Source organism: Dactylosporangium sucinum, from assembly GCF_014647515.1.
Taxonomy (GTDB): Bacteria; Actinomycetota; Actinomycetes; order Mycobacteriales; family Micromonosporaceae; genus Dactylosporangium; species Dactylosporangium sucinum.
In genome coordinates this window covers 1-55,260 of record NZ_BMPI01000068.1, presented here as the reverse complement: position 1 = coordinate 55,260, position 55,260 = coordinate 1, and the positions used below count along the sequence as shown (strand labels likewise).

Sequence of the window (55,260 nt, the reverse complement as noted above, 5' to 3'; positions counted from 1 at the left end):
GGGCCGAAAGCTCGGTTCAAAATTCGTCGGCGCGCCGAAGCGGCTGATCCGGTGCGGTGATCGACACTCGGTCAGCTGCGCAGGTAAGTGAGGACGGCCGAGACCCGGCGATCCGAGTGCGGGTCGAGCGGCAGCTTGGCGAAGATGTTGCCGACGTGCTTGCGCACCGCCGCCTCGCTCACGAACAGCTTGCCGGCGATCGCGTGGTTGGTGTGGCCCTCGGCCATCAGCGCGAGAACCTCGCGTTCGCGTTCGGTGAGGCCCGCGAGCGGACCGTCGGCGTGCCGGAGGCCGACGAGTTGGCGGACAACCTCCGCGTCGATGACCGTGCCGCCCGCCGCGACCCGGTCGATGCTGTCGAGGAAGTCGCGTACGTGGCCGACCCGGTCCTTGAGCAGGTAGCCGATGCCCCCGCCGGGGGTTGAGTCGAGCAGCTCGCCGACGTAGGCGTCGGCGACATAGGCCGACAGCAACATGATCGCGATGCCGGGATGAGCGGCCCGGATGGTCGCCGCCGCCCGCAGTCCCTCGTCGGTGTGGGTGGGTGGCATGCGGATGTCGGTGACGACCAGGTCGGGGCGGCAGTTGCCCGCGTAGGTCAGCAGGGCCTGCGCGTCGGCGACGGCCGCGACGACCTCGTGCCCGGCGCGTTCGAGGATCCGCACCAGCCCTTCTCGGAGCAGGGCCGCGTCCTCGGCGACCACGATCCGCAGCGCCTTCGGCCGCGGCGTCAGCGGATCGGGCACGTCATCCTCACCTGGGTCGGGCCGCCGTCGGGGCTGGTGATGCGCAGGTCGCCGTCGAGGGCGTCGAGCCGGGCCCGCAGTCCGGCGAGGCCGGTGCCGGCCTGCGGGTCGGCGCCGCCCACGCCGTCGTCGACGACCGAGACGATCAGCGCGTCGTCGTCGGTCCACGCGTGCACCTGCGCCGATCGCGCCCGGGCGTGGCGGGCGACGTTGGTGAGGTTCTCGCTGACGAAGAAGTAGGCCGCGGCCTCGACCGCGGGCGGGAGCCTGCCGTTCAGGGCGAGATCGAGGTGGACCGGCACGGGCGACCGGCCGGCGATCTCGTGGACGGCCGCGGCGAGGCCGTGGTCGGTCAGCACCTGGGGGTGGATGCCGCGGATCGTGGTGCGCAGGTCGGCGAGGGCCTGCTCGGCCTGATGGTGCGCCTCGCGGACGAGGTCGAGGCCGGGGCCGTCGGGCAGGTCCAGCTCGGCGCTGCCCAGTGTCATGGTCAGCGCGACGAGGCGCTGCTGGACGCCGTCGTGGAGATCGCGCTCGATCCGGCGGCGCTCGGTCTCGAACGCGTCGACCAGCCCGCTTCTGGAGCGGCGCAGCTGCTGGACCGCCTCGGCCAGCCGGGCCTCGGGCGGGTCGAGCAGGTGCCGCACCAACGCCGCCTGGCCGCAGGCCAGCGCGGTGACCGCGTATGCCAGCAGGACCAGCGTGCCGAGTCCGGCGGCCACCGCGGCCCACGCCTCACCGGTGCTGTCGATCCGCCACCCGGCGACGTCGACCACGTCGTAACGGATCAGCACCGGAGCGAGCAGCAGCACGACCGGTGCCGACAGCATCACCACCACCACGGCGTCCACGACCCAGAACACCGTCGCCAGCAGGACCGTGACGCCCGCCTCCGGCCAGGACGCGCGGCCCTGGTCCCGGTCGCGCAGCGGAGATGGCCGGCCCACCGGCCGCCCGGGGAAGATCAACCGGAGCCGGCGCCGCTCACCCGCGGCGGCGAGGCGGGCGAGCGTCGGAACGCCGGCGAGCACGAACAGCCCCGCGACCACGACGATCGTGGCCACGCCCACGCTGAGCACCACGAGCAGGAGGATCAGCCAGACGAGGCCGATGGGCACGGTGCCGCCCACATACGCCAGCGAGCGCCACGGCCACGCCGACGCCAGGAACCGTGCGGGGCGTCCGCGTACAGCCGTCCAGGCGTCGCTCATACGCCAACCCTACGGATCACATCGGCCGCGCGCGGTAGCGTACGCGCTACCCCCGAAGTCGCGTCCAAGCCCGTGTGGCAGGCGGCGCCCGCGGGTGCACTGAGGGCATGCATCAGGCATCCTCGGCGGCCGTCACGCTCGACGGTCTCACCCGCACCTTTCGCTCGCGCGCCGGCTCGGTGCACGCACTGCGGAGCGTGACCCACGTGTTCCAGCGTGGCACGTTCACCGCGATCATGGGACCGTCCGGCTCGGGCAAGTCCACCCTGCTCCAGCTCGCCGCCGGCCTCGACCGGCCGACCGGCGGGCGGGTGACCATCGGCGACACCCGGCTCGACGAGCTGAACGAGACCGAGCTGACCCGCTTCCGGCGTACGTCGATGGCGTTCGTGTTCCAGTCCTACAACCTCCTCGACGCACTCACCGCGTTCGACAACGTCGCGCTGCCCGCCCGCCTGGCCGGACGCCGTGTCGACCCGGCCACCGTGCGGACCGCCCTGGCCCACGTCGGCCTCTCCGAGCACGCCCGGCGCCGGCCCTCGGAGCTGTCCGGCGGCCAGCAGCAGCGGGTCGCGATCGCCCGGGCGCTGCACGGCCGGCCCGACGTGCTGTTCGCCGACGAACCCACCGGCGCCCTCGATCGCGGCACCGGACGCGACGTGCTCGAACTCCTGCGGTCGCTGACCGACGGTGGCCAGAGCGTCGTCATGGTGACCCACGATCCGCTGGCCGCCTCGTACGCGGACGGTGTGCTGTTCCTCGCCGACGGGCAGATCGTCGGTCACCTCGCGCGCGCCGACGCCGGTCAGATCGCCGCGACGATGAACGACCTGGAGCGATGATGCGGGCCCCGACGATGCTGACCCTGGCCAGGCAGACCGTTCACAGCTCATGGCGCGGCTACTTGGGCGCCTTCGTCGCGTTGCTGTTCGGCGTCGTCCTGATCGCCGTCACCGTGACGCTCATCGGAAGCGTCGACGCCACCGGCGGCCGGCCCGGCGTCACCGCCGATCAGCGTGCGCAGCTCGACGACCTGGCCGCGATGTTCGGCATGATGTCGGCGATCTCGGCGTTCATGGCCCTCTTCGTGGTCGGCAGCACGTTCGGCTTCGTCGTGGCCGGCCGGCGGCGCGAGCTCGGCCTGCTGCGCCTGGTCGGCGCGACGCCCCGGCAGGTGCGCCGGCTCCTGCTGGGCGAGTCCGTCGTCGTCGCGGCCGCGGCCACCACGGTGGGCGGTCTGCTCGGCACGTCGCTGGGCCCGGTGGTGCTGTGGCTGGTGCGGGCCATCGGGATCACCACGCTCGACCTCCAGCCCCCGAGCCCGTGGATCGCCTGGACGGTCGCCGCACCCACCGGTGCGGTGGTCGCGCTCCTCGGAGCCTGGCGATCCTCGCGGCGGGCTGCCCGGATCACTCCCAGCGCCGCCCTGCGGGAGGCCGCGATCGAGCGAACCCGGCCCAGCATCGTCCAGTTCGCCGTCGCGGCGCTGTGCTTCGGCGGCCTGGTGGCCGCCGTCATCGTCGCCGCCGACCTGCCTCCGCTGTTCGCGCTGATCGCCTCCATCCTGCTGCCCGAGGTGGTCGTGATCGGCCTGATGAGCATCGGCCCCGCCGTCATCCCGCGGCTCGCCGCCCTGCTTGCCCGCCCGTGCATCAACCGGGACGTGACGGCCCGGATGGCCCGCGACGAGGTGCGCGCCGGCACCCGCGCCACCGCCGCGGTCGCCGCCCCGGTCGTGGCCATCTCCGCCATCGCCGGGTCGCTGCTGCTGGCCCTCAGCTTCACCGCCGATTGGACGACCGCGCAGGATCGGGCCCGGCTGCGCGCGCCGCTCGTCGTCGAGGCGGACAGCCCGGCCGCGGCCGCGTCGGTCGCATCCGACCAGACCGTCGCGATCGCCGACGCACGCCGGCAGGTCATGCTCCAACGCGACGACAACGGCCGCCCCGGCGAGCGCGACCAGGTCGAGATCATCGACCCCGCCACCGCCGTCGCCGCCCGGAGCCTGACCGCGACCCGCGGCACCCTCGGCAACTTCCACGGACGCAGTGTCGCGGTCACCACCACGTGGGTCACCGACGCCGGCATCGGCCTGGGCGGCACCATCACGGTGTGGATCGACGGCGACCGGGTCCCGCTGCGCGTCGTCGCCGTCATCCCCGACGCGCCCGACCTGTACGGCGACCTTGTCATCCCAGCCGACCTGCTGCCACCCGCCGCCGGCCGCGCGACCGGGACCATCTTCGTCGTCCCGCGCGCCGATACCGCCACGGCGCGCGACGCTCTCCGGCGCACGCTCGCCGGCACCGACAGCCGGATCCTCGACTCCGGCGACTGGATCGACGCCACCACAGCGCAGACCCGCCGGGCCAACAACCTCGGCCTCACCATCCTGCTCGGACCGGCCGGCGTCTACGCCGCCATCGCGATCGTCAACGCCACCCTCATCGGCGCCGCCCAGCGGCGCCGGCAACGCGACCTGGTCCAGCTCCTCGGCGCGAGCCCCGACCAGGTCCGGCGAGCCGCCATCTGGCAGGCCGCCCTCGTCTGCGGCACCGGCCTGCTCCTGGGCGGCGCCACCACCGTACTGCTGGGCTGGCTCGTACGCCGCGCCATCACGGCCGACCTGGCCGGCTTCGCCGTGCCCATCACCATCCCATGGCTCCCGCTGCTCGGCATCGGCGTCACCTGCCTGCTGCTCACCGTGGCGGCAGCAGCGGCCGGTATCCGTACCCGAAAGCCTCCGAGCCTTGCCGAGAACGCGGCCTGACCGACGGGAGCCGACCACCATGATCGATGCCCAAGCGACGAGCGTCGGGGACCGCGTGAGGAAGCGGGGTCTGACGGCGTTCCTGCTGATGTCGTTCGGTGTTGCCTGGGGCTGGGAAGCGGTGGCCCGCCTGCTGCTCGGCTGGTCGCTGGTGAACCTGCTGGTGCAGGTGCCGGCCGCGTTCGCGCCCGCGGCCGCGGCGCTGGTGGTCCGGCGTTGGGTCACCCGCGAGGGTTTCGCGGACGCCGGCTCCCGCCTGCGGCTGCGCTCCGCCTGGCGGTACTACCTGCTGGCTTGGCTGGGCCCGCTTGGCGTCGCCGTCGCGGTCGTCGGCGTCGCCGCGGCATCCGGGCGATGGGAGCCGTCCGTCCGTCCGATGGCGGACCTGGTTCCCGGCGTGCCCGTCTGGTCGGTGCCGCTGCTGCTCTGCGCGGTGGCTCCGATCGTCACCGTCGCCCTCTGGGGCGAGGAGTTCGGCTGGACCGGCTATCTGCTGCTGCGCATCTGCCCCGGCCGTCCGCGCCGTGCCGCGCTGGCAGCAGGCCTGATCGCGGCGGTCTGGCACTATCCGCTCGCGCTGTTCGGCTACGCCGAGTTCCGGCATCTGGCCCTGGGCCTGGTCGGATGGACGGCGTGGATCATGTGCCAGGAGGTCATCCTGGCCTGGCTGCGGGCCCGCAGCCGCAGCATCTGGCCGGCCTGCCTGGCACACGCCGGCAACAACTTCGTGCTGGCCCCGCTGACCACCGCGCTGCTGCTCGGCCCAGGCGGCTTCGGGCAGGAGGGCATTCAGCTGCTGGTGGTCCTGGTGCTGGCCGCACTCGCAGCCGGGCCGCTGGTGCGAGCCGGTCGGCAGGAATCCCGGGAGTGGGCGCCTTCGATCGGGACATCGCCGGGTTCGGGGCAGTAGGTGCCCGCCCCTCGCGGCTGCCGCCTCTCCCGAGCTGTCACCGTCGTCGCGTCGGACCGCACGCACCGACCGATCTGCCGTAGAGGCGGCGGGCGTTGCCGGCGCCGACCAGCGTGGCGATCCGCTCGGCGTCGGCCACGCTCACGCTGTCGTCGGCGCGCCAGGTGTCGAGCAGGCGCCGCAGGGCGTGGCGGAACCGGGCGGCGCCCACGAGGTACAACTCGGGCAGCAGGTAGGCGTCGGTGGAGAACAGCAGCTTGCCGAACGGCGCCAGCTCGAAGAACTCGGGCAGGACCGCGTCGCCGGCGTGGGTGACGGTGAGGCCGACGTCGACGTACACGTGCGGGTAGACCTGGGCGAGCCAGCCGGCGTTTCGGTGGTACGGGTAGCAGTGGAGCAGGACGACCGGCGCGGCCCGCGGGCCGAGCGCGGCGAGGAACGGCTGAGCGAGGGCCGGGTCGGCGCGGCGCAGCGCGAGACTGCGGTCGCCGAACCCGGTGTGCAGCTGCAGCGGCAGGCCGGTGCCGACGCCGGCCCACAGCACGTGGCCGAGCAGGACCGGGTCGGTGATCCGGCCGCGGCCGGCGCGCAGCCAGGCCTCCGCGGCCCGCTGGACGGCCCGCGGGGTGGGCCGCTCCGCGGGGACGGCGAGGCCGTGGCGGTAGGCGGCGACGGACTTCACGGCGGCGGCGGTGCGGATCCGGCCGGCGAGGGCGGCGGCGAAGGTGGTGGCGAACCCGGCGGCGCCGGTGTCGGCGGGCAGCGTCTCGGCGACGCGTTCGAGGCGGACGACCTCGCGGACGCGGGCGCCGGAGGCCGCGGCCAGGCCGGCGTCGCCGAGCAGGGCCGGGTCGTCGAGGCCGGTGTCGACGAGCAGCTCGGCGAGGCCGGCGGCGCGCAGCAGGGCCTCGGTCGCGGCCCGCCAGCCGAGCTCGGCGCGGCGGGCCAGGTAGTCGTCGGCGGACGCGTGGGCCGGCAGGCCGAGGGCGGGGGCGCACCAGCGGCGCACGGCGAGCCCGACCCGGCTGTCGAGGTAGGACACACCCGGCGGGGGCGGCAGGTCGGCCTCGGTGCAGGCGGTCTCGAACGCGGCGCGGTCGAGGTCGCGGGCCAGCACCCGGTGGCAGTGCCCGTCGATCAGTACCTCCATCGGGTCGCCTCGACGATCTCCTCCGGGGTCGCGCCGGCGAACCGGTCGGCCTCGGCGAGCCGGACCGCGCAGTACGCCTCCAGCAGCGGCGGGCCGAGCAGGCCGGCCAGCAGGTCGTCGGCGCGCAGTGCGGCGACGGCGACGGCGGCGGTCCCCGGCAGCCGTTCGGGGCGGCGGTCCTCCGGCAGCAGCGCCGGGTCGCCCGGCACCTCGGCCGGCAGGCGCAGGTCCTGCCCGCAGGAGGCGGCGACGATCTCGGTCACGGCGGCGACGACGAGGTACGGGTTGGCGGCGCCGTCGCAGCACTTGACCTCGACGTTGGCGGCCCGGTCCCGTTCGTCGGGGCTGCCGGTGACCAGCCGCAGGGCGGCCTCCCGGTTCTCGTGGCCCCAGCAGCGGTACGGCGCGGCCCAGCGCTGCGGCTCCAGCCGGAGCCGGCTGGCGACGCCGGGGGTGGCGAGCGCGGTGAGCGCCGGCAGCCGCCGCAGGAGCCCGGCCATGGCGGCCTCGCCCGCCGGGCGCAGCCCGTACGGCCCGCCTCCGCCGCTGAACAGCGCCTGCCCGTCGCGGCGGGCCGAGACGTGCAGGTGCTGGCCGTTGCCGACCTGGCCGGCGGTGACGACGGGGGCGAACGACGCCCGCAGGCCGTACCGCTGGGACACGGCCCGGACGGTCTGGCGGACCAGCACCGTCCGGTCGGCGGCGAGCACTGGGTCGGCGGCGGCGACGGACACCTCGAACTGGCCGGGGGAGTACTCCGGATGGATCTGGTCGACGGGCACGTCCTGCGCGTCGAGGGCCTGGAACAGCTCGTCGAGGTAGGCCGACACCTCGACGACACGGGTCATCCCGTAGGCGGGGCCGATCGCGGCCGGGTCGCCGCCGGCGGTGGCGAGGTACCACTCCACCTCGAACGCCATGCGCAGCTCGAAGCCGAGCGCGGCGGCCCGGGCGGCGGCGGTGCGGGCCAGCGTGCGCTGGCAGCACGGCCACGGCTCGCCGTCCTGGGTGCGCCGGTCGGCCGGCGCCCAGGCCCAGCCCGGCTGCGCGGCCAGGACGGCGACGCGGTCCAGGTCGGGGAACAGCCGCAGGTCCCCGGCCGGCCCGCCGACGTGTTCGCTGGTGGTGACCGAGTCGTCGACGAGGAACACGTCGAAGACCGGCGACATGCCGACCCCCCAGGCGGCCGCGTGGGCCAGCCGGCGGATCGGCACCGCCTTCACCCGGGTGACGCCGGCATTGTCGACCCAGGTGAGGGCGACCGCGTGGACGCCGCGTGCCGCCAGGTCGGCGGCGATCCGGTCGGACCGTGCGGCGTCATCCATCGGCGCGTCCTTCCCGGAACCGGGCGCCACCGGGGCCGGTTCACGCCAGCTACTTGGTCGTGTCACCCTCCCCGGTGTGCTCCTTCGCCACCTGGCTGCCCTTTTCGATCTTGTCGGTGTACTGCTGGCCGGTGCGCTGGTCGGCCTGCTGAGCGGCCTTGTCCAGCCCCTGGTCCACCTTGTCGTCGTGCTTGCCAAAGAGTTCCTTGGCCTTGTCCAGAAGCTTGCTCACGGCCGGACTCCTCTCGTCGTCAGGTCGATCAGTACCTACCCGCGCCGGACCCGCTAAACCGGGGGCCGCTCACTGGACCGTCCGCAGGCCGTCCGGTCTCGGTGCAAGTGCGGCGGCCTGCCAGGTGTCGCCACACCATGACCCAGTACCAGACCTCGGTTGCCCGCCGGAGTGCCCATGCGGGCAGGACGCGGAGCGACCGAAGACCACGGGGTCGCCCCTGCCGAAACGCCGCCCGAGCGTCTACTTTCGCGCGAAGGTCGCCCGCAAGCCGGCCGGGACCAGCAGCGCCTCCGGCCGCATGACGACCGCGTCCGCGTCGGCCACGGTGATGTCGTAGTCCCGCACCAGCGTGGCGACCGCGAGCACCAGCTGCAGCAGGCCGACCTGGTTGCCCAGGCAGATCCGGGGTCCGGCGCCGAAGGGCAGGTACGCGAACCGCGCGTGTGGCTGCTGCGTGCGGAGCCACCGGTCCGGGAGGAACCGCTCCGGCTCGTCCCACCACCGCGGATCGCGATGGATCAGGTAGACGGGCATCATCACCTGCTGGCCGGGCTGGAACGCCCATCGCCCGAGCGTGGTGTGGGTGCGAACCTCGCGCCCCATCAGCCACGTCGGGATGTACGCGCGCAGCAGCTCCTTGACGACCGCCTCGGTGAAGGGCAGGTCGTCGACGGTGACCGAGCGGCCCGCCTCCGGCACCAGTCCCTCGACCTCGAGGCCGATCCTGGCGGCGATCTCGGGCTCGCGGGCGAGGGTCAGCACCGCCCAGGCGAGGATGGTGCCCGGTACGCCGTGCGACGCCCGCAGCATCACCGAGATCGTCCGGTAGACGGTCTGTTCGTCCAGCGCTTCCCCGTCGTCGCTCAGCATGGTGTCGAGCAGGTCCCGCACCTTGTCGTGGGGCCGGGCGTGCCGCTGCCGGATGCGTTCGTGCAGCACCTCGGTGAGCCTCCGGTTCGCCGCCTTCGCCGACCGCACCCTGGACACCGGCAGCCAGCTCGGCAACGACAGGGAACTGGCCATCAGGACGGCCGAGTGCTCCGCCGCGTCGGTGACGGCCGGTGCCACCTCGTCGCTGTCGTCGCCGAGGCAGTAGTCGGTCGTGGCGCGGATGATGAAGGACTTCATCACCGCCGCCACGTCGACGGCACGCCCGAGCTCGCCGGCGAGCCGGGCGTGCAGTATCTCCACCAGGCGGTCGCTGTGCGCGTCGGCCGCCGCCCGGTTGACCCCCGGCCGGCTCTTCTTGCGGCCGGCCATGGCCGTCGGGGTCGCCCGCGCGTTCACCTCCGGCTCGGCGTCGTCGAACAGGGCGACCTCGATGCCGAAGTCCGTGTTCGTGCGGGCGAGGATCTCGTGGACGAGGACCGGGTCGGCCACGACGCTCGTCCGCGCGCTGAACGAGAACACGTCGCCGTAGTCGCGCTGGCACCGCTGGAGGAAGCCGATCCGGTCCCGCTCGTAGTCGTATCGATTGCCGACCAGACGCCGCCCCCGCGGCCCGGCCGGGTACTCGCCTATGGACATGCTGTGACCCCTCAGGCCGGGACGGACATGAGACACGCGGACCTGCGGCCCGCCGCGGACGCGGCGGCGAGCCGCCCCCGCGCGGTGGCCGCAGGCGCGCGGCCACCGCATTCAGAGGATCAGGGAATCCAGATGTACCGGCCGCCCATCCGGCCACGGTCCAGCCGCACCAGGCGGGCAAGACCCATCAGAGCAAGCTTCGCCACTGTGTTCACCTCCCCGTACACGATGTCGCCACTGGGTAACACCGTGGCATACGAGCCGAGCCCGAAGACCCATCGACATGTTCGGATCTGTTCGGATCCGTTCCGAACACCGGCCAGCCGGTTGATGCCGGGTGATCGGGCCGGTATCCATCGGACATGACCGGAACGACGCCGCCGCGGACCGAGGATCGCGGCACCTACCGCCGGGTGCTGTCCGAGCCGGTGTTCCGGCTGCTGTTCGCGACGAAGACGCTGACGATCGCGGCCGCGTCGCTGCGCATGTTCGCTCTCTCCACCCTCGTGTACGCGACCACGCGGTCGCCCTTGTGGGCCGCGATCGCGTTCGCGAGCGGGTTCCTGCCACAGCTCGCCGGCTCGATGCTGTTCGGCGCGGCGGCCGACCGGATACGCCCGCGCCCGCTCATCGTGGCGGGGTACGCGATCGAGTGTGCGGCCGCCGCCGTGCTCGCCGTGGTGCCGATGCCGGCCTGGGTCGCCATCGCGGGCGTGGCCGCCGTCGCCGTCGCCGCACCGGTCTTCAACGGCGCCGCGTCCCGCCTGGTGGCCGAGGTGCTGCCCGGCGACCTCTACGTCGTAGGGCGGTCGCTGTTCACGGCGGCGTCGTCCGCCGCACAGATCGGCGGGCTCCTCGCGGGCGGTATCGCGGTCGCGGTACTCGGCAGCCCGCAGCACGCGCTGCTCGTCGTCGCCGCGATCCACGGGCTCGCGGCGCTGCTGGCCGGGCTGCGACTGCCCGACCTGGCCGCGCCCGCGCCGGCCGAGGTGCGGGAGCGGTCGCTGCTGCGCAGCACCTGGTCCGGCCATCGCGCGCTCCTGGCCGATCCGCTGGTACGCCGCCTGCTGATCCTCCAATGGCTGCCCGCCGCCTGTGCCACCGCCGCGGAGGGGCTGCTCGTGCCGTACGCCGCCGACCGCGGCTTCCCGGCCGGCAGCGCCGGGTTGCTGCTCGGCTGCCTGCCGCTGGGCATGGGGATCGGCGACCTGGTCGTCAGCCGCGCGCTTCCGGCGCCCGTCCGCGAGCGCCTGGTCGCGCCCCTGATCGGCGTGATCGGCGTGACGTTGCTCGGTTTGTGGTTCGGCCCGGCGCTGCCGCTCACCGTCACCCTGCTCCTGTGGACCGGCGCCGGCCTGGCCTATGCGGTCGGCCTGCAGCGCCGCTTCCTGGCGGCGCTGCCGCCGGGCCGCCAGGGCCAGGCCTTCGGCCTGCTCGGCGCAGGAATGACCACGTCGCTGGGCATCACACCGGTCCTGTTCGGAGCGGCCGCGCTCACGGTCGGGACGGCGGCGGCGATGGCCCTCGCCGGTGCGGCCAGCCTGCTCTGCCTCGCACTCGTGCCGCGCAGGGGCGCCGAGCGCGGCACCTCCGGCTGACGCCGCCGGCCGCGGGGGTCTTCGCGCCGATCGCTGCCTAGCCGGGTGTACGGCGGATCGGCACCACCACAGGGCCGTGCTCGCTGTGCACCACGCGGACCCGGGCCCGGTAGTGCGTGGCGAGCAGTTCCTCCGTCAGCACGTCGGCCGGGGCGCCGGAGGCGACGACCGCGCCGCCGGCGAGCAGCACCATCCGGTCCGCGTACTCGCCGGCGATCGCGAGGTCGTGCATCGTCGCCAGGACCGTCAGCCCGCCGTCGCGGCGCAGCTGGTCCACCAGCTCCAGCACCTCCTGCTGGTGCCCGATGTCGAGCGCGGTGCCCGGCTCGTCCAGCAGCAGCAGGCTGGCGCCTTGGACGAGCGCCCGGGCCAGGAACACCCGCTGCCGTTCGCCGCCGGAAAGGGTGCCGAGCAGCCGGTCGGCGAAGCGGCCCAGGTCGAGCTGGTCCAGCACGTCGCCGACCGCGGCCACGTCGGCGGCGGACTCCCGGCCCAGCGGCGCGACGTACGGCGTGCGGCCGAGCAGCACGTAGTCGAACACGGCCATGCCGGGCGGGACGACCGGCGACTGCATGACGGTCGCGACGGTCCGGGCCCGAGCTCGTCGGGGCAGGCGGGCCACCGGCGTGCCGAACAGGGCGACCGATCCGGTGCTGGGCACCAGGCCGCCGACGGCGCGCAGGAGGGTCGACTTGCCGGCGCCGTTCGGCCCGATGATCGTGACCCATTCGCCGGCCTCGACGGTCAGGTCCACGCCGGCCAGGATGGCCGCGCCGTCCAGCGTCACCCGCAGGTCCCGTACCTCGACGGCGGTCATGCGTCCCGCGCTCCGCTCCGGCCGCACGCCGTCCGGACCGAGCCCATGGTGCCCGGCCTCCTCCGCCTCGCTCCGCACCCGGTCACAGCGCCGCCCGCCCCGAGGTGCGCAGGACGAGCACGAAGAACGGCGCGCCGAAGAACGCCGTGACCACGCCGATCGGGATCTCGGCAGGGCTGGCCGCGGTGCGGGCCACCAGGTCCGCGACGGTCAGGAACGCGCCGCCGAAGAGCATCGACAGCGGCAGGATCGCCCGGTAGCTGGCGCCGGCGAGCAACCGGACGGTGTGCGGCACGATGATGCCGACGAAGCCGATGAGGCCGGACACCGACACCGCCGCGGCGGTGGCCAGGCTGGCCGCGGCGAGCAGCACGTACCGCGACCGCTGCGGGTGCAGCCCGAGGCTCGCGGCCTCCTCGTCGCCGACCGAGAGCACGTCCAGCTCCCGGCGCAGGAGCAGGATCACCGCGGCGGTGACGCCCGCGTACGGCAGGACGACCAGCACGTCGGACCAGCCGGCGGTGGACAGGTGCCCGAGCAGCCAGGAGTACACCTCGCGGATCGCGTCGATGTTGCGCTGCATCACGTATGTCTGTGCGGCGGTCAGGAAGGCCGAGACCGCCACGCCGGCGAGGATCAGCGTGGTCGGCGAGCGTTCCCGGCCACTGCCGGCGCTGAGCAGGTAGGCCAGCAGCACCGCGGCGATCGCGCCGGCGAACGCGACCACCGGCGTGGTCAGCGGGACTCCGCCGAGCGCGCCGCCCTGCGCGGCGCCGCGGTACGCGATGAGGACGGTGACCGCCAGGCCGGCGCCGGCGGCCACGCCCAGCAGGCTCGGATCGGCCAGCGGATTGCGGAACACGCCCTGGAAGCAGCCGCCGGCCAGGGCCAGCATCGCGCCGACCAGCAGCCCGAGGACGACCCGGGGCAGCCGGATCTCGGTGACGATGGCGATCTCGCGCTCGTTGAGGCCGCTGTCCAGGTGGACGCCGGGCACCAGGTTCAGCAGCTCGGCGGCGACGCTGCCGGGCGGCAGGCTCACCGGGCCCAGTGCGACGCCGCCCACCAGCGCCACGAGCACCGCCAGCACGCCGGCCAGGACCCAGCGCGGGCGCAGCCGGCCGGCGGGCTGACGGCCGGGTCTCACGCCGGTACCTTGGCCACTGCCTCGACGATCGCCCGGAGCAGATCGACCACGCGCGGGCCCCAGCGGGACGCCACGTCGTCGTCCAGCGCGACGATCCGCCCCGTCTGCACCGCCGTGATGCCGGACCAGCCCGGGCGGGCGGCGACCGTCTCGGCCGACTGCTTGCAGCACTTCGTGTCGGCGAGGAACACCAGGTCCGGGTCGGCCTGGACCAGCACCTCGACGGAGAGCTGCGGATAGCCGCCCTTCGCGCCGCCGGGATCCGCCGCATCGGCCACGTTCTGCAGGCCCGCCATGGTGAACAGCGAGCCGACGAACGTGGTGCCGGTGACCGTGTACAGCGTCGGGTCGAGCTCGTAGTAGTACGTCGGCCTGCTCGAGCGCGGCGGCAGGTCCTTGATCAGCTTGTCGACGTCGTGGCGCATGCGTCCGACCAGGTCGGTGGCCTCGGCGCCGTGGCCCGTGAGCCGGCCCAGCTCGTCGATCTGCCGGTACGTGTCGTCGAGCGTGACGGCCGCCGGTGCCAGGTAGACCGGGATCTTGAACTTGGCGAGCTGGTCGACGACCTTGTTGGCGTCGGTGGTCAGCACCACCAGGTCCGGGTTCTTGGCCGCGATCGCCTCGGCGTTCGGCTGGAACCCGGACAGCTGCGACCTCGGCGCCTCGGCCGGATAGTCGGAGTTGTCGTCGACCGCCGTCACCTGCGCGCCGGCGCCGATCGCGAAGAGCATCTCGGTGGTGCTCGGCGACAGCGACACGATCTTCGCCGGACGTTGCTCCAGCGTGACGTTGCCCACCGTCACCGGATACGCGGCGGCGCCGGTGGAGCCGGGCTGCGGGGTGTCGTCCGCGCCGTCGGCGCAGGCACCGAGCGCGAGTGCGATGGCGACCAGGGTGGCGCCGACGGTCACGGGCGTGCGTCTGCTCATCTGTCCTCCTGTCGGTCGAGGAGTCGGTGCTTCGCCGACAGGGGTGACGAACAAGGCCCCGCCCGCAAGGCGCCCTTCCTCGAGAGCGCGGTTCGCGACCGTCCCCGGCAGGCGACCTGGCTAGTCCCCGGCCGTACCGGACCGGGGCATCACAGTTGCGGGACAGCGCCGGTGTCGCACCGGTTTCGCTGCGGGTGGTCGCCTGCACGGTAGTACATCGACGCCGGTCAGGGGCGGGTCGGGGATGGCCTCGTCGATGCGCGGCGACCCCGTCGACGCCTGGAAGCCGGAGTACCTGGCCCCCGGGCGTCGCGTGAACGGGCCGCCAGCGGGTAGGTGACAGGCATGAAGATCGGTGTGATCGGCGCCGGCAAGATCGGCTCAACGCTGGCCCACCTGTACACCGCGGCCGGCGACAACGTCGCCATCGCGAACTCCCGAAGCCCGGACACCCTGCGCGACCTCGAGCATCAGCTCGGCCGTCACGCACACGCCGTCACCGCCGAGGAGGCGGCCCGCTACGGCGACGTGGTCATCGTCGCCGTGCCGTTCGGCCATTACCGGGACCTGCCCGCCGAGGCTCTGGCCGGCCGGACGGTGATCGACGCGACCAACTACGACCCGGAACGCGACGGGCACGATGACGAGCTGGAGCACGGCGACGTGACCAGCAGCGAGCTCATCCAGCGGCACCTCGCCGGCGCGCACGTGGTCAAGGCGTTCAACGCGATGCGCTGGGACCACCTGCGCGACCACGGCCGATCGGCCGGGGCGAACGCCCGGTACGGCATTCCCGTCTCCGGCGACGATCCGGACGCCAAGTGGCAGGTCTTCGACCTCGTCGAGCAGATCGGCTACGAACCGGTCGACGCCGGCGCGCTCGCCGAGGGCGGCCGCAAGCACCAGCCCGGCACGGAGGTCTACACCGCGGACCTGTGGGCCGACACCCTGCGCGCCCGCATCGGCATCGAGGGCACCTGAGCATGGCCGGTCGCACCCTTCCCGCCGGGTCGTGGACGAGAGCGAACGGAGCCGGCCCGGGCGCCGCTGGCCCGGGCCGGACTCGGAAACGTCGCGGCGGTCAGCTCGGGATGGTCACCTGCGCCGGGGTCGTGCGCTGGGTGGTGGTGCCGTCGCCGAGCTGCGAGTTCGCGTTGTTGCCCCAGCACCACAGGCTGCTGTCGGTGCGGATCGCGCAGGTGTGGTAGTTGACGACGAAGCCGGGCGTCCAGGTGGTCGCGGTGCCGACCCGGGTGGGGGTGGAGCGGTTGGTCGTGGTGCCGTCGCCAAGCCCTCCGGCCATGTTGTTGCCCCAGCACCACAGGCTGCCGTCGGTGCGGGCCGCGCACGCCGTGTTGTCGCCCGCGTTGACCCTGGTCCAGGTGGTGGTGGTGCCGACCTGCAGCGGTGCGGTCTGGTACGGGCCGGCGGCGCCCAGCTGGCCGTAGCCGTTCTCGCCCCAGCACCACAGGGTGCCGTTGGTGCGGGTCGCGCAGGTGAAGCTGAATCCGGCCGTCACGCCGGACCACGTGGTGGCGGTACCCACCTGCGCCGGGGTGGTCGAGTAGCTCAGGGTCCCCAGTCCGAGCTGCCCGCTCGAGCTGTCGCCCCAGCACCACAGCGTGCCGTCGGTGCGGGTCGCGCAGGTGTGGGCGTATCCGGCGGTGACGCTCGCCCAGGTGGTCGCCGTGCCGATCCGGACCGGGGCCGTGAGGTAGTAGTCGTCGGTGCCGGTGCCCAGCTGCCCCAGACGGTTGAAGCCCCAGCACCACAGGCTGCCGTCGGTGCGGACCGCGCAGGTGTGACTGTCGCCGGCGCTGACGCTCGCCCAGGTGGTGTTGGTGCCGACCTGCACCGGGGCGTTCCGGTTCGTGGTGGTGCCGTCACCGAGCTGGCCCCGGTTGTTTCTGCCCCAGCACCACAACGTGTGATCGGTCCTCGTCGCACAGTTCTGACTGCTGCCGCCGTCGATGCTGGCCCAGGTGGTGGCGGTGCCGACCTGGGTGGGCGTGGTCCTGGTCGTGTTGGTGCCGTCACCGAGCTCGCCGCTCCAGTTGCTGCCCCAGCACCACAGCGTCGCGTCGGTACGGATCGCGCAGGTGTGGGCGTAGCCCGCGGCGACGCTGGACACGGTGGGGGCGGCCAGCGCGGCGTTCAGCCCGGCGGGACCGACGGCCGCGACGGCCGGGCTCGCGACGGTCGCGATGCCGAGCACGACGCCCGCGACGGTCGCCGCTGTCGCGATCGAGCGCTGCCATCGAGCGCGCAGCCGGCCATCCTGATATCCGCTCATGTGGTGTGCTCCCTCAACGACCTCGATGCCTGAATCGTGATCGCGGCACTGCTCCTGACGGATCGCCCGTGACCTGTCAGTGCTTCCGTGCGCGTCACGCCGGGCGACGCTACGGTCACCCGGCTGTGGTGGGCAACGCTGCGGGCACCATGCCCGCCGCTGGCCTGTGCCGGACCGGGAAACTTACAGAGATCGATTCGTTACGGCACCTGGCGACGCCCGGTGCTGCACCATGGCATCGGCCCGTCCGCCGGGGTGCCGCCCCGTGCCGCCGGAGCGGGGGAGTGGGCCGCCCCTGGCTGCCGGTCTTGACTCCGCCGGAATAGTTCAGCCATGATTGAGTCAATGAACGCCGAGCTTTCTTCGTTGCGGATGCGGGCCCGGGTGCACGCCGCACTCGGAGATCCCGCCCGCCTGGCCATCGTCGACACCCTCGTGCTCGGCGACGCATCGCCGGGCGAAGTCGGCCAGCAGCTGGGCCTGCCGACCAACCTCGTCGCCCACCACGTGAAGGTCCTGCAGGACGCCGGCCTGGTGACCCGCACCCGGTCGGAGGGCGACCGGCGCCGGACCTACCTCCGCCTCGTGCCCGAGGTCCTCGCCTCACTCGCGCCGCCCGCCCTCGACCGGGCCGAGCGGGTGGTGTTCGTCTGCACCCACAACTCGGCCCGCTCGCAGCTGGCCGCCGCGCTGTGGCGCGACCGGGTCGGCGGTGCGGTCGCATCGGCCGGCACGCACCCGGCCCAGCGGGTGCACCCGCGGGCGGTGAAGGTCGCGCACCGCCACGGCCTCGCCCTCGACCCGGCCGGCACCGCCCACGTCGCCGACGTCGTGCACGACGGTGACCTCGTCATCGCGGTCTGCGACAACGCCCACGAGGACCTCGCCGGCCCGGACGCACCCGTGCATCCGAAGCTGCACTGGTCGGTGCCCGACCCGGCCCGGGTCGACACCGACGCCGCGTTCGAGGCCGCCTACACCGACCTCGCCGACCGGATCACCCGCCTGGCGCCCGCCGCGTCCGCCGCCCCGCCCCCGAGGACAGGATCGCTACCCTCGTGAACCCGACCCTGTGGCGGCGCCTGCTCGCCGAGTTCACCGGCACCGCGATGCTGGTCACCGCCGTCGTCGGCTCCGGCGTGATGGCCACCCGGCTCACCGACGACATCGGCCTGCAGCTGCTGGAGAACTCCGTCGCCACCGCGTTCGCGCTCGGCGCGCTCATCCTGACCTTCGGCCCGGTCTCCGGAGCCCACTTCAACCCCGTCGTGTCCGCGGCCGACTGGTTCCTCGGCCGCCGCACCGGCACCGGCCTGCCGGCCCGGGACCTCGCCGGCTACGTCGTCGCCCAGGTCGCCGGGGCGATCGGCGGCTCGGTGCTGGCCAACCTGATGTTCAAGCTGCCCGCCGTCGACGTCGCCACCAAGGACCGCACCGGCAGCGACCTGTGGCTCGGTGAGGTCGTCGCGACCGCCGGCCTGCTCCTGCTCATCTTCGCCCTGGCCCGCTCCGGCCGCGCGGCGGTCGCCCCGGCGGCGGTCGGCGCGTACATCGGCGCCGCGTACTGGTTCACGTCCTCGACGTCGTTCGCCAACCCGGCCGTCACGATCGGCCGCGCGTTCTCCGACACCTTCGCCGGGATCGCCCCCGGCTCCGTCCCGGGCTTCGTCGCCGCCCAGCTCGCCGGCCTCGTCGCCGGTGCCGGGCTGCTCCTCGCCCTCTACCCGTCCGTCGGCAGCGCCGCCGGTGACGTCCTCGCACCCCATCCCGACGACGCATCCCGCCAGCTGCGCAACCACGGAGGAACCACCCGATGAGCACCAAACCCACCGTCCTGTTCGTCTGCGTGCACAACGCCGGCCGCTCCCAGATGGCCGCCGGCTGGCTGCGCCACCTCGCCGGCGACACCGTCGAGGTCCGCTCCGCCGGCTCCGAACCGGCCGACCGGATCAACCCCGTCGCCGTCGAGGCGATGCGCGAGGTCGGCATCGACATCACCGCCAACACCCCCCGCAAGCTCGACTGGGACACCGCCGAGTCCTCCGACGTGCTCATCACCATGGGCTGCGGCGACGCCTGCCCCGTCTTCCCCGGCAAGCGCTACCTCGACTGGCAACTCGACGACCCCGCCGGCCAGGACATCGAGGCCGTCCGCCCGATCCGCGACGAGATCCGCCGCCGCGTCGAGCACCTGCTCACCGAACTGCCCGTCGCCGCGCTCTGACCGCACGGTGCCGTCGGTTGCCGGTGCGGGTGTCTGGCGTTAGTTCGGTCGCAGGGTGAGCATCCTGTTCGGGGTGACATCGATCCGGATGCCGGACCGGCTGCTGACCGAGCCGAGGACGGTCCGGGTCCATTCGGTGTCCTCCGGGGAGGCGCGGTGCAGCCGCATGCGCCTGGCTTGCATGGGCGCCACGCGCAGGCATGCCAGCTCGCCCGTGGGCGCGATGGACGGCAGGTACAGCAGCCGCAGGTCGTCGCGGTACTGCTGGTGTACGCCGATGCCCTCGTAGTCGTTGATGAGATCGCCGCAGCCGTACAGGATGAGCCGGTTGCGGTACACCTCGATCGGCCTGGGGTGGTGCGAGGAGTGGCCGTGCACGATGTCGGCGCCGTTGTCGATGAGTTGGTGGGCGAGGCGGATCTGCTCCTCCGGGATGTCGTAGCCCCAGTTGGATCCCCAGTGGACGGAGACGACGACGATGTCACCGGGTCGCTTGTGGCGATGGATCCGGTCGGCGAGGCGCGCCGCGCCGTTCCTGGACAGCTCCGGCAGGACGTCGATGCCGCCGCGATCGCCGGTCGCGGCCCAGTGTGCGGGAACGCCGCTGGACGGTGTCCCGAACGCGAACACCAGGATGCGGCCGCGCTCGGCGGTGACGGTGGCGGGTCGCTGGGCCTGGCGGGTGTTCAGGCCGGCGCCGGCCACCTGGAGTCCCGCGCCGGTCAGGGTGTCGAGCGTTTCCTGGAGGCCGGGGCGTCCGAAGTCCAGCACGTGGTTGTTGGCCAGGGCGCACACGTCGGGCCGCGCCACCGTGAGGCCGGGCAGGTTCGCGGGGCTCATCCGGTAGTGGACGGCTTTGCGCGGTGCGAACTGGTCGCTTCGCGTGACGCTGGTCTCCAGGTTCATGATGCGGGCGTCGGGCGCGGCCGCGGCCAGGACGTCAAGTGCGTCGCCCCAGGGCCACGAGTAGTCGGCGGCGCGGGGGATCGGGCCGTTCGCCGCCTCGGCCAGCGCGACGTAGTCGCGGGCGTCGTGGCAGTAGCTCTCGCGCAGCGTCGGGTCGAGGGGGTGCGGCAGGATCTGGTCGATGCCGCGACCCAGCATCACGTCGCCGCACAGGAACAACGTCAGCCGGCCGTCGTCTCGTCGTGTGTTCATAGCAGGTCCCTCAGCGCGCGGGATGCTGTCGCGCCGGTGCGCTCACTGCGCCGGGGCGAAGTGCTGTGCGGCACCGGGCGGTGACGGAGGCACGATGCCCCGATCACTCACCCCTTCGGCGCCCGGCCGCGAGCGTAGTCTCGGCCTTGGTCCAGCGGGACCTGACATCCGGGCATCCGAAGCGGATAGCTATGGAGTTGCCATGATCGCGGCCAAGCACTGGAGCGTCGATGTGTACATCGGCGAACACGACGGCCGGACGTACGCGGAAGCACGCCTGCACGCCGAGGACAGCGCACACATCGTCGGCACCGGGGAGGCGCGGCTGCACCCATCCGACAAGGATATTCCGGAGATCGGTGATGAGCTGGCCGCGGCGCGGGCCCTGTCCAACCTCGGCCACCAGCTCCTGGTGACGGCGGCGGCCGACATCGAGGCCGTCTCCGACCGCCTGGTGCACATCAGCCGGTAGCAGCGGACGTTCCGCTACGGTGGGGAAGTCATGGACCTCATCGGGCGGGAGCATCCCGCCGGCCTGCTGCGCTCGGCGGTCGGCCGTGCCCTCGCGAGCCACGGCGGGCTGGTGCTGGTCGGCGGCGAGCCGGGCATCGGCAAGACGACGCTCGTCACGGCCGCCGCCGACGAGGCCCGGCGCCGGGGCGCGCTGGTGCTCGGGGCGGCGTGCTGGGCGTCCGGCAGCGCTCCCGGATACTGGCCGTGGGTGCAGGTCGTGCGCGGGCTGCGCCGCTCGCCCGACGACTGGGAGCTCGCGCGCGAGGCTGCCGAGCCGGGTCTGCGGCGCCTGCTGGCCGAGGCACCGACCGCCGGGGCACCGACCGCCGGGGCATCGACCACCGAGACCCGCGGCATCGACGACGAGAGCGTCGATGCCGCGGACCAAGGCGACAGCGACGAGGAGGCGTTCGCGCTCCACGACGCCGTCACCACCGCACTGGTCGCCGTCTCGCAGCGGCGGACGGTCGTCGTCCTGCTCGACGACCTGCACTGGGCCGACCCGGCCTCGATGCGGCTGCTGCAGTTCGCCGCGCAGCACACCTGGTTCGAGCGCCTGCTCCTCATCGGCACGTACCGTGACGCCGAGGTCGAGTCGGCCGACCATCCGCTGCGCCCGCTGCTGCTGCCGCTCACCGCCAAGGCGACCACCATCACCCTCGACGGCCTGTCCCGCGACGAGGTCGGCGCCCTGATCACCCGCACGGCCGGTCGTGAGCCGGACCCGGAGCTGCTCGACGAGGTGCACCGCCGCACCGGCGGCAACCCGTTCTTCGTCGAGCAGACCGCCCGGCTGTGGCGCGCCGACGGTGCGGCCGGTGCCATCGCGCCCGGCGTGCGGGAGGCCGTGCGGCAGCGGCTCGCGCAGCTGCCCGCCGCGGTCGTCGAGGCGCTCACCGTCGCCGCCGTGCTCGGCCGCGAGTTTCACCGCCAGGTGCTCGCCGACTGCGTGCCCAGCCCGGCCGCGGAGACCGACCGGTTGCTGGCCCGGGCGGTCACCGCGCGGCTCGTGGTCTCCCGCGGCGGCGGGCGGTTCGCCTTCGTGCACGACCTGGTCCGCGAGACCCTGTACGACGGGCTGGGCGACGACGACCGGCGCACCCGGCACGCCGCCGTGGTCCGGGCCGCCGACCGTTCGGCGGAGCTGGCCGAGCGGCTGCTGCCCGGTGAGCTGGCCGGGCACGCCTGGCTCGCCGGTCCCGGCGTCGACCCGGCGCACGCCACCGACCTGCTGCTCGTGGCCGCCCGGGCGGCCGCAAGACGGCTCGCGTCGGACGAGGCGGTGATGCATTTCCGGCGCGCGCTCGACGTGGTCGCCGACCCGGCGCAGCGCGCCAAGACGATGGTGGAGCTCGGCCAGAACCTGCAGCACCACCACGGCGACCGGGCGGGGGCCGAGCGGCTCATGGCCGACGCCGCCACGATCGCGCTCGACCTCGACGACCCGGTGCTCCTCGCTCGCGTGGCCATCACGGTGTACCGGCAGCGGCACGCCTCGGGCGGCAGCACCGACCCCGAGCGGCTCCTCCGCGAGGCGCACCGCCGCCTGATCGGCGAACCCGCGAGCGCCGCGGCTCCCGGAGCCCTCGTCACGGACCTCATCACGGCCACCGAGACGCTCGCCCGCAAGGGCCAGGACGACGAGGCGCTCACCTTCACCCTCTGGGCGCGGCACGACACCACCTGGGGGCTCGGCACGGCCGCCGACCGGGCGGCGCTCACCGCCGAGATCCGCGACGTGGCCCGCCGCGGCGGCGACGTGGAGACCGAGCTGTGGGCGACCTCGCTGCGCTGGGTCGCGCTGCTGGAGCTCGGCGACCCGGGCTACTACCGGGAGCTGACGGCCATGGCCAGGCTCGGCCGGGCGGAGGACGTCGCGGCGTACCGGATGATGGTCGCCATCGACGGCGGGGTCGTCGCCGGGTTCCGCGGCGACTTCGCCGAGGCCGATGCCTGCTACACCGAGCTGGAGTCGTTCGGCGAGTGGACCGACAGCGACCACGCGTTCATGACCCCGCACCTGCGGTGGGCGTGGCTGCTGCCGCAGGGCCGGTTCGCGGAGATCGACGCGCTGCTCGACCGGCCCGACCGGCCCGACGTGTCCGACCGCGACTACGTGGAGCTGCTGCGCGCGATCACGGCGGCCGAGCGCGGCGACGCCGGCACCGCCGCGCGGCTCACCTCCGCCCTCGAGGCCGCCGGCGTGCAGTACGGTCGCGCCGTCTCCCCGCTCTGGCATCGCCTGCGGGCCGAGGTCGCCGCCGCCTCGGGCGACCCCGGCCGGTGCGCCGAGGTGCGCGAGGTGCTCCGGCCGTACCGCGGGCAGTGGCTGGTCGCGCTGTTCGGCTGCGACGTCAGCGGCCCCGTGGACCACTGGCTGGCGCGGCTCGACCTCGCCGAGCGGCGCTGGGACGACGCCGTCGCCGGCTTCCGCGCCGCCGGCGAGGCCGCCGACCGGATGGGTTCGCGGCACTGGTCGCTGCTGGCCCGCGCCGGGCTCGTGGCGGCGCTGTCGGGCCGCGGCCAGGCGCAGGAGGCGGCCGCGCTGCGGGCGACGGTGGCCGAGCAGGCGCGGGCGCTGGGCATGCCGCACGTCGCCGACCGGCTCGGCGCGCAGCCGGCGACACCGGCGGCACCGGAGGGCGGGCCGCCACCCGCCGACCACGAGTTCCGCTTCGACGGGGCGGTCTGGCAGCTCGCCTACGCCGGCACCGTCGTCCACCTGCCCGACGCGAAGGGCCTGCACGACCTGCGCCTGCTGCTGAGCCGCCCCGGGGTGGACGTGCCGGTCGCCGAGCTGCTCGACCCGTCCGCCGGCCCCGAGCTGGCCGCCGCCCGCCGGCTCGGCGGCGACCCGGTGCTCGACGACGAGGCGAAGGCGCGGTACCGCCGCCACCTCGGTCGCCTGGACGAGGAGATCGACCGGGCCGCGGTGCGGGGCGACGAGCCGCGGCTCGCCGCCCTCGACGCCGAGCGCGCGGCGCTGCTGGAGCAGCTGCGGGCGGCGGCCGGCCTGGCCGGGCGCACCCGCCGGCTCGGCGACGAGGCCGAGCGCGCCCGCAAGACGGTCACCGCCCGCATCCGCGACACGCTGCGCCGCCTCGACGAGCGCCACCCGGCCCTCGCCGCGCACCTGCGCGAGACGGTGTCGACCGGCAGCGCATGCTCCTACCGCCCGCCTTCGCCGCCGTCGTGGTACCTCTGAGTCAGCGGCGGTTGTAGCGGTACATCGTCAGCGTGCCGAACACCACCAGGAAGCCGGCGCTCCACAGCAGCAGCCATATCGTGTTCGACGGGTCGGACGAGCCGGACATGGCCGCCCGCACCGCCGCCACCAGGTGGGTGATCGGGTTGACGTTGACGAACGCCTGCAGCCAGCCGGGCATGGTGGTGGGGCTGACGAAGACGTTGCTGAGGAACGTCAGCGGGAACAGGACCATCATGCTCACGCCCATCACGGACTTCTCGCTGCGCAGGACGAGGCCGAAGTACGTCCACACCCAGGAGAACGCGAAGGAGAAGATCACCAGCAGGCCGATCCCGGCGAGCACGCCGAGCACGCCGCCGTCCGGGCGGAAGCCGAGCACCAGGCCGACCCCGAGGATGACCAGCGCGGCCAGGATGTAGCGCAGCACGTCGCCGAGGATCATGCCGACCAGCGCGGCGGGCCGCCAGACCGGCAGCGTCCGGAACCGGTCGAAGACGCCCTTCTCGATGTCGGTGTTGAGGCCGACCCCGGTGTACATCGTGATCATCACGACGCTCGTGACCATGATGCCGGGCAGGAAGAACTGCAGGTACTCCCGCGGGCTGCCGGCGAGCGCGCCGCCGAACAGGTACGTGAACATCAGCACCATGATGATCGGGAACGCCGTCACGTCGAACAGCTGCTCCGGCACGTGCTTGATCTTCAGCATCGCCCGCCAGCCGAAGGTCATCGACGCCGACCACGCGCTCGGGCGGGGTGGGCGCGCCTCCGGGGCGAGGACCGTGGCGAGGGCCTCGGCCGAGGGCACGAAGACCGTCGGCGCGCGCCCGGTCGAGGTCGCAACATCGCTCATGCTGCCTCCGCTCCGCTCCGGCCGCACGAGCTCCAAACTGAGCCCATGATGAGCGGCCTCCTCCGCTTCGCTCCGGAACCGCTCATCGCGCTGCCTCCAGCTGCTCGTCCCGCTCGCCGGCCGGCTCCGCGGGGTGGTCGGTCAGGGCCAGGAACACCTCGTCCAGGCTGGGCTGGCCGAGGGAGAAGTCGTCGACGACGATGCCGGCGCGGGCCAGGTCACCGAGCGCCCGCGCGGCCTGTTCGCTCGCGTCGAGGTCGGAGCCGGCCCCGCCGACCCGTGCGGTCAGCGCCACCGGGTCGGCGTCCAGCTGCACGGGGACGCCGAGGGCCGCCCGCAGTACCGCCTCCGCCTCCGGCCGCCGTGCGGGGTCCCGCAGCCGCAGGTGGACGGTGCCGGAGCCGACCGACGACTTCAGTTCGCCGGGCGTGCCCTCCGCGATCACCTTGCCGTGGTCGACCACCGCGATGCGGCCGGCGAGCTGGTCCGCCTCGTCGAGGTACTGCGTGGTGAGCAGCACCGTCGTGCCGTGCGCGACCACCGCGCGGACGATCTCCCACACCTGGTTGCGGCTGCGCGGGTCGAGGCCGGTCGTCGGCTCGTCGAGGAACAGCAGGTCCGGGGTGCTCAGGATGCTCGCCGCGATGTCGATGCGGCGGCGCATGCCGCCCGAGTACTTCTTCACCTGCCGCGCGGCCGCGTCCGTCAGGCCGAACGCGGCGAGCAGCTTCTCGGCCCGCTCGCGGGCGGCCGGCTTGCGCAGCCCGAGCAGGCGCCCGAGCAGCACCAGGTTCTCGAAGCCGGTCAGGTCCTCGTCGACCGAAGCGTACTGCCCGGTCAGGCTCACCCGGGCCCGGACCGCGTCGGCCTCGGCCACGACGTCGTGCCCGAAGACCCGGGCCCGCCCGCCGTCGGGGCGCAGCAGCGTCGCCAGCACGCGCACCGCCGTGGTCTTGCCGGCGCCGTTCGGCCCGAGCAGGCCGTAGACGGTGCCGGCGGGGATGCGCAGATCCATGCCGTCCAGTGCGCGGGTCTCGCCGAACGACCTCGTCAGGCCCTCGGCCTCGACGGCCACGCCCGTGGTGCGTTCACTCACGGATGCAAACCTTCCTCTTCATCGGTGTCCATTGCTGTCTCAGTTCACGTAGGGCCGCGCTGCGCGGCCCTCGCGGAGCGTCATGCCCCACCACCACAGCTCGTCGAGCAGCAGCCGGCAGTCCTGGCGCAGCCGGTCCCGGCACTCCGCCTGCTCGCTGTGCGCGTTGAGCAGGTCGAACGCGACGGTGTCACGCACCGTGACCGCATGCAGCGCGGTGAAGACCGTCCGCAGCCCGTCGACCGCGTGCAGGCCGGTCGACCGGCACCCGTACGACACGAAGCCGACCGGCTTGGCCTGCCACTCGTCGTAGGCGTAGTCGATCGCCTGTTTCAGCGAGGCCGGGAAGCTGTGGTTGTACTCCGGGGTCACGACGACGAACGCCTCGGCCCGGTTGATGTCCTGCACGAACGACCGTATCGCCGCGGTGGGCTCCGCCGGGTAGCTGCCCGGAAACTCGTACGCGGCGAGGTCGACGACGGTCACCGCCAGGTCGTCCCGCCGCATCGCCTCCTCGGCGAACCGGCGGCCGATGGTCTCGCCCACGCGCCGCTCGCGCGTGCTGCCGATGATCACGGCGAGCCGCAGCGGTGCCATGCTGCCTCCTCGGGGTCGGTCACCCCTTCGGCGCTAGACGCCGCCCGGCTCCCGCCAGATCGAATCTCGCGGGCTCCGGGCAGGTTCGCGAGGTGCTGCGACGGCGCGGCAGCGGACTGGCTCTCCGTTCGCCCGTCCGGGTGGACATCCAAGATTCAAAAGGCGATGCCTCGCCCGCCGAACGGTCGTTATCGTGGCGCGATGGCGCGGCTCGACTTCCGGATCCTCGGTCCCTTGGAGGTCGTCCGGACGCCGGGCGACATCCCGCTCGACCTCGGCGCCCGCAAGCAGCGGACCGTACTCGCCCTGTTGCTGCTCGAACCGGGTCGCGTCGTCTCGCTCGACCGGATCGTTCACGGGCTCTGGGGCGACGAGGCGCCGACGAGCGCGACGGGCACCCTCCAGGCCTACATCTCGCAGTTGCGGCGGGTGCTGGAACCGGCCCGGCCGCCCCGGACCCCGCCGATGCTGCTGGTGACCCGCGAGCCCGGCTACCTGCTGGCAGTCGACGGCGACCAGGTGGACGCGGCCCGGTTCAGCACCGGCGTGGAGACCGCCCGTGCCCACCTGGCCGCGGGCGCCTTCGCCGAGGCGGAGCACGCGGTGACGGCGGCGCTCGGCGAGTGGCGGGGCGCGCCGCTGGCCGACTTCGCCGACGAGGAGTTCGCCGCCGCGGTCGCCGCCCAGCTCGGCGAGCAGCACGACGCCGCCGTGGAGGACCTCGTGGAGATCCTGCTCGGCGCCGGCCGCAACGCGGAAGCGACCACCGCCGCGCAGCACCTGCTGGACCGGCAGCCGTTCCGGGAGCGGGCCTGGGGCCAGCTGATGCTCGCCCTGTACCGCTCCGGTCGCCAGGCCGACGCGCTGGCGGCCTTCCGCCGGGCCCGGTCGGTGCTGGACAGCGAGCTGGGACTGCCGCCGGGACCGCAGCTGCAGGCCCTGGAGACCGCCATCCTGCGGCACGATCCGGCCCTCGACCACGCGCCGCCGGTCCGGGCCGCGACGTCGGTCGCCGAGCCCCGGCGCTCCGCGGGAGGGCCGGCCGGGGCCGGAGGGTTCGGCGGACACCTGCGCGCGCTGCGCGAGCAGCGTGCGCTGACCCAGGAGGAGCTCGCCGAGCGCGCCGGGTTGACGGTCAACGCGATCGGCGCCCTGGAGCGCGGGGTGCGGCGCCGGCCGTATCCGCACACCGTGCGAGCGCTGGCCGACGCGCTGGGGCTCGACGACGGTGAGCGGGCCGCCCTCGCCGCCGCGGTCCCCAGCCAGGCGCGAGCGGCGTCGGCCGCGCCGGAGCCCACGCTCGACGAGCCCGTCGAGCGCTCGCCCCTCATCGGGCGCGCGGCCGACGTGGCCGCTGTCGCGGCGCTGCTCACGTCCCGGCGGGTGGTCACGCTGACCGGGCCGGGCGGGGTCGGCAAGACCCGGCTGGCGCTGGCGGTCGCCGGCCAGGTGGCGCCGGCGTTCCCGCACGGGCACGTCATCGTGGAACTGGCCGCGCTGCGGGACCCCGGCCAGGTGCTGGAGAGCGTGGCCCGCCGGCTGGGCATCGCGGAGCAACGCCAGCCGGGCGTGCCGGTACGCACCGTGCTCACCGAGTTCCTCGCCGGCCGACGGCTCCTGCTCGTCCTGGACAACCTCGAACACCTGCTCGGCTGTGCGGTCGACGTGGCCGAGCTGGTGGCGCGCTGCCCCGACCTGGCCGTGCTGGCGACCAGCCGGTCACCGCTGCGGATCCGGGCCGAGCACGAGGTGGTCGTCGAGCCGCTGGAGACGCCGGACGCCTGGGCACTGGACGACCCGGACGGCGTGGAGCGCTCGCCGGCCGTGGCCATGTTCCTCGACCGGGCCGCGGCCATGGGCGCCCCCGTGTCGCTCACCCGGGAGAACGCGGCGACGATCGCGGCGATCTGCTGGCGCCTCGACGGCCTGCCGCTGGCGATCGAGCTGGTCGCCGCCCGGTCCCGGCTGCTGGAACCGGCGGCGCTGCTGGAGCGGCTGGACTACGCGTTGTCGGCCGGAGCGATCCGGGACCTGCCCGATCGGCAGCAGAGCGTCCAGGACACCGTCGACTGGAGCTACGAGCTGCTCGACGGGGCGCAGCGCCGGCTGTTCACCCGCCTCGCGGCGTTCAGCGGGTCCTTCTCGCTGGAGGCGGCCGAGGCGGTCGGCGGTCCCGAGCACAGCGTCGTGGCCGACCTGGCGACGCTGGTCGAGCAGTCCCTCGTCGTGCGCGTCCCGGCCGGCCCGGCCGGCCCGGCCGGGCAGACCCGGTTCCGGATGCTGGGGCCGATCCACCGGTACGCGCAGCGCCGGCTGGCCGGTGCGCCGGACGCCGAGCTGGTCGCCGACCGCCACGCCGAACATTTCCGTGCCGCCGTGAGCCGCGGCCGTCCGGGCCTCGACGGCGCGGACCTGGCGCGGCGGCTGGACGCCCTGGAGGAGGACCACGCCAACCTCAGCGCGGCCGTCGAACGGCTCCTCGCCGCCGGCAGGGACACCGCGGCCGCCACGATGATCTGGGATCTCATCCTGTACCTCACGCTGCGCGGGCACGCGGCCGAGGGCCTCGGCTGGCTCGACCGGGTTCGGACGGCGGCGCTGCCCGCCGGTCCACGCTGCCACGCGCTGGGCGCCGCCGGCACGCTGGCATACGTGCTCGGCGAGTTGCCCCGGGCCCGCGAGGACGCCGTGGCCGCGTTCGAGCTCGCCCGTACCCTGGCCGACACCCAGCTGCTCACCGAGACGGCGGCGATCGCGGGGCTGGCGGCCGTGTTCGTCGGCGACGTGCCGGCCGCGGCGCGGGTCGTCGCGGCGGCGCCGGCCGGCGGGGGCGGCTGGGCCGCAGCGCTGCTGCTCGGCGTGCGGGCGCAGATCGCGATCCTCTCCGGCGACCCGGCCACCGCCGTCCGCTGGCTGGGCGCGGCCGAGCGGACGGCCCGCGACGGCGGCAACCCGTTCGCGGTGGCGACGATCCTCAACATGCGCGCCACCGTGACCGAGATGGCCGGCGACGAGCGCGGCACCGCCCGGCTGCTGGCGGAGTCGGTGACGGTCGCCGTCCACGCGCGGATCCGGTGGCCGCTCGCGTACGCCCTGCCGGCCCTTGCCGCGGTCGCCGCCCGGGCGGGCGACGCCCCGACCGCCGCGCGGCTGTTCGGCGCCGCGACCAGCCTGACCGGCGCGCCGCTGGAGGCGGCGCCCGCGGACGGGTCGCCGGCCGGGCGGGTGCCGGCGTCGCGGCGGATGGCCGCCGGTGACCTGGCCGCCGTGCGGGACCGGCTGGGCGAGCCGGCCTTCCGGGCCGCCTTCGACGAGGGCCGCCTGCTCGGCTTCGACCAGCTCGCCGGGCTGGCCGAACGACTCAGCCGGTTCGCAGCCGAGTGATGTAGCGGCGGTACTGCCGGGCCCCGGCGGTACGCAGGAAGAATCGGATCGGTGCGGGGACCGCGGCGAGCAGCTCGGCCCGCTCGGCCGGGTCGGCGTCCTCGAGGATCGCGCCGAACACGAGCGGCAGCTGCTTGCGCGGCATGGCGTTCTTGCCGTGCTCGGCGAGCAGCGCCCACTCCTCGACGGTGACGTACCGCGAGACGAGCGGCAGGATCTCGTGCTCCTCCAGGTCGAGGTGCGTCACCAGCGCGGCGTGCAGCTCGTCCACGAGCCCGGCCAGCCGCTCCCCGGTCGCGGCGGCGGGCGCGCCCACCCACTGCCGCAGCGCGTCGTGCGCCGCCTCGGTGTACTGCTCGACCCGGGCGTGCTGCTCCTGCATGGTGTGCACGAGGCCGGCCGACGGCGCGGCCCGGTCCAGCAGCCGCGGCCAGAGCAACTCGTCCTCCCCCGAGTGGTGCGCGTGCAGGAACGCGAGCAGGAACTCGATGTGCTCGCCGACCAGGCGCACCCGGTCGGTGTTGCGGCCGTCGGCGGCACGCACCAGGCGGGGGATCATGACCAGCTCGCGGCGGAAGACCCGGTGGATCACGGTCATCTCCTGCACGTTGGGCCTGCGGTCGGTGGCGGTCGGCACGCTCATGGGGTTCTCCTGTCAGCGGATGGTCAGCTGATGACCAGCCTGCGGCCCGCGGGCCGCCCGGCCCACCAACACCGCCCCGCACACCGGCCGCACGCTTTCCGCACGACGGCACAGCGTCGGCATCCGCTCAACGACCCGGGACCGCGCGTGCGGGCGGGCGCCGATCCACCCCACCTTCAAGTCGGCCTTGGAGAGTCCTTGTGGCCCGCTTGGCGGCGGACGCGTCGCTGCCGCTCCGTCACGTGGTCGATGCGCTCAGTGACCGCGACCCGCTGGCCAGCACGGCCGCGATCAGCGCCTTGGTGGCGGGACGTTCCTCGGCCCGCGGGTTGACCAGGAGCACCAGGTCGATATGTCCGAGTTCGGGGAGGCGATACGCGGGGCCCAACGTGGTGAGCTGGGCGGGCACCAGGCTGGCGGCCATGACGGATATGCCGATGCCGGCCGCGACCCCCGCGATCAGGCCGTTCACCCCGCGGCAGACGCACGCGCTGCGGTACGGGATCTGCGCCCGGTTCAGCGCCTTGCGCATCTCGGAGCGTGACAGGCTGGGGGCGGCGTAGACGACCAGCGGCACCGGCTTCGTCAGGTCGATCTTCGTGGCGGGTGTGCCGACCCAGACGAGCCGGTCGCGTTTGACGAGCCGGCCACGCTCGTCGCCGGGCGTCCGCTTGCCGACGAGCACGTCGAGCTTGTCGTTGGCCATCCACTCGTGCAACACCCTGCTCTGCTCGACGGTGAGGTAGAAGTCGACCATCGGATAGTCGCGGCGGAACTCCCGGAGAATCTGCGGCAGCCGAGTGAGTGCGAGATCGTCGGACATCCCGATCCGGAGCCGGCCGCGCGGCTGTGAGCCACTGAAATACGCTGCGGCCTGCTCGTGCGCGGCCAGAATCGTGCGCGCGAAGCCGATCATGGCCTCGCCGTCGGGCGTGAGGGACAGCGAGTGCGTCGTGCGGTGCACGAGCGTCCGCCCAACCTGTTGCTCCAGCCGGCGGATGTGCTGGCTGACCGTCGGCTGACGGATCCGCAGCCGAGCCGCGGCCTGCGTGAAGCTGCCGGTCTGCTCCACCGCCAGCAGGGTGGCGAGTAATTCGGGGTCATACGGCACGGTCATAACGAAACCCTATAACTGTGTGACGGGTTATCGGTCTTCAATATGCGTCGCCTTTCCAGGAAGGATGAATCAGCACGTAGCGCGCGAGAGGATTTCTTGTGAGTACGGCCTCAGCCGTCCGAAGTTCGACCTCGACCACCGCCGACAACCCGTTCGCCGCACTGAGGTACCGCGGCTATCGCATCTACCTGATCGGACAGAGCCTCGCCGGCACCGGCGCCTGGATGGGCAGCATCGCGCAGGACTGGCTCGCGCTGCAGCTCACGGACAGCCCGACGGCCGTCGGCATCACCATGGCCCTGCAGTTCCTACCCATCCTCTTCCTGGGCGTCCACGGTGGCCAGCTCGCCGACCGCTACCCGAAACGCCGGATCCTGCTGATCACCCAGACGCTGAACGCCTGCCTGACGGGGACGCTCGCCGTCCTCACCATCCTGGGTGTGGTCCGCATCCAGTACCTGTTCCTGATCGCCCTGCTGACCGGGCTCGTCTTCGCCGTCGACGCCCCGACCCGCCAGGTGTTCGCGACCGAGGTCGTGCCGGTCAGCCATCTGCGCCAAGCGGTCTCGCTCAGCGCGACGGCCTTCCAGGCCACCCGGCTCATCGGCCCGGCGATCGCCACCGTACTCATCGGCACCGCCGGCACCGGATGGGTCTTCGCATGCAACGCCCTGTGCTACCTCGGCCCCACGGTGGCGCTGCTGCGCTTGCGACCGGGTGACCTGACGCCCGCGCCGCCGGCGAGCCGCGAGCCTCGAGCGTTCCGAACGGCCGGAAGGTACGTGCGACAACGCCCGCACGTGTTCTGGACGGTCGTTCTCGTCGGCGTCATCGGCATGTTCGGCCTGAACTTCCCGATCGTGCTGACGGCCATCGCCACCCAGACGTTCCACGGGACCGCCGGCATGTACGGACTGTTCAACGTCGTGCTGGCCGTCGGCTCCGCGATGGGCGCGCTTGCCGCCGGATCGGGGACGTCCACCCGGCTGCGGCCCATCGTCCTGTACGGCGGGCTGTTCGGTGCGCTGCAGGCACTCGCTGCCGCCGCGCCGAACCTGCCGACGTTCCTGCCGCTGCTGGCCGCGATGGGGTTCGTCAACCTGGCGTTCCAGGCGCTGGCGAACTCGTCGGTCCAGCTGTGGGTCGACCCGGAGATGCGCGGCCGCGTGATGGGCCTCTACATGCTGGTGTTCACCGGCGGGACCCCGATCGGCGCACCCGTCATCGGGATGCTCACCAACCACGTCGGCGCGCGCTTCGGGATGGCCGTCTGCGGCCTCGTCCCGGCCGCCGCCGCGGGAGCGATCGTGCTGATCCAGCTCCGGTCCCGTCGCCGGTCGAGGCGGCTGTCACCGCCGTCGCCGACCCCGCCGGCGCCGGCCGCGGCCCGGCCGCTCTGCCGGCCGGGGCGCACCTGACGTTCTGTGAGCGCTCCCGGATTCACCGCGGGAAAGTTCCGGGTTGACTCGCATCTATGTGGAGTCCGAGACTGGGAGCGCTCACGGGGAACCGCCAACACCCCAGGGAGACCTCATGTCACGAACACCCCTGGCCGCCCTCGTCGGCGCGGTCCTGCTCGGCACGTTCGCCGCCGTCGTTCCCAGCGCGCCGGCCGCCGCCGCGACGCTGACGATGCGCGGTGCCGACGTGTCGTCGCTGCGGCGCAGCCTCGACCTGGGCGCCCGCTACTACAACGCGGCCGGCGCCGCCGCCGACCCGCTCGACGTGCTCAAGTCCGCCGGCGTCAACTATGCCCGGCTGCGGATCTGGAACAGCCCGGCCAGCGGCTACAACAACCTGTCGAAGGTCCTGCTCGACGCGAAGGCGGTCAAGGCCAAGGGTCTCGCGCTGATGATCGACTTCCACTACTCCGACACGTGGGCCGACCCGGGCAAGCAGTACAAGCCGGCTGCCTGGGCCGGTCACCCCATCGGCACGCTGCAGAGCGACGTCTACAACTACACGTACCAGGTCTGCACCGCGCTCAAGGCGCAGGGAACCACCCCCGACAGCGTGCAGATCGGCAACGAGATCAACGTCGGCATGCTGTGGAACGAGGGCAAGGTCGTCAACAACGACTTCACCAACCTGAGCCTGCTGCTCAAGGCCGGGTACAACGCCACCAAGGCCTGCAACAGCGGCACGAAGGTCATCATCCACACCGCCAACGCCGACAGCGACGCCCACGCCCGCTGGTTCTACGACGGCATCACCGCCAAGGGCGTCACGTGGGACATCACCGGCCTGTCCTACTACTGCATGTGGCACGGCGACCTGGCCAACCTGTACTTCGTGATCAGCGACGTGAAGTCCCGCTACGGCAAACCCGTCGTCCTGGCCGAGACCGCCTACCCGTTCACCGCGGCGAACGCCGACGGGGAGGCCAACTCGGTCAACGGCTCCGCACCGTGCTCCGGCTACCCCGCGACGTGGGCCGGCCAGGCGACCAACTTCACGCACGTGCAGAACACGGCCCGTAACGCCGGCGCGGCCGGGGTCTTCTACTGGGAGCCCACCTGGTACGCGGTCCCGGGCAACGGCTGGGACCCGGCGAACATCAACGGCACCGGCAACCAGTGGGACAACATGGCCATCTTCGACTGGACCGGCCACGTCAACCCGAACGTGGTCTGGACGCCCTGACGGTCCGCTCAGCACCAGCGCAGCAAGTAGCGGTGCTGGGCGGCCCGGGCACGGCATGATCGAGCCATGGAGGTCCTCAGCAGCCGGATCCTGCTACGCCCGTCCGACCCGCGACGCAGCCGTCGTTTCTACCGGGACATCCTTGGACTCGCGGTCTACCGCGAGTTCGGGCCGCCCGAGGATCCGGGGCTGGTCTTCTTCCTCGGCCAGGGGCTGCTCGAGGTGTCCGGCACATCCCACGACGAGGCGGCAGGGCCGCTTCGGATCTGGCTGCAGGTCCGCGATGTCCGGGCCGAGCACGAACGTCTTGTGGCGGCGGGCGTGACGGTCACGCGCGAGCCCCGGCCGGAGCCGTGGGGGCTGGTCGAGATGTGGATCGAGGACCCGGACGGCGTGCGTATCGTGCTCGTCGAGGTCCCGGCCGACCACCCGCTGCGGCGTGACCGAAGGTGACTCACTGATCCACGTACGCATGCGGCCCGCGACGGCGCCGGTCGCCGGTCTGCTGCCACATCTCGACGAACAGCCGGTACGAGGCGTCCACCTCGTCGGGGTCCGCGCCGGCCACCAGCTCCAGCAGCAGGCCCCGGCTGACCGCCACGGCGAGCCGGAGTGCGGCCCGGTCGACGTCCAGGCTCAGGTCGCCGGCCGTGGCCTCGGCCTGGCGCAGCCACGGCTCCGTCAGGCCGTCGAAGAAGCGCTCGGTGCCCGGGGCGCCGTGCACGGCCACCCCGACGACCTCGTAGAACAGTCGCACGTGCGGCCGTAGCCGTGGGTCGGCGACCTGTGCCCACAACGTGAGCATCAGGTCGGCGCCCGTGACGCCACCGGGTCCGGTGCCGGCCGCCCGGACCTGTGCGGTGAGCGAGGCGAGCAGGTCGCGCTGCTGCTGTTCGATCTGGTTCACGACCGCCGCGAGGACGCCGTCACGCGACCCGAAGTGGTAGATCAGCATCCGGTGGCTGGTGCCCAGCCCGGCGGCGATCTCGCGCAGGCTCCTGCCGGTCAGCCCTTCCGTGGCGGCGTAGGCGAGCACCCGGTCCAGCATGGCCCGGTAGCTGCGGTTGTCTTCCATGTACCAGATGGTACATTGCGCTCATGCAATGGGAGAACACCATCACCATCGACGCGCCGGCCGGCGTCGTCTGGGCACTCACCGTCGACGTCGAGCGCTGGCCCGACGCGACGCCCACCATGACCTCCGTGGTCCGGCTCGACGACGGGCCGTTGCGGCTCGGCAGCCGGGCCAGGATCAAGCAGCCGGCGCAGTCGGCGGCGGTATGGACCGTCACCCGCCTGGTGGAGGGCCGGGAGTTCGCATGGCAGACCCGGCGCATGGGACTGACCATGACCGGATCCCACCTCGTCGAGCCCACCGGGGACGACAGGTGCCGCAACACCCTGGGCCTGGAGATCCACGGCCGTGGTGCGGGCCTGTTCGGGCTCCTGTTCGGCCGGGTACTGCGACGCGCCATCGTCACGGAGAACCTCGGATTCCGCTCGGCGGCGCAGGGAGCGCGGGACAGCCGGCCCTGACGGACGACGTGGTGCGCGTCACGGTTCGTCGTACACGACGGACCAGGGGTCGCGGGTGCCGAGGATGCGGCTCGGTGGCGGGGCCGGGCCGGCCGAAGGTCGTGGTGCCGGTCCACTGGGACAACTTCGAGACGGCGCTGCGCAACCCGCCACCGGTCGCGCCGGCCGACAAGCCCCGGCTCGAAACGATGCTCGCCGCGATCCGCTCGGCGTCGCCGCGCTCGACGGTGCTGCTGCCGGCCTACGACACGCCGTACACCTTCTGAACCCCTCGGGCCCGGCAGGCGTGGGCACGGCCGCCTCCCGGGGAGGCGGCAGTGCACCCGCTCCCACCTGTGAGCGTCCTCGGGATCCCGCGACCCGTGGCGCCGGCCCGTGGCCACGGCACTTCCGGGCGGTTACCGAACTGTGTCCTTGACCTTGGCGGACCCACGTGCGACTTTGTATCGCAACTTAATGAAGTGGGTGGACGAAGTGCCGTTAGCGAAGCATGGGGCCGGGCGAGATCTCTCCCGGTCGGCGGTGCTCGCGCTCCTCGGGAGCCGCGGGCCGATGTCCCGCGCGGACATCGCGCGTGAGCTCGGGCTCAGCCCCGCCGCTGTGTCACAGATCATGCGCCGGCTGCTCGAGCAGCGGATGGTCGAGGAGGTCGCGCAGGCGCCGTCCAGCGGTGGGCGGCCCGGGTCGCTCATCGGCCTCGTGGGCGAGGCCGGCCGGGCGCTCGGGGTCAAGGTCGCGGCCGACCACCTCGTGATCGTCAACGTCCGGCTCGACGGGCAGATGCTCAGCAGCACCACCCTGGCGTTCGACGCGATGGCCCCCGACGCACTCGCCAGGCTCGCCGCCGAGTTGGCGCCCCACACGCACCTCGACCCCGGGCTGCCCAAGCTCCTCGGCGTCGGCGTGGCGGTGCCGGGCGTCGTGCCGCGGCCCGACAAGGGCATCGTCGACGCCGACGTGCTGCAGTGGCGCCGGCTGCCGGTCGGCCGGCACCTGCGCGGTGCGCTCGGGCTGCCGGTCGTGGTGGAGAACGACGTCAACGCCCTCGCCGTCGCCGAGGTGCTCTACGGCCACGGCCGCGAGGCGGACGACTTCCTCGTGCTGACCATCGGCCGCGGCATCGGCCTGAGCATCGTCGCCGACCGCTCGGTGTACCGGGGCGGCAAGGGCGGCGCCGGCGAGTTCGGGCACGTGCCGATGGACGACCAGGGGCCGCCGTGCCAGTGCGGCCGGCACGGCTGCCTGGAGGCGTCGCTCGGCGAGCCGGCGCTGGAGCGCATCGCCCGCGCTGGTGGCGTGATCGGCCCGCGCCAGGGGTTCGCCGCGCTCGTCGCGGCCGCCGATCGCGGTGACGGGCACGCCGTCGAGATCTTCGCCGACGCCGGGCGGCTGCTCGGCCGGGCGGTCGCCGGCGCCGCGAACATGCTCGACCCGGTGCGGATCGTCCTCGCCGGCGAGGGGGTCGCGCACTGGATCCACTGGGACGCGACGTTCCGCGCCGAGTTCGCCCGCCGCCAGGTCCGCGGCGGCGACGGGATCGACGTGGTGGTGCACAACTGGGACGACAGCAGCTGGGCGCAGGGCGCGGCGGCGCTGGTGCTCGCCGCGCCGTTCGACCTCGACGGGTTCGGCGGCGAACAGGCGAACCTCGTCGTCGCCCGGCTGCACGGCTCCGACGGCGCCGACGGGACGGTGGAGTGATGGTCGGCCCGCGGGGGGTGCGCAAGGCCGCCGTCGTCGCGCTGTTCCTGCTGCCGAGCGCCGTCCCGCTGCTGCTGTTCACGATCGCGCCGATGCTCGGCGCGGCGTGGATCAGCCTGCACGACTGGAACCTGCAGTCGCCGATGCGGTGGACCGGCCTGGACAACTACGCCCGGCTGCTCGGCGACGCCGCCACCCGCGACGCGCTGCTGCACACGCTGTACTTCCTGGGCCTGTACCTGCCCCTGGCCTACGTGCTGGGCCTGGCGCTCGCCGTCGGGCTCAACCGCCGGTTCCCCGGGCGCAACCTGGTGCGCTCGATGTACTTCCTGCCGGTCGTCACCAGCTGGGTCGTCGTCGCGCTGACCTGGAAGTGGCTGCTGAACCCGGCCAACGGCCTGGTCAACCACGCCCTGGAGGCCGTCGGTATCCCCGGGCCGGGCTGGTGGGCGTCGGCGGGCTGGGCGATCCCGTCCGCGGTCGTCGCGTCGGTGTGGAAGGACGCCGGGTTCGTCATGGTCATCCTGCTGGCCGGCCTGCAGAGCATCCCGGAGGAGTACCTCGAGGCCGCCCGCCTCGACGGCGCGTCGGCGTGGCAGACCTTCTGGCGCGTCACGTTCCCGCTGCTGACCCCGTCGAGCTACTTCGTGGTGGTGATCTCGCTGATCAGCGGATTCCAGGTCTTCGACCAGATCTACGTCATGACCGGCGGCGGGCCGGCCGGCGCCTCCCGGCCGCTGGTCCAGCAGATCTACGACCTGACGTTCCGCTACGGCGACGCCGGCGGCGCGTCGGCCCTGAGCCTGCTGCTGTTCGCGCTGATCCTGGTGGTCACCGTCGTCCAGCAGCGCCTGCAGCGCCGGTGGGTGACCTATGTCTAGGCGCCTGCTCGCCGCGGTGCTCGCCGTCGGCGCACTGCTCATGATCTTCCCGTTCGTCTGGACCTTCGTCACCTCGATCACCGCCGGCGGGGACGTGCTCACCACGCCCCGCCTCATCCCCGAGGAGGCCGGCCTCGACGGGTACCGCAAACTCTTCGAGGTTCTGCCCTTCTGGCGGATCACGGTGAACAGCCTCGTGCTGGCCGTGGTCTCCACTGCGCTGCTGCTCATCACCAGCTCCACGGCGGCCTATGCCTTCGCGCGGCTCGACTTCCCCGGCAAGAACGTCGTCTTCGTCGCGTACCTCGCGACGCTGATGATCCCCATGCAGGTGCTCGTCGTGCCGCTGTTCATCGAGGTCCGCGCGTTCGACCTGGTTGACACGTACGCCTCGCTCATCGTCCCGACGATCGCCTCCGCGTTCGGCGTGTTCCTGCTGCGCCAGTCCGTCGCCGTGCTGCCCAGGGAGCTCGACGAGGCGGCGTTCGTCGACGGGGCCGGGCACATCCGCATCTTCCTGCGGATCACGCTGCCGCTGATCCGCCCCGCCCTGGTGACCTACGGCCTGTTCGCGTTCATGTCCAGCTGGAACGCGTTCCTGTGGCCGCTCGTCGTCATCCGCTCCCGCGAGTTCATGACCCTGCCGCTGGGCCTGGCCAGCCTCAGCGGCGAATACACCGTCCAGTGGAACGCCATCATGGCCGGCTCGGTGGTGAGCATCGTTCCCATCCTCGCCCTCTACGCCGTGGCGCAGCAGCACATCGTGCAGAGCGTCGCCCAGGCCGGTCTCAAGTAACCAGACACCCGCACACCCCCGATTGTGAGGACCCGCATGTCCGCTCGACCCCGGCTCCGGTTACACCGGGCCGCCGCCCTGATCGCCGTCGCCGCGCTCGCCCTCGCCGGATGCTCGAAGGGCTCCGCCACGAAGGACACCTCCGAGGGCGGCGTCACCACGGTCCGCTACCTGACGTTCTCCGCGGCGCCGGACCACCTCGACGACCTCAACGGCATCGTCGCCGCGTTCGAGAAGGCCAACCCCGACGTCAAGGTCTCCGTGCAGACCGCGCCGTACAAGGACTACTTCACCCAGCTGCAGACCTCGATCGCCGGCGGCACCGCGCCCGACGCCTTCGAGCTGGACTACCAGAACTTCGTCACCTACGCCCAGGCCGGCTCCCTCGCCGACCTCGCCGGCCCGGCCGCCAACGACAAGACGTGGCAGCCGTCGGTGCTCTCGCCGGCCGCGCTCGACGCGTTCAAGCACGGCGGCAAGCAGTACGGGCTCCCCGAGTCCTTCTCGACCGTCGTGCTCATCTACAACAAGGCGCTGTTCGACGCCGCCGGCGTGGCCTACCCGACGGCCGACTGGAAGTGGTCGGACGAGACGGCCGCCGCGCAGAAGCTCACCGACAAGGCCAAGGGCGTCTACGGCGACTACCAGCCGGTCAGCTTCTACGAGTTCTACAAGTCCGTGAACCAGGCCGGCGGCACGTTCCTCAGCGCCGACGGCAAGTCGGCCACGTTCAACAGCCCGCAGGGCGTCGCGGCGGCGAAATGGCTCATCGGCAAGCCCGGCGCGACGATGCCGACGCTGACCGAGATCGGCAACACCCCGGACTTCGACACCAATCTGTTCAAGGCCGGCAAGCTCGCGATGTGGCACAACGGGAACTGGCAGTTCGACACGCTCAAGAGCGTGCCGTTCGGCTGGGACGTGGTGGTCGAGCCCGGCGACGCGCAGAAGGCCAGCGCCGTGTTCCAGAACGGCGTCGCGGTGTCGGCGAAGAGCAGCCACCAGGACGCCGCGTTCCGCTGGCTGAACTTCCTCACCACGTCCGAGCAGACCGTCACCGCGCGGATCAACTCGTCGTGGGAGCTGCCGCCGCTCGCCGACGCCTCGAAGCTGTCCGGCTACCTCGACAAGACGCCGCCGTCGAACCGTAAGGCGGTCATGGACGCGCTGGGCAAGCAGTCGCTGCTGCCGGTCATCGCCAAGGAACAGCAGATGCAGGACATCGTCAACGACGCGCTGACCAAGGCGGCCGGCGGCGCGGACCTGCAGAAGACCCTCGACGACGCGGCCAAGCAGGTCACGGCCCTGCTCTGACGACCCTCCTCTAGCAGCGTAAGGGACAGCACATGCGCGACCTGGTCGAGCACAGCATCAAGGTGATCAACCGCGAGCAGGCGCCGAGCGGCGCCTACCCCGCCTGTTCGAACTTCCCCGTGTACGGCTACGCGTGGCTGCGCGACGGCGCGTTCGTCGCCGACGGTCTGCGGGCGCACGGCATCGTCGACGGGCCGCGGGCCTTCCACGAGTGGATGGCCCGGGTCATCGGCGAGCGCGCGGGGCGGATCGAGGCGGTCGTCGCGGCGCTCGCCGCCGGTGAGGAGGTCGACCAGGCGCGTTTCCTGCCCACCCGCTACACCCTCGACGGCGAGGACGGGTCGGAGTCCTGGTGGGACTTCCAGCTCGACGGCTACGGCACCTGGCTGTGGGCGCTGGAGCGGCACCTCGCCGGAACCTCCGACCGCGCGTTCGCGGCGGCGGTCGCCCTCACGGTGCGCTACCTCTGCGCCGCGTGGCGGCTGCCCTGCTACGACTGGTGGGAGGAGCACGCCGAACGGGTGCACGTCGCCACGCTCGCGTCGGTCGAGGCCGGGCTGCGCGCGGCCACGCGCACCGGGCTGCTCGGCGACGGCGACGCCGGCGCGGCGCTGTCCGCCGCCGGCGAGATCGCCGCGGTCATCGCCGGGGAGGGCAGCGTCGACGGGCGGCTGCGCAAGTGGCTCGGCTCCGACGCCGTCGACGGCAGCCTCCTCGCCGCCGTCGCGCCGTTGCGGGTCGTGGACGACGCCACGGCGGCGCGCACGGTCGCCGCCGTGGAGCGCGACCTGCTCGACGACGGCGGCGTGCACCGGTTCCGGGCCGACGTGTTCTACGGCGGCGGGCGGTGGCCGGTCCTGGCCGGGCTGCTCGGGCAGGCGTACCTCCGGCTCGGCCGGCCCGGCGACGCCGGCCGCCAGCTCGCCTGGATCGCCGGCACCGCCGCGGCCAACGGCGACCTGCCGGAGCAGGTCAGCGACCGGCTGCTGCACCCGGAGCACCGCCGGGAGTGGCTCGACCGGTGGGGTCCGGTCGCGACCCCGCTGCTGTGGTCGCACGGCGCGTTCCTGTCCCTCGCCGCCGAACTGGAGGTCACCCTGTGATCCGGCACCGGCCTTTCGGCTCCGGCCACGTCTACCAGCCGTCCATCGACCAGCGCCTGCCGGTGCGGCCCCTCGCGGGCGAGCCGGTGAACCTGGGCGTCGCCGCGGCCGAGTCCGTCACCTCGGTGCGCTGCGAGTGGGACCTCGGCGGGTTCGACCTGCACCGCGAGGGCGCGCCGACGGGGCCGACGGCCGGGGCCGAGGGGCACCTCGCCACGGCCGCCGCCGGGCGGCGGGGCCGCAGCGTCCGCTGGGCCGCCGACAGCCCGCCGCTGCCCGCCGGCCGGGCGGTCCGGTACCGGTTCGTCGCCACCGACGGCGCCCGCACCCGCCGCACCCGGTGGTTCGAGGTGGGCGGTGCCGCCTGGTCGCCGGCCGGGGGCACGCTCACTACCCACGGAACGAGCCGCCTCGTGCCGGACAGCACCTCGTGGCTCGTCGGCCCCGAAGGGGTCCACAAGGTGCGGTTCGCGCTGCGGCTGACCGGCGGCGAGCACCTGGTCGGGTTCGGGGAGCGCTTCGACCGGCTCGACCAGCGCGGGCACGCGCTCGACGCGACGGTCTTCGAGCAGTACAAGGGCCAGGGCGCCGCCGGGCGCACCTACCTGCCGATGCCGTTCGCGCACGTCCTCGGCGGTTCCGGGTGGGCGTTCCACGTCGACACCGCCGAGCGGACCTGGTTCGACGCCGGCGCGGACCTGTGGGTCGAGGCCGACGTGGTGGGCGGGCGCCTGGACGTCCGCTTCTACGACGGCACCCCCGGCGAGATCCTGCACCGGTGGCTCGGCGAGGTCGGCCGGCCGCAGCCGCTGCCCGACTGGGTGTTCCGGCTGTGGGCCAGCGGCAACGAGTGGAACACCCAGGAGCGGGTGAGCACCGAGCTGGCGCTGCACCGCAAGCACGACATCCCGGTCGGGGTCGTGGTCGTCGAGGCGTGGAGCGACGAGTCGACGTTCGTGGCGTTCCGCGACGCGCGGTACGAGGTCCACGACGACGGCCGCCCGCACCGCCTGGCCGACTTCACCTTCCCGCCGGACGGCGCCTGGCCGGACCCGAAGGGCATGGTCGACGACCTGCACGCCGACGGCGTCAAGGTCGTGCTGTGGCAGATTCCGCTGCACAAGATGCGCCCCAACCCGACCGGCCAGGCCGCCGCCGACGCCGCCACCATGGTGGCCCGCGGCTACGGGGTGCGCGAGGACGACGGCCGGCCGTACCGCAACCGTGGCTGGTGGTTCCCGACCGCGCTCATGCCGGACCTCACCGGCGCCGAGGCGCGCGACTGGTGGCTGGCGAAGCGACGGTACCTCGTGGAGGACGTCGGCATTGACGGGTTCAAGACCGACGGCGGCGAACACGCGTGGGGCCACGACCTGCGCTACGCCGACGGCTCGGTCGGCGCCACCGGCAACAACCGCTTCCCGGTGCACTACGCCGCGGCGTACGGTGACCTGCTGCGCTCCTGCGGCAAGGCGCCGGTCACGTTCAGCCGGGCGGGCTTCACCGGCTCGCAGGCGCACGGCGTGTTCTGGGCCGGCGACGAGGACTCCACGTGGGAGGCGATGCGGTCCTCGCTGCGGGCCGGCCTCACCGCGGCGGCGTGCGGGATCGTCTACTGGGGCTGGGACCTGGCCGGGTTCTCCGGGCCGGTCCCCTCCGCCGAGCTGTACCTGCGGGCCACGGCGATGTCGGCGTTCCTGCCGATCATGCAGTACCACTCGGAGTACAACCACCACCGCAGCCCGTCGCGCGACCGCACCCCGTGGAACATCGCCGCGCAGACCGGCGACCCCGCGGTGCTGCCGGTGTTCCGCCGGTACGCCCACCTGCGCGAGCGGCTGGTGCCGTACCTCGCCTCCTCGGCGGCCCGGGCGGTCGAGACCGGCTGGCCCATGCTGCGGTCGGTGTGCCTGATCGCGCCGGACGACCCCGGCGCCTGGCAGCACCCGTACGACTACCTGCTCGGCGACGACCTGCTGGTCGCGCCGGTGGTCGCGGAGGGTGCCACGGCCCGATCGGCCTACCTGCCGCACGGTCGCTGGCTGGACCTGCGCACGCACGAGGAACTGGACGGCGGCCGCGTGGTGGAGGTCCCGGCCCCGGTCGGCGAGATCCCGGTCTGGTGCCGCCTGGAGTCGGCGGATCGCCACCGCGACCTGTTCACCGCCGGCTGACCTCCGGGGGAAAGTCGCACCGGGCGTCAACCGGCCCGGGTGGGGGCGTCATGTTCATCCTGACGGCCGCGGGCTTGACCGCGTCGTCGTCCGGGTGTCAGCCCTCACCCGGCCGGACCAGGCCGGTCTCGTAGGCGACGACGACGATCTGCGCCCGGTCGCGCAGGCCCAGTTTGGTCATGATGCGGCTGACGTGGGTCTTGGCGGTCAGCGGGCTCATGAACAACCGCTCGGCGATCTCCTGGTTGCTCAGCCCAGCCGCCACCGCCGCCGTCACCTCCCGTTCCCGCTCGGTCAGCACCGCCAGCGCAGACGCGTCCAGGGCGGCCGAGCCGTCCGGGCAGGCGAAGTGCGCGATCACCCGTTTCGTCACGCCAGGCGTGAGCAGCGCCTCTCCGGCGGCCGCGACACGGATCGCCCGGCGCAGGTCCGCGGGCGGCGCCGTCTTGGCGAGGAAGCCGCTGGCCCCGGCCCGCAGCGCCGCGAAGATGTACTCGTCGAGCTCGAACGTGGTGAGGATGATGACCCGCACCCGCTCGGCGCCCGGCGCGGCGAGGATGCGGCGGGTGGCGTCCAGACCGTCGATCCCCGGCATCCGGATGTCCATGAGCACCAGGTCGGGCCGGACGCTGCGGGCCAGGTCGACCGCCGCCAGCCCGTCACCGGCCTCGGCGACGACCTCGATGTCGGCGGTCCGATCGAGCAGGCTGCGGAAGCCGGCCCGCACCAGCTGCTGGTCGTCGGCGAGCAGGACGCGAATCATGTGCTGCTCGTTCCGTTCGGGATCCAGGCCTGCACGCGGAAGCCGCGCTGCGCCGCGGCTGCGGTGAAGCGCCCGTCCAGCCCGGCCACCCGCTCGCGCAGCCCGATGAGTCCGTGGCCGGGCTCCCCGCCCGGCACCGGACCGCGGCCGTCGTCGGCGACGCACACGGTGACGCCGTCCGGGGCGTACCGCAGCGCGATCCGTACGTGTGTGGCCGCGGCGTGCTTGACCACATTGGTCAGCGCCTCCTGCACCACCCGGTAGACGGTGAGGCCGACCGCGGCCGGGACGTGCGTCGCGTCCCCGCCGGCGACCAGCTCCACCTCCAGCCCGCCGGTGCGGACGCCGGCGACGAGCCGGTCGAGCTGCGCCAGGCCCGGCAGCGGCGCCCAGCCGGTCGGCACGTCGCCGGCGCGCAGCACCCGTACCGCCGCGGTCAGCTCGCGCAGGGCCTGATCGTTGACCTGCCGCGCGATGTCCAGCGCCGCGTGCGCCTCGGCCGGTGCGGAGATCAACGCGTCGGCGGCGACGTTGACCTGCACCGCAGCGACGGTGAGCGTGTGCGCCGTGACGTCGTGCAGCTCGCGGGCGATCCGTAGCCGCTCGTCGACGAGCGCCCGCTGCGCCTCGCGCTCCTTGTCCTCACCCATCCGGCGCAGCCGCTCGCGAGTTTCGGCGGCCCAGCCACGCCGACTGCGCACGGCGTCACCGAGCGCGACCGCCAGACCGGCGACGGTCGCGTCGGTGACGATCATCGTGGTCACCTGCAGCGGCGGGTGGTGCACGGCGAACAGCAGCCAGGTCGCGTCCACGGTGAGCATGCCTGCCACGACCGCGAGGGCGACCGCCAACCGTCCGGCCGCGGCGGCGGTGTACAGCGCCACGATCAGCGGCCAGAGAAAGCCGATGCCGGGGAAGCCATAGGCGTTGTAGACCAGCACCGCGGTGGCCAGGCCGACCAGCACGGCCACCGGCCGGCGTCGGCGTACCACCAGCGCCGCCCCGACGACGGCGGCCAGGACGTAGCCCGCGACGTCGGGCGCGCGGGACTGCGGCTCGTCGGCCCGCACGGCCAGCGCCGCCACCATCGTGGCCACCCCGAGCGCCAGCCCGACGTCGATCACCGCGACCCTGACCCGGCTCGTCACGTCCGCTCCGACGCGACCAGGAACTGCCCCATCATCCCGGCGTCCTCGTGGGCCAGGAAATGGCAGTGGTACATGTACGGGTGGTGGGGGTCGGAGTACCCGGCGAACCGCACCGCCAGCCGGACCGTCGTGCGGGGCGGCACGAACACGGTGTCCTTCGGTCCGCGCAGGTGCGCCGGCGGCCGGGCGCCGGCCACGTCGAGGACCGCGAAGTCGACGCCGTGGATGTGGAAGTTGTGCGGCACGCCGTTGCTCGGGAACCCTCCGGCATTGGTGACCGCCCAGACCTCGACCGCGCCGGGGCGGACGATCTGATCGATGCGGACATGGTCCATGGTAACGCCGTTGATCGTGAAATCGCCCAAAACGAACGTGCGCGCCGTGGCGTTCGGGCCGGGCCGGGCGGCGTCCTCCGCGGCCAGCGTGTCCGGCAGCGGCGGTGCCGGCTCCAGCCGCGCCGCGGCGCGTACCTGCAGCAGGTCGAAGGTGTCGTCGCCGCCGGCGAAGCGCTCGTACACCGGATTGGCGTGCAGTGCCGGCGGATGGCTGCGCAGCACCACCCGTTCGCCGGCGGTGAACCCGACCACGACCTCGGCCCGCTCACCGGGTGAGAGCATGATCCGGGTCGCCGGCACCGGCGCCGGCAGCAGGCCGGCGTCGGTCGCCACCACCGACATCGGCCGGTTGTCGGCGAAGCCCACGTCGTACACGCGGGCGTTGGAGGCGTTGAGCAGCCGGAACCGGGTCAGCGTGCGGGTCACCTCGACGAACGGGTCGTACGTGCCGTTGACCAGGATCGTATCGCCGAGCAGGCCGGTGATGCTCAGCCCGCCGAAGGTCAGGCCATTGGTGTCGAACGCCGCGTCGTCGTGGAACTTCTTGTCCTGCAGGACCACCGGCACGTCGTCGACGCCGTACTCGCTGGGCAGCCGGTCGTCATCCACGACGAGGAACAGCCCGGCCAGCCCCCGGTAGACGTGTTCGGCCGTGCTGCCGTGCAGGTGCGGGTGGTACCACAGGGTGCCGGGCGGCTGGTCGATCGTCCAGGTCGGCGACCAGGTGGCGCCCGGAGCGATCGGCTGGTGCGGTCCGCCGTCCATGATTGCGGGCAGCCGCATGCCGTGCCAGTGCGTCGAGGTCGCGACCGGAAGCCTGTTCTCCACGTCGATCACGACGGTGTCGCCGCGGCGGGCCCGGAGCGTCGGGCCGAGATAGGCACCGTTGTAGCCCCACGCGGGTGTACGCCGGCCGGGCAGCAGGTCGGCGAGGCCCGGCCCAGCGGTGAGCCGGAACCGCAGCCGCCGGCCGTCGACCCGCGGAGGCAGCAGCGGCGGGATGCGCAGCCGGTTCCGGAAGCTCAGCTCGCCGACGTTGCCCCGCCCGGCGCTTACATACAGCCAGCCACCGACGCCAACGGCCGGTGCCAGCACGGCCGCGGCGACCGTACCGGCGCGACGGAGCAGGGTGCGCCGCCTCACCGCCGGGTCCGGCGCAGGTCACCGATCAGCAGCGCCAGCCCGACGGCGGCGGCCCACATGCCGACGATGCCTTCGGGGAAGAGGCGCAGCTGCGGGTCGCGGGTCAGCTCCGGGATCAGCACCTGCGGTGGGACGAAGAAGAAGCCCAGCGCGAAGGCCGCCCCGGCGAACATGAGCGCCGCACCGAACCACCCTTTGACGGTCATCGTCGTACCCCTTCTCCGTGCCTGGCGACAGGTTCAGCGGTGACCGTATGGACGCCGGCCGGCCGGGGCGTACTCCGCGGGTCGCCGATCCGGGTACACCGCCGGGAGTACCGCCCGGCGCGGACGGCCCGCGGTTCGTGTGTGACGCTCCGCGGGCCGGTCCCGCGGTGCTATTCCTCGCCGACCGTCCCCGACGTGGACGCTGACCGGTAGGTCAGCACGATGACCCCGGACGTGAAGGTGGTCGTCTCGACGTGCTCGACCGGGCCGGCGCTCTCGGGCCGGAACAGGGGCTGGCCGTCACCCTTGAGGACCGGGTAGACCCAGATGCGGTACTCGTCGAGCAGGCCATGCGCGACGAGGTCGTCGGTGAGCCGGCCGCAGCCCCAGATCAGGATGTCTTTGCCGGGCCGGGACTTCAGCTCGGTCACCGTGGCGACCAGTTCGTCGGCCGGGATGATGGTGGAGTTGTTCCAGTCGGCCGGCTTGTCGAGGGTGGACGACACCGCGTACTTGGTGATGCTGTTGACGTGGTCGGCGTAGGGGTTGCCGCCCATGTTGGGCCACGCCTCGGCCATGCCTTGGTAGGTGACGCGGCCCAGCAGGAGGGCGTCGCATCCGAGGGTGAGCTCCAGCGCGTATTTCATGGCGTCCGGGCTGTTGTACTGCATCGACCACAGGTGTGGATTGTCGATGAATCCGTCCAGTGTGGTGTACGTGGATGCGATGACCTTGCGCACGTGTGGCTCCCTTTCGATCGGCTCGGTGTGGTTAGATTTCCAACTCGGCGATCCGGCCGGTAGTGCAGCGCACAGCGGTTCCACGTGAGGAATGCACATGATCCGAGTGATGATCGCGGAAGATGTCCGCCTGCTTCGCGAGACGTTGACGGCGGTCCTCGAGCTGGAAGACGATGTGGCTGTGGTCGCCGCCGTCGAGCGAGGCGACGACACCGTCGCCGCCGTCACGCGGTCGAAGCCGGACGTCGCGCTGCTCGACATCGATCTGCCCGGCATGGACGGCCTGACCGTGGCCGAGCATCTTCGCGATCAGGTGCCCGAGTGCCGGACGGTGATCCTCACCGGCCTCACTCGCCCCGGTCACCTGCGCCGAGCGCTCGCGGTCGGTGTGGCCGGGTTCATGCTCAAGCACTCGCCGCCGCAGGCCCTCATCGACGGCATCCGGAAGGTCGCCGCCGGGGAACGTGTGATCGACCCGCAAATCGCCCTGGCGGCGTTGGAGACCCCGGACAACCCGCTGCCCGCCAGGGAGGTCGACGTGCTGCGGCTGGCTGCCACCGGAGCGGGGCCTGACGAAATCGCCGCGACGCTATTCCTGAGTGTCGGAACGGTGCGCAACTACCTCTCGTCGGCCATGACGCGGCTCGACGCGCGCAACCGGGTCGACGCCATCCGGATCGCCACCGAGCAGGGCTGGCTGTAACGGCACGGTGGCGACGAGCCGGAAACCGTCGTCGACGGGCGCTGCGCTGAGCTGTCCGCCCAGCTTCCGGAGCCGGCGGGTGAGGTTGTCGATGCCCATGCCCGGCAGGTCGCTGCCGGAGGCGGTGACACCGTCGTTGGTGAGGCACAGCCGCACCGCCGGTCCGGTGACCTCCACGGTCAGCTCACACCGTTGCGCGCGGCTGTGCCGCAGCAGGTTGGTGACCCCCTCCCGCAGTACGGTCGCGAGCAGCATGTCGGCCTCCGCCTCCAGGGCCACCGGCGCGACGGTGCCGCTGACCGTCACCCCGGCTGCGGTGAGCACCGTCCGCACGGCGTCCGCCTCGGCTGCGACGGACATCGCCCGGTAGCCCACGGCGACCGACTCCAGGTCAGTCAGCGCCTCCCGAGCCACCTCGACGCCCGCGGCCAGTTCCCGCCGCGCCCGCATCGTGTCCCGGTCGAGCAGCCGCATTGCCAGCTCACTCTTGAGCACGAGCACCGACAGGCTGTAGCCGAACAGATCGTGCAGGTCCTGAGCGAACCGCAGCCGGTCACGCACCACCGCGGCGCGCGCCAGCTCCACCCGGGCGGCGACCAGCCGCACCGCCAGCTGTGCCATGCGGGAGAGCGCGTACACCAGCAAGGCGCGCTCTCCCACCCACACCGCTTCGTAGACCTGGCCGAGCACGGTCGGCGCGCCCAGGTGCGCGCCCCAGCCATACAGCACGGTGTCCAGGCACACCAGCGGCACCGTGGCCGCCCAGCGCCACGCGCCTCGCAGCAGCACCAGTGTGGCGCCGGGCAGGAAGTAGGCCACGTGCCACAGCGAGAACTCGAACACCCACAGCGGCACGACCGACAGCGCGGCGAGCGCGACCAGGGTCGCGGGCCACCAGCGGTGCCGAGCGCCGTCGGGGCCGGGCACGCACGCCCGCAGATAGCAGCCGACGAACGCGGACAGTGCCAGGACGAACCACGCCAGCTCCGCACCGTGCAGGTCGACCCGCACCGCCCGCCGGACCTCGACCGGGACGATCATGAGCACGACGGTCGCGACACCCAACGCCGTCACCGTGAAGGTGGTGAGGTCGCCGGCTGCGCGGCGGGGCGCCGCGGCCGTGGTGTCGGCGCGGTAGCCGTGCGCGACGGAACGAGCCTCGTTCAGTGCCGTTCTGGCGTCGGCGAGCCCCTCGTCGAGAGCCCCCCGCGCGGTCGCCGGATCGGGCAGTGACAGCATCGCCTCGCCGCCCTGCACCAGCCGGCGCAGGCTGGCGCCGACCCGCTCGTTGAGCTGCTGGCCGAACATGAGCCGCTGCCGGGCGACCTCGGCCGCGGCCAGCGCCGACCGGGTGTCACGCAGGTCGACGACCAGGTCGGCAAGGCGGGCCACCGCATACAACGCGATGCCGACGAACCCCGCGTGACCCACTGCCAGATACAGCGCCTCGCCGACCGTGGGCCGCACCGGAACGGCGGCGACGAACTGCATCACCACGACGAGCCCGAAGCCGGCCCAGGCGAGCAGCGGCCGGCGGACCAGCAGCAACACCGCCGCGGCCAGGAAGCCGGAGTTGCCATACCAGGTGTCGGCGAACCACACCATGCCGGCACCGGTCAGGGCCACCTGGATGGTCAGCGTCCAGCGCCAGCCGGCCGGCCGGCTACCGTCCGCCGGTCTGATGCAGTTGCGCAGGTGCAGGACGAGCAGCGCGACGAGCAGCACCACCGCGACCAAGCGCGACCGGAACGGCTGGGCACCGTCGAGGATCCCGACGAACCCGCCGAACCCGAACCCGAGGCTGAGCGCGACCGCGGCCAGCCGGGCCAGTCGCAGCGCCGTGTCCGATGTCCGCGGCCGCACGGTACCCCCCTCACGCTGATGGTCCGGCGAGGGTATCCACATCGCGTACCGCACCGCGCGGACGTGCCGGCTACGGGCGTTGTCGCGGTCCGACTCGCCGTCGCCGCCCTTCGTTGTTTCGCTGTGCCTACGCGGATGTGGTCAGGGCAGCGGGCGGCACGGCGAGGCCCGTGGCGAAGATGTTGCCCGGGTCGTAGGCCGTCTTGATTCGGCGCAGCGCCGCCCAGTGCGGCGCCGTGAACGCCGACGCGGTCCGGGACGGGTCGGGGAGGAAGTTGAGGAAGGCGGTGCCGAGGCCGCATCGGCGCAGCGCCGCCGCGGCGCGGGTCGACGGGACCGTGTCGAGGACGACCGACAGGGGCGCGTCGCGGTGGGCGGCTGCGCCCGTACCCCGGGCGATCTGTCCGCCCCAGTGGCGCAGCTCCACGGTGGCGTCCGGCTCGGCCACCAGCGCGGCGAGGAGGTCATCGTCGAGCGTGCGGACCTGGTCGAACGTGTGGGGGAAGGTGCCGCCCATCGCCGCGTGGGCGTACTCGACGACCCGCATGCCGTCCGCGACCACCGGGCCGGCGGCGCGCCACAGCGGTTCCAGCAGCGCGTGGCCCTGCTCGGGGCGGCCGGCGTACACGGCCTGGATCACGAGCGAGCCGTCGCGGGTGAGCACCACCGCGGTGCTGAGGGCGTCCGGCACCCGCTCGATCCACTCCCGGTAGCAGGCGATCGCCGCTGCTGCCCGTTCGCGGCCGAACGTGACCGCGCCCGCATACACGCGCTCGACCGGGTACAGGCGGAACTCCAGCCCGGTGACGACACCGAAGGAGCCGCCGCCACCACACAGCGCCCAGAACAGGTCCGGGTTGTGGCCGGCGTCGGCCGACTCCAGCGTGCCGTCGGCGGTGACCACCTGCGCCCGCAGCACGCTGTCGGCCGCGAGGCCGTATCGACGGGCCAGCCAGCCCAGGCCGCCGCCCAGGGTGTATCCGATGACGCCTACGTCGGGCGATGAGCCGGACAGCGGCGCGAGCCCGAACGGCGCGGCGGCCCGTAGCACGTCTCCCCACCGGGCGCCGGGGCCGACGCGGGCGACCCGGCGGTCCGGGTCGACCAGGACCCGTGTCATGGCGCTGGTGTCGAGCAGCAGCGCGCCGTCGTGGGCCACGTGGGTGCCGTGGCCGGTGGCCTGTACGGCGAACGGCAGCGCGTGGTGGCGGGCGCCCAGCAGCGCCTCGCGGACGTCCGCCGGGTCGGCGGCCCGGACCACGACGGCGGGGTGCGGGTCGAGCGCCGGGTTGAGCGGCCGGCGGTGATCGTCGTAGCCGTTGTCGCCGGGCAGGAAGATGGAGCCGGCGATGCGGCGCAGGGTCTGCCGAATGGTCATACCGGATGGACCGACGGGCCGTGCCGAACTCATCGGTGGCTCGACGAGTTCTTCCGCGGCTTCTTCCGCGGCTTCTTCCGCGGCGCGCGCCGGGGCCGGCCGTCCAGGCCGAGCCCCGGCCCGAGTCCCGTGGGCACGACCTGTGACGGGTCGCGACCTACTCGCCTACGTCCGGCTCGCCTACGTCCGGCTCGCCTACGTCCGGCTCGCCTACGTCCGGCTCGCCTACGTCCGGGAGCCGGAGACGCCCGTGTCGGGGTGGCGGGGGGTGCCGTGGAGCTGGGCGCGGAGGTCGGCGGCCTCGGTGGTGCGGCCGAGGTGGTCGAGGATGGTGGCCTTGAGGTCGGAGAGGTCCCACAGGTCGGCGGCCCGGGCGGGCTCGTCGCGGACGAGTTCGACGAGGACGGCCGTGGCCTCCTCGGCCGCGGGGAGGGCGAGGGCCCACTCGCCGAGGCGGACCCGTTCGGCGGCGAGGCCGCGCAGGGTCGTCGCCAGGTCGGGCAGGTGCCGGGCCGGGTCGTCGGCGGCCAGCTCGCGGCGCAGCGCGGCGAGTTCGTCGATGGCCTCGACGGCCTCGGCGCGGCGGCCGACCTGTATCAGGCAGGCGACCCGGTTGTTCAGGGCGCGGGCGGCGTCGCTGCGGTAGCCGCGGTCGGCGGCCGCGAGGTCGCGCAGGATCGTGGCCGCCTCGGTGCTGGCGTCGGCGGCCTCGACCCAGCCGGAACACTCGGCCAGCTGGCCGGCGTGGTCGAGCAGCGCGTACGCGAGCGGGCCGAGGTACGCCGGGTCGTGCTCGACCAGGAGCCGGCGCAGCCGGACGGCCTCGCCGAGCGGGGCCAGGGCCCGGGCCTCCTCGCCGACGGCGGCGAGCCGGTTGCCGGCGCTGAGGTAGGCGGCGGCCAGGGCCGCCACGTCGTCGAGGGTGCCGGACTGCGCCTGCTGCTGCCACAGGGGCAGCGTCTCCAGGGCCACGGCCAGCGCGTCCTCGTCGCGGCCTGCCTGCGCGAGCCGGATGCCGAGGTTGTGCAGGGACGTCGCCAGCGGTACCGGATCGGTGGCGGCCAGCTCGCGGGAGGCCGCCACCGCCTCCTCGGCGGCTGCCACCCCGTCGTCCGGCCGGCCCAGGCCGGACAGCACCTCGCCGCGGTAGTTGAGCAGGTCGACGAGCTCCGGCAGGTCCACCGGCGGGTTGGCCCGCAGGATCGTGACGGCCTCGTCGATATCGGTCAGCGCCTCGGCCCACCGGCCGGCGGCGATCAGGTCCCACGCGCGCGAGCGCAGCCGGACGGCCCGGCCGCGTTCGCTTGTCAGGTCATGCATCCGGCCATGATCGGTACCGCTGTCAACGGGGCCCGCCCCGCCGGCCGCCGGGCCGGGCGTCCCCACCTGCGGCTGCGTCCGCATGGCCGATCGCCGCCTGTCGGATACCCGCCACGCCCGGGTGTTTGCGGCGGAGGCCTGTGGTTGGCGGGGGCGATGCTTGACGCGTTCCGATATAGGCATATGATCGCGGCCATGGCACGAGCAGCGACGACGTCGGACGCGTTCAACGCGATCGCCGAGCCGCAGCGCCGGGACATCCTGGCGCTGCTGCGGGCGGGTGAACGGCCGGTGACCGACCTGGCCCGGGAGCTGGGGATGAGCCAGCCGCGGGCGTCCAAACACCTACGGGTGCTCCGGGAGGTCGGGCTGGTGCGGGACCGCAAGGCGGGCAAGCAGCGCCTCTACGGCCTGGACGCCCGCGGGCTGCGGCCGGTCCACGAGTGGGTCGGCGGATTCGAGCGGTTCTGGAACGGGAGTTTCGACCGGCTGGACGCATACGTGCAGGAGCTGAAGCAGGCAAGGCAGGAGGAGTAGCTGATGAGCACGACGGGACGAGGAGCGCCGGCGCGGTCCGCGACGGCCGACCGCGAGGTCCTCATCTCCCGGGGCATCGACGCCCCGCGGGAGCTGGTGTTCGAGGCGTTCACCGAGGTCCGGCACCTATCGCGGTGGTGGGGACCGGAGGGGTTCACCACCACCACGCGGGCGTTCGAGTTCCGCGTCGGCGGGGAGTGGGACTTCGTGATGCACGGACCGGACGGGACGGACTACCAGGAGTGGATCACCTGGATCGAGATCACCCCGCCGGAGCGGATCGCGCTGCTGCACGGTGAGTCCCGCGACGACCCGAACGCCTTCGAGTCGGTCCTCACGTTCGCACCCGACGGGGCGGCGACCCGGATCGAGATGCGCACGGTGTTCCCCACCAAGGAACTGCGCGACGAGGCGGTCGAGAAGTACCACGCGATCGAGGGCGGCCAGCAGACCCTGAGCAACCTGGCTGCCTACGTCACCGAGATCGTTCGGAAGGGAGCGGAGGGCTGATGGCCGGGAAGGTGTTCTTCAGCGTGTCGATGTCGCTGGACGGGTTTATCGCGCCCGAGTCCCCCGAGGAGCTGATGGGGCAGCAGTGGATGGAGCTGCAGCGGTGGATCTTCCCGCTGCGGTTCTTCCGGGAGAACCTGAAGTTCGGCGAGGGCGGCGAGGAGGGGCGCGACAACGACATCGCGCGGGAGACGTTCGAGCGCACCGGCGCGAGCGTGATGGGCAAGCGCATGTTCGACGCCGGCGAGCCGGCGTGGCCGGAGGAGGCACCGTTCCACACGCCGGTCTTCGTCGTGACGCACGAGCGGCGTGACCCCTGGGAGCGGCCGGGCGGGACCACCTTCCACTTCGTCAACGACGGCATCGAGACCGCGCTCGACCGGGCCCGCAAGGCCGCCGGCGACCGGGATGTCCGCATCGCGGGCGGCGGCGCGATCATCCTGGAGTACGTGAACGCCGGCCTGATCGACGAGTTCTCGATCGCGCTGTCGCCCGTGCTGTTCGGCTCCGGAGTCCGCCTGTTCGAGGGCGTGGACGCGGGCCGCGTGGCCCTGGAGCAAGTCCGCGCGGAGTCCTCCCCGAGGGTGACGCACCTGACCTACGCCGTCCGGGAGCGGTAACTGTCTCGACCTCAGCGCGTCCCCGCCGAGGTCAGCAGCGCGGTCGCCGACTGCTGCCAGTAGGCGCCCGCAGGGGCGCGGCGGACGGCTTGCCGGAAGCCTCAATCGACTCAGCGGCCTCGATTTGGATGCTGACGATCGAGCGGGTAGGTTCAACACCCGGCAGGGACACGGACGAGACCCCGCGGGTCGTGAAAGCGAGCCGCAGCGGACGTCCTGCCGATTCCTACGACATCCTTCCGATTTATCGGAAGCGTTGTTGTGTGTCTGTGAAACGGGACAAAGTGCGGCAAGCCGGACTTGACTCCGCAAAGCGGACGGGTTAGGATTGAACGGTACGAAAACGCCCCGGGTGGGTGGCGCCGGAAACGGTGCGGCTCGGCGGTGTGTGTTGG

52 protein-coding genes (1 of these 52 only partly in view) are annotated in these 55,260 nt (G+C 73.2%); 27 read left to right on the top strand and 25 right to left on the bottom strand.

Annotated features, from left to right (window positions below; genetic code table 11):
* Positions 1 to 60, top strand: the 3' portion of a protein-coding gene (locus tag IEZ31_RS44705; protein WP_229836807.1) for an MFS transporter. It extends 1,074 nt beyond the left edge of the window; the window shows 60 of its 1,134 coding nt (coding positions 1,075-1,134); its start codon lies beyond the left edge, outside the window; it ends in the stop codon at positions 58 to 60.
* Between the two features lie 11 nt (positions 61 to 71).
* On the opposite strand, the gene IEZ31_RS44700 is transcribed toward IEZ31_RS44705, so the two are convergent.
* On the bottom strand, positions 72 to 713 hold the full coding sequence (locus tag IEZ31_RS44700; protein WP_229836811.1) for a response regulator transcription factor: 642 nt from the start codon (positions 711 to 713) through the stop codon (positions 72 to 74).
* Between the two features lie 17 nt (positions 714 to 730).
* Complete coding sequence (locus tag IEZ31_RS44695) at positions 731 to 1,957, bottom strand: sensor histidine kinase (protein WP_190256227.1); 1,227 nt, start codon at positions 1,955 to 1,957, stop codon at positions 731 to 733.
* A gap of 107 nt (positions 1,958 to 2,064) precedes the next feature.
* On the opposite strand from IEZ31_RS44695, the gene IEZ31_RS44690 reads away from it, so the two are divergent.
* From IEZ31_RS44690 to IEZ31_RS44680, 3 genes are read left to right on the top strand one after another with little or no spacing between them, the layout of a single operon-like run.
* Entirely contained in the window at positions 2,065 to 2,799 is a 735-nt protein-coding gene (locus IEZ31_RS44690) for an ABC transporter ATP-binding protein (protein WP_190256226.1), read from the top strand.
* Positions 2,796 to 4,727, top strand: coding sequence for an FtsX-like permease family protein (locus tag IEZ31_RS44685; RefSeq protein WP_190256225.1), 1,932 nt, complete (start codon positions 2,796 to 2,798; stop codon positions 4,725 to 4,727). The genes IEZ31_RS44690 and IEZ31_RS44685 overlap by 4 nt, the downstream gene beginning before the upstream one ends.
* Positions 4,728 to 4,782: 55 nt before the next feature.
* Positions 4,783 to 5,637, top strand: a complete 855-nt coding sequence (locus IEZ31_RS44680) for a CPBP family intramembrane glutamic endopeptidase (RefSeq protein ID WP_229836805.1) — start codon at positions 4,783 to 4,785, stop codon at positions 5,635 to 5,637.
* 37 nt (positions 5,638 to 5,674) lie between these two features.
* Here the strand turns inward: IEZ31_RS44680 and IEZ31_RS44675 are convergent, their stop codons facing one another.
* From IEZ31_RS44675 to IEZ31_RS44660, 4 genes are all read right to left on the bottom strand, one after another.
* Positions 5,675 to 6,787: an amidohydrolase family protein gene (locus IEZ31_RS44675; protein ID WP_190256224.1), complete on the bottom strand. Its 1,113-nt coding sequence runs from the start codon at positions 6,785 to 6,787 to the stop codon at positions 5,675 to 5,677.
* Positions 6,775 to 8,112 (bottom strand): type I glutamate--ammonia ligase, encoded by a 1,338-nt coding sequence (locus IEZ31_RS44670; protein ID WP_190256223.1) that lies wholly within the window; start codon positions 8,110 to 8,112, stop codon positions 6,775 to 6,777. The genes IEZ31_RS44675 and IEZ31_RS44670 overlap by 13 nt, the downstream gene beginning before the upstream one ends.
* 49 nt (positions 8,113 to 8,161) lie before the next feature.
* A complete protein-coding gene (locus tag IEZ31_RS44665; RefSeq protein ID WP_190256222.1) occupies positions 8,162 to 8,344 on the bottom strand; it encodes an antitoxin in 183 nt (60 codons plus the stop codon).
* Positions 8,345 to 8,587: 243 nt separating this feature from the next.
* A complete protein-coding gene (locus IEZ31_RS44660; protein WP_190256221.1) occupies positions 8,588 to 9,874 on the bottom strand; it encodes a cytochrome P450 in 1,287 nt (428 codons plus the stop codon).
* Between the two features lie 362 nt (positions 9,875 to 10,236).
* Between IEZ31_RS44660 and IEZ31_RS44655 the strand changes: the two genes are divergently transcribed.
* The gene (locus IEZ31_RS44655) at positions 10,237 to 11,472 is read left to right on the top strand and encodes an MFS transporter (RefSeq protein ID WP_190256220.1); all 1,236 of its coding nucleotides are present in this window, start codon (positions 10,237 to 10,239) and stop codon (positions 11,470 to 11,472) included.
* Positions 11,473 to 11,509: 37 nt separating this feature from the next.
* Here IEZ31_RS44655 and IEZ31_RS44650 read toward each other — a convergent pair whose 3' ends face one another.
* From IEZ31_RS44650 to IEZ31_RS44640, 3 genes are all read right to left on the bottom strand, one after another.
* Positions 11,510 to 12,289, bottom strand: a complete 780-nt coding sequence (locus IEZ31_RS44650) for an ABC transporter ATP-binding protein (RefSeq protein ID WP_190256219.1) — start codon at positions 12,287 to 12,289, stop codon at positions 11,510 to 11,512.
* A gap of 82 nt (positions 12,290 to 12,371) precedes the next feature.
* Positions 12,372 to 13,436: a FecCD family ABC transporter permease gene (locus IEZ31_RS44645; RefSeq protein WP_229836804.1), complete on the bottom strand. Its 1,065-nt coding sequence runs from the start codon at positions 13,434 to 13,436 to the stop codon at positions 12,372 to 12,374.
* Positions 13,433 to 14,365 carry an ABC transporter substrate-binding protein gene (locus IEZ31_RS44640; protein ID WP_190256218.1) on the bottom strand — a complete coding sequence of 311 codons (933 nt, stop codon included), beginning with the start codon at positions 14,363 to 14,365 and terminating at the stop codon, positions 13,433 to 13,435. Before IEZ31_RS44640 ends, IEZ31_RS44645 begins: the two co-directional genes overlap by 4 nt.
* 345 nt (positions 14,366 to 14,710) lie before the next feature.
* Here IEZ31_RS44640 and IEZ31_RS44635 point away from each other — a divergent pair, with 345 nt between their 5' ends.
* Positions 14,711 to 15,346, top strand: a complete 636-nt coding sequence (locus IEZ31_RS44635) for an NADPH-dependent F420 reductase (RefSeq protein ID WP_190256217.1) — start codon at positions 14,711 to 14,713, stop codon at positions 15,344 to 15,346.
* 100 nt (positions 15,347 to 15,446) lie between these two features.
* Here IEZ31_RS44635 and IEZ31_RS44630 read toward each other — a convergent pair whose 3' ends face one another.
* Positions 15,447 to 16,658, bottom strand: a complete 1,212-nt coding sequence (locus IEZ31_RS44630; protein ID WP_190256216.1) for an RCC1 domain-containing protein — start codon at positions 16,656 to 16,658, stop codon at positions 15,447 to 15,449.
* A gap of 333 nt (positions 16,659 to 16,991) precedes the next feature.
* On the opposite strand from IEZ31_RS44630, the gene IEZ31_RS44625 reads away from it, so the two are divergent.
* From IEZ31_RS44625 to IEZ31_RS44615, 3 genes are read left to right on the top strand one after another with little or no spacing between them, the layout of a single operon-like run.
* Entirely contained in the window at positions 16,992 to 17,720 is a 729-nt protein-coding gene (locus tag IEZ31_RS44625; RefSeq protein ID WP_229836801.1) for an arsenate reductase/protein-tyrosine-phosphatase family protein, read from the top strand.
* Positions 17,717 to 18,475 carry an aquaporin gene (locus IEZ31_RS44620; RefSeq protein ID WP_190256215.1) on the top strand — a complete coding sequence of 253 codons (759 nt, stop codon included), beginning with the start codon at positions 17,717 to 17,719 and terminating at the stop codon, positions 18,473 to 18,475. The genes IEZ31_RS44625 and IEZ31_RS44620 overlap by 4 nt, the downstream gene beginning before the upstream one ends.
* Positions 18,472 to 18,882, top strand: a complete 411-nt coding sequence (locus IEZ31_RS44615; RefSeq protein WP_190256214.1) for an arsenate reductase ArsC — start codon at positions 18,472 to 18,474, stop codon at positions 18,880 to 18,882. The genes IEZ31_RS44620 and IEZ31_RS44615 overlap by 4 nt, the downstream gene beginning before the upstream one ends.
* Before the next feature lie 39 nt (positions 18,883 to 18,921).
* On the opposite strand, the gene IEZ31_RS44610 is transcribed toward IEZ31_RS44615, so the two are convergent.
* Positions 18,922 to 20,040 carry a CapA family protein gene (locus tag IEZ31_RS44610; RefSeq protein WP_190256213.1) on the bottom strand — a complete coding sequence of 373 codons (1,119 nt, stop codon included), beginning with the start codon at positions 20,038 to 20,040 and terminating at the stop codon, positions 18,922 to 18,924.
* A 202-nt stretch (positions 20,041 to 20,242) separates the two neighbouring features.
* Here IEZ31_RS44610 and IEZ31_RS44605 point away from each other — a divergent pair, with 202 nt between their 5' ends.
* Both IEZ31_RS44605 and IEZ31_RS44600 read left to right on the top strand, forming a co-directional pair.
* Complete coding sequence (locus IEZ31_RS44605; protein ID WP_190256212.1) at positions 20,243 to 20,512, top strand: DUF1876 domain-containing protein; 270 nt, start codon at positions 20,243 to 20,245, stop codon at positions 20,510 to 20,512.
* A gap of 30 nt (positions 20,513 to 20,542) precedes the next feature.
* Positions 20,543 to 23,758 (top strand): ATP-binding protein, encoded by a 3,216-nt coding sequence (locus tag IEZ31_RS44600; protein WP_190256211.1) that lies wholly within the window; start codon positions 20,543 to 20,545, stop codon positions 23,756 to 23,758.
* Position 23,759: 1 nt separating this feature from the next.
* Here the strand turns inward: IEZ31_RS44600 and IEZ31_RS44595 are convergent, their stop codons facing one another.
* From IEZ31_RS44595 to IEZ31_RS44585, 3 genes are all read right to left on the bottom strand, one after another.
* Positions 23,760 to 24,614, bottom strand: coding sequence for an ABC transporter permease (locus IEZ31_RS44595; protein WP_190256210.1), 855 nt, complete (start codon positions 24,612 to 24,614; stop codon positions 23,760 to 23,762).
* An 82-nt stretch (positions 24,615 to 24,696) separates the two neighbouring features.
* Entirely contained in the window at positions 24,697 to 25,710 is a 1,014-nt protein-coding gene (locus tag IEZ31_RS44590; RefSeq protein WP_190256209.1) for an ATP-binding cassette domain-containing protein, read from the bottom strand.
* Positions 25,711 to 25,749: 39 nt separating this feature from the next.
* Positions 25,750 to 26,307, bottom strand: a complete 558-nt coding sequence (locus tag IEZ31_RS44585) for an NADPH-dependent FMN reductase (protein ID WP_190256208.1) — start codon at positions 26,305 to 26,307, stop codon at positions 25,750 to 25,752.
* 201 nt (positions 26,308 to 26,508) lie between these two features.
* Here IEZ31_RS44585 and IEZ31_RS44580 point away from each other — a divergent pair, with 201 nt between their 5' ends.
* Complete coding sequence (locus IEZ31_RS44580; protein WP_190256207.1) at positions 26,509 to 29,691, top strand: AfsR/SARP family transcriptional regulator; 3,183 nt, start codon at positions 26,509 to 26,511, stop codon at positions 29,689 to 29,691.
* Here the strand turns inward: IEZ31_RS44580 and IEZ31_RS44575 are convergent.
* Together IEZ31_RS44575 and IEZ31_RS44570 are read right to left on the bottom strand one after the other, a co-directional pair.
* Entirely contained in the window at positions 29,669 to 30,334 is a 666-nt protein-coding gene (locus tag IEZ31_RS44575) for a hemerythrin domain-containing protein (RefSeq protein WP_190256206.1), read from the bottom strand. The genes IEZ31_RS44580 and IEZ31_RS44575 overlap by 23 nt on opposite strands.
* A 238-nt stretch (positions 30,335 to 30,572) precedes the next feature.
* The gene (locus IEZ31_RS44570; RefSeq protein WP_190256205.1) at positions 30,573 to 31,451 is read right to left on the bottom strand and encodes a LysR family transcriptional regulator; all 879 of its coding nucleotides are present in this window, start codon (positions 31,449 to 31,451) and stop codon (positions 30,573 to 30,575) included.
* A gap of 98 nt (positions 31,452 to 31,549) precedes the next feature.
* Here IEZ31_RS44570 and IEZ31_RS44565 point away from each other — a divergent pair, with 98 nt between their 5' ends.
* From IEZ31_RS44565 to IEZ31_RS44555, 3 genes are all read left to right on the top strand, one after another.
* On the top strand, positions 31,550 to 32,869 hold the full coding sequence (locus IEZ31_RS44565) for an MFS transporter (protein WP_190256204.1): 1,320 nt from the start codon (positions 31,550 to 31,552) through the stop codon (positions 32,867 to 32,869).
* 115 nt (positions 32,870 to 32,984) lie between these two features.
* On the top strand, positions 32,985 to 34,094 hold the full coding sequence (locus tag IEZ31_RS44560) for a glycoside hydrolase family 53 protein (protein ID WP_190256203.1): 1,110 nt from the start codon (positions 32,985 to 32,987) through the stop codon (positions 34,092 to 34,094).
* A gap of 66 nt (positions 34,095 to 34,160) precedes the next feature.
* The gene (locus tag IEZ31_RS44555) at positions 34,161 to 34,547 is read left to right on the top strand and encodes a VOC family protein (RefSeq protein WP_190256202.1); all 387 of its coding nucleotides are present in this window, start codon (positions 34,161 to 34,163) and stop codon (positions 34,545 to 34,547) included.
* 1 nt (position 34,548) lies between these two features.
* On the opposite strand, the gene IEZ31_RS44550 is transcribed toward IEZ31_RS44555, so the two are convergent.
* Complete coding sequence (locus tag IEZ31_RS44550; RefSeq protein ID WP_190256201.1) at positions 34,549 to 35,169, bottom strand: TetR/AcrR family transcriptional regulator; 621 nt, start codon at positions 35,167 to 35,169, stop codon at positions 34,549 to 34,551.
* A 23-nt stretch (positions 35,170 to 35,192) separates the two neighbouring features.
* Here IEZ31_RS44550 and IEZ31_RS44545 point away from each other — a divergent pair, with 23 nt between their 5' ends.
* From IEZ31_RS44545 to IEZ31_RS44510, 8 genes are all read left to right on the top strand, one after another.
* Complete coding sequence (locus tag IEZ31_RS44545) at positions 35,193 to 35,630, top strand: SRPBCC family protein (RefSeq protein ID WP_190256200.1); 438 nt, start codon at positions 35,193 to 35,195, stop codon at positions 35,628 to 35,630.
* A gap of 74 nt (positions 35,631 to 35,704) precedes the next feature.
* Complete coding sequence (locus IEZ31_RS44540; RefSeq protein ID WP_190256199.1) at positions 35,705 to 35,896, top strand: hypothetical protein; 192 nt, start codon at positions 35,705 to 35,707, stop codon at positions 35,894 to 35,896.
* A gap of 190 nt (positions 35,897 to 36,086) precedes the next feature.
* A complete protein-coding gene (locus IEZ31_RS44535) occupies positions 36,087 to 37,331 on the top strand; it encodes an ROK family transcriptional regulator (RefSeq protein ID WP_190256198.1) in 1,245 nt (414 codons plus the stop codon).
* A complete protein-coding gene (locus IEZ31_RS44530) occupies positions 37,331 to 38,212 on the top strand; it encodes a carbohydrate ABC transporter permease (RefSeq protein ID WP_190256197.1) in 882 nt (293 codons plus the stop codon). The genes IEZ31_RS44535 and IEZ31_RS44530 overlap by 1 nt, the downstream gene beginning before the upstream one ends.
* Complete coding sequence (locus IEZ31_RS44525; protein WP_190256196.1) at positions 38,205 to 39,008, top strand: carbohydrate ABC transporter permease; 804 nt, start codon at positions 38,205 to 38,207, stop codon at positions 39,006 to 39,008. Before IEZ31_RS44530 ends, IEZ31_RS44525 begins: the two co-directional genes overlap by 8 nt.
* 36 nt (positions 39,009 to 39,044) lie before the next feature.
* Positions 39,045 to 40,322, top strand: coding sequence for an ABC transporter substrate-binding protein (locus tag IEZ31_RS44520; RefSeq protein ID WP_190256195.1), 1,278 nt, complete (start codon positions 39,045 to 39,047; stop codon positions 40,320 to 40,322).
* A gap of 32 nt (positions 40,323 to 40,354) precedes the next feature.
* Positions 40,355 to 41,425: a glycoside hydrolase family 15 protein gene (locus IEZ31_RS44515; protein WP_190256194.1), complete on the top strand. Its 1,071-nt coding sequence runs from the start codon at positions 40,355 to 40,357 to the stop codon at positions 41,423 to 41,425.
* Complete coding sequence (locus tag IEZ31_RS44510) at positions 41,422 to 43,599, top strand: glycoside hydrolase family 31 protein (RefSeq protein ID WP_190256193.1); 2,178 nt, start codon at positions 41,422 to 41,424, stop codon at positions 43,597 to 43,599. The genes IEZ31_RS44515 and IEZ31_RS44510 overlap by 4 nt, the downstream gene beginning before the upstream one ends.
* A gap of 97 nt (positions 43,600 to 43,696) precedes the next feature.
* On the opposite strand, the gene IEZ31_RS44505 is transcribed toward IEZ31_RS44510, so the two are convergent.
* From IEZ31_RS44505 to IEZ31_RS44485, 5 genes are all read right to left on the bottom strand, one after another.
* Positions 43,697 to 44,362, bottom strand: coding sequence for a response regulator transcription factor (locus IEZ31_RS44505; RefSeq protein WP_190256192.1), 666 nt, complete (start codon positions 44,360 to 44,362; stop codon positions 43,697 to 43,699).
* A complete protein-coding gene (locus tag IEZ31_RS44500) occupies positions 44,359 to 45,510 on the bottom strand; it encodes a sensor histidine kinase (RefSeq protein WP_190256191.1) in 1,152 nt (383 codons plus the stop codon). Before IEZ31_RS44500 ends, IEZ31_RS44505 begins: the two co-directional genes overlap by 4 nt.
* A complete protein-coding gene (locus IEZ31_RS44495) occupies positions 45,507 to 46,988 on the bottom strand; it encodes a multicopper oxidase family protein (RefSeq protein WP_229836796.1) in 1,482 nt (493 codons plus the stop codon). The genes IEZ31_RS44500 and IEZ31_RS44495 overlap by 4 nt, the downstream gene beginning before the upstream one ends.
* Positions 46,985 to 47,194, bottom strand: a complete 210-nt coding sequence (locus IEZ31_RS44490; RefSeq protein WP_190256190.1) for a hypothetical protein — start codon at positions 47,192 to 47,194, stop codon at positions 46,985 to 46,987. The genes IEZ31_RS44495 and IEZ31_RS44490 overlap by 4 nt, the downstream gene beginning before the upstream one ends.
* A gap of 170 nt (positions 47,195 to 47,364) precedes the next feature.
* Entirely contained in the window at positions 47,365 to 47,934 is a 570-nt protein-coding gene (locus IEZ31_RS44485; RefSeq protein WP_190256189.1) for a dihydrofolate reductase family protein, read from the bottom strand.
* 109 nt (positions 47,935 to 48,043) lie between these two features.
* Here IEZ31_RS44485 and IEZ31_RS44480 point away from each other — a divergent pair, with 109 nt between their 5' ends.
* Entirely contained in the window at positions 48,044 to 48,637 is a 594-nt protein-coding gene (locus tag IEZ31_RS44480) for a response regulator transcription factor (RefSeq protein WP_229836794.1), read from the top strand.
* Here the strand turns inward: IEZ31_RS44480 and IEZ31_RS44475 are convergent.
* From IEZ31_RS44475 to IEZ31_RS44465, 3 genes are all read right to left on the bottom strand, one after another.
* Entirely contained in the window at positions 48,524 to 50,500 is a 1,977-nt protein-coding gene (locus IEZ31_RS44475; RefSeq protein WP_190256187.1) for a histidine kinase, read from the bottom strand. The genes IEZ31_RS44480 and IEZ31_RS44475 overlap by 114 nt on opposite strands.
* Positions 50,501 to 50,627: 127 nt before the next feature.
* Entirely contained in the window at positions 50,628 to 51,878 is a 1,251-nt protein-coding gene (locus tag IEZ31_RS44470; RefSeq protein ID WP_190256186.1) for an FAD-binding oxidoreductase, read from the bottom strand.
* Positions 51,879 to 52,103: 225 nt separating this feature from the next.
* Positions 52,104 to 53,198 (bottom strand): tetratricopeptide repeat protein, encoded by a 1,095-nt coding sequence (locus tag IEZ31_RS44465; RefSeq protein ID WP_190256185.1) that lies wholly within the window; start codon positions 53,196 to 53,198, stop codon positions 52,104 to 52,106.
* A 195-nt stretch (positions 53,199 to 53,393) separates the two neighbouring features.
* Here IEZ31_RS44465 and IEZ31_RS44460 point away from each other — a divergent pair, with 195 nt between their 5' ends.
* The 3 genes from IEZ31_RS44460 to IEZ31_RS44450 are packed head-to-tail and all read left to right on the top strand — an operon-like array spanning position 53,394 to position 54,865.
* Complete coding sequence (locus IEZ31_RS44460) at positions 53,394 to 53,735, top strand: ArsR/SmtB family transcription factor (protein WP_190256184.1); 342 nt, start codon at positions 53,394 to 53,396, stop codon at positions 53,733 to 53,735.
* A gap of 3 nt (positions 53,736 to 53,738) precedes the next feature.
* Positions 53,739 to 54,245 (top strand): SRPBCC family protein, encoded by a 507-nt coding sequence (locus IEZ31_RS44455; RefSeq protein WP_190256183.1) that lies wholly within the window; start codon positions 53,739 to 53,741, stop codon positions 54,243 to 54,245.
* A complete protein-coding gene (locus IEZ31_RS44450) occupies positions 54,245 to 54,865 on the top strand; it encodes a dihydrofolate reductase family protein (RefSeq protein ID WP_190256182.1) in 621 nt (206 codons plus the stop codon). Before IEZ31_RS44455 ends, IEZ31_RS44450 begins: the two co-directional genes overlap by 1 nt.
* Positions 54,866 to 55,260 lie beyond the last annotated feature (395 nt).

What these genes read in the sequence shown, in the direction of transcription:
- IEZ31_RS44695 (WP_190256227.1), bottom strand. Translation starts at nt 1,957, where the DNA reads ATGAGCGACGCCTGGACGGCTGTACGCGGACGCCCCGCACGGTTCCTG.
- IEZ31_RS44690 (WP_190256226.1), top strand. Translation starts at nt 2,065, where the DNA reads ATGCATCAGGCATCCTCGGCGGCCGTCACGCTCGACGGTCTCACCCGC.
- IEZ31_RS44685 (WP_190256225.1), top strand. Translation starts at nt 2,796, where the DNA reads ATGATGCGGGCCCCGACGATGCTGACCCTGGCCAGGCAGACCGTTCAC.
- IEZ31_RS44675 (WP_190256224.1), bottom strand. Translation starts at nt 6,787, where the DNA reads ATGGAGGTACTGATCGACGGGCACTGCCACCGGGTGCTGGCCCGCGAC.
- IEZ31_RS44670 (WP_190256223.1), bottom strand. Translation starts at nt 8,112, where the DNA reads ATGGATGACGCCGCACGGTCCGACCGGATCGCCGCCGACCTGGCGGCA.
- IEZ31_RS44660 (WP_190256221.1), bottom strand. Translation starts at nt 9,874, where the DNA reads ATGTCCATAGGCGAGTACCCGGCCGGGCCGCGGGGGCGGCGTCTGGTC.
- IEZ31_RS44655 (WP_190256220.1), top strand. Translation starts at nt 10,237, where the DNA reads ATGACCGGAACGACGCCGCCGCGGACCGAGGATCGCGGCACCTACCGC.
- IEZ31_RS44650 (WP_190256219.1), bottom strand. Translation starts at nt 12,289, where the DNA reads ATGACCGCCGTCGAGGTACGGGACCTGCGGGTGACGCTGGACGGCGCG.
- IEZ31_RS44640 (WP_190256218.1), bottom strand. Translation starts at nt 14,365, where the DNA reads ATGAGCAGACGCACGCCCGTGACCGTCGGCGCCACCCTGGTCGCCATC.
- IEZ31_RS44635 (WP_190256217.1), top strand. Translation starts at nt 14,711, where the DNA reads ATGAAGATCGGTGTGATCGGCGCCGGCAAGATCGGCTCAACGCTGGCC.
- IEZ31_RS44630 (WP_190256216.1), bottom strand. Translation starts at nt 16,658, where the DNA reads ATGAGCGGATATCAGGATGGCCGGCTGCGCGCTCGATGGCAGCGCTCG.
- IEZ31_RS44625 (WP_229836801.1), top strand. Translation starts at nt 16,992, where the DNA reads ATGATTGAGTCAATGAACGCCGAGCTTTCTTCGTTGCGGATGCGGGCC.
- IEZ31_RS44615 (WP_190256214.1), top strand. Translation starts at nt 18,472, where the DNA reads ATGAGCACCAAACCCACCGTCCTGTTCGTCTGCGTGCACAACGCCGGC.
- IEZ31_RS44610 (WP_190256213.1), bottom strand. Translation starts at nt 20,040, where the DNA reads ATGAACACACGACGAGACGACGGCCGGCTGACGTTGTTCCTGTGCGGC.
- IEZ31_RS44605 (WP_190256212.1), top strand. Translation starts at nt 20,243, where the DNA reads ATGATCGCGGCCAAGCACTGGAGCGTCGATGTGTACATCGGCGAACAC.
- IEZ31_RS44600 (WP_190256211.1), top strand. Translation starts at nt 20,543, where the DNA reads ATGGACCTCATCGGGCGGGAGCATCCCGCCGGCCTGCTGCGCTCGGCG.
- IEZ31_RS44595 (WP_190256210.1), bottom strand. Translation starts at nt 24,614, where the DNA reads ATGAGCGATGTTGCGACCTCGACCGGGCGCGCGCCGACGGTCTTCGTG.
- IEZ31_RS44585 (WP_190256208.1), bottom strand. Translation starts at nt 26,307, where the DNA reads ATGGCACCGCTGCGGCTCGCCGTGATCATCGGCAGCACGCGCGAGCGG.
- IEZ31_RS44580 (WP_190256207.1), top strand. Translation starts at nt 26,509, where the DNA reads ATGGCGCGGCTCGACTTCCGGATCCTCGGTCCCTTGGAGGTCGTCCGG.
- IEZ31_RS44575 (WP_190256206.1), bottom strand. Translation starts at nt 30,334, where the DNA reads ATGAGCGTGCCGACCGCCACCGACCGCAGGCCCAACGTGCAGGAGATG.
- IEZ31_RS44570 (WP_190256205.1), bottom strand. Translation starts at nt 31,451, where the DNA reads ATGACCGTGCCGTATGACCCCGAATTACTCGCCACCCTGCTGGCGGTG.
- IEZ31_RS44560 (WP_190256203.1), top strand. Translation starts at nt 32,985, where the DNA reads ATGTCACGAACACCCCTGGCCGCCCTCGTCGGCGCGGTCCTGCTCGGC.
- IEZ31_RS44555 (WP_190256202.1), top strand. Translation starts at nt 34,161, where the DNA reads ATGGAGGTCCTCAGCAGCCGGATCCTGCTACGCCCGTCCGACCCGCGA.
- IEZ31_RS44550 (WP_190256201.1), bottom strand. Translation starts at nt 35,169, where the DNA reads ATGGAAGACAACCGCAGCTACCGGGCCATGCTGGACCGGGTGCTCGCC.
- IEZ31_RS44545 (WP_190256200.1), top strand. Translation starts at nt 35,193, where the DNA reads ATGCAATGGGAGAACACCATCACCATCGACGCGCCGGCCGGCGTCGTC.
- IEZ31_RS44535 (WP_190256198.1), top strand. Translation starts at nt 36,087, where the DNA reads ATGAAGTGGGTGGACGAAGTGCCGTTAGCGAAGCATGGGGCCGGGCGA.
- IEZ31_RS44530 (WP_190256197.1), top strand. Translation starts at nt 37,331, where the DNA reads ATGGTCGGCCCGCGGGGGGTGCGCAAGGCCGCCGTCGTCGCGCTGTTC.
- IEZ31_RS44525 (WP_190256196.1), top strand. Translation starts at nt 38,205, where the DNA reads ATGTCTAGGCGCCTGCTCGCCGCGGTGCTCGCCGTCGGCGCACTGCTC.
- IEZ31_RS44520 (WP_190256195.1), top strand. Translation starts at nt 39,045, where the DNA reads ATGTCCGCTCGACCCCGGCTCCGGTTACACCGGGCCGCCGCCCTGATC.
- IEZ31_RS44515 (WP_190256194.1), top strand. Translation starts at nt 40,355, where the DNA reads ATGCGCGACCTGGTCGAGCACAGCATCAAGGTGATCAACCGCGAGCAG.
- IEZ31_RS44505 (WP_190256192.1), bottom strand. Translation starts at nt 44,362, where the DNA reads ATGATTCGCGTCCTGCTCGCCGACGACCAGCAGCTGGTGCGGGCCGGC.
- IEZ31_RS44490 (WP_190256190.1), bottom strand. Translation starts at nt 47,194, where the DNA reads ATGACCGTCAAAGGGTGGTTCGGTGCGGCGCTCATGTTCGCCGGGGCG.
- IEZ31_RS44480 (WP_229836794.1), top strand. Translation starts at nt 48,044, where the DNA reads ATGATCGCGGAAGATGTCCGCCTGCTTCGCGAGACGTTGACGGCGGTC.
- IEZ31_RS44470 (WP_190256186.1), bottom strand. Translation starts at nt 51,878, where the DNA reads ATGACCATTCGGCAGACCCTGCGCCGCATCGCCGGCTCCATCTTCCTG.
- IEZ31_RS44465 (WP_190256185.1), bottom strand. Translation starts at nt 53,198, where the DNA reads ATGCATGACCTGACAAGCGAACGCGGCCGGGCCGTCCGGCTGCGCTCG.
- IEZ31_RS44460 (WP_190256184.1), top strand. Translation starts at nt 53,394, where the DNA reads ATGGCACGAGCAGCGACGACGTCGGACGCGTTCAACGCGATCGCCGAG.
- IEZ31_RS44455 (WP_190256183.1), top strand. Translation starts at nt 53,739, where the DNA reads ATGAGCACGACGGGACGAGGAGCGCCGGCGCGGTCCGCGACGGCCGAC.
- IEZ31_RS44450 (WP_190256182.1), top strand. Translation starts at nt 54,245, where the DNA reads ATGGCCGGGAAGGTGTTCTTCAGCGTGTCGATGTCGCTGGACGGGTTT.